The organism is Methylophilus sp. (assembly GCF_052437885.1).
Lineage (GTDB): Bacteria > Pseudomonadota > Gammaproteobacteria > Burkholderiales > Methylophilaceae > Methylophilus.
Window position 1 is genome coordinate 1 of the sequence record NZ_JBQVPB010000017.1, and the last position, 51,598, is coordinate 51,598.

Annotated in this window: 46 protein-coding genes and 1 other RNA gene; 34 read left to right on the forward strand and 13 right to left on the reverse strand. The window is 54.0% G+C overall.

Going from position 1 to position 51,598, the window contains the following annotated elements; translation table 11 throughout:
• Positions 1-1,043 precede the first annotated feature (1,043 nt).
• From ACT6RZ_RS13875 to ACT6RZ_RS13885, 3 genes are all read right to left on the reverse strand, one after another.
• Positions 1,044-3,467, reverse strand: coding sequence for a TonB-dependent siderophore receptor (locus ACT6RZ_RS13875; RefSeq protein ID WP_444702687.1), 2,424 nt, complete (start codon positions 3,465-3,467; stop codon positions 1,044-1,046).
• Positions 3,468-3,545: 78 nt separating this feature from the next.
• Positions 3,546-4,595 (reverse strand): FecR family protein, encoded by a 1,050-nt coding sequence (locus tag ACT6RZ_RS13880; protein ID WP_444702688.1) that lies wholly within the window; start codon positions 4,593-4,595, stop codon positions 3,546-3,548.
• Positions 4,592-5,104, reverse strand: coding sequence for a sigma-70 family RNA polymerase sigma factor (locus ACT6RZ_RS13885; RefSeq protein WP_444702689.1), 513 nt, complete (start codon positions 5,102-5,104; stop codon positions 4,592-4,594). The genes ACT6RZ_RS13880 and ACT6RZ_RS13885 overlap by 4 nt, the downstream gene beginning before the upstream one ends.
• Positions 5,105-5,316: 212 nt before the next feature.
• On the opposite strand from ACT6RZ_RS13885, the gene ACT6RZ_RS13890 reads away from it, so the two are divergent.
• Positions 5,317-5,724 carry a hypothetical protein gene (locus tag ACT6RZ_RS13890; RefSeq protein WP_444702690.1) on the forward strand — a complete coding sequence of 136 codons (408 nt, stop codon included), beginning with the start codon at positions 5,317-5,319 and terminating at the stop codon, positions 5,722-5,724.
• An 85-nt stretch (positions 5,725-5,809) separates the two neighbouring features.
• On the opposite strand, the gene ACT6RZ_RS13895 is transcribed toward ACT6RZ_RS13890, so the two are convergent.
• A complete protein-coding gene (locus ACT6RZ_RS13895; protein WP_444702691.1) occupies positions 5,810-6,646 on the reverse strand; it encodes an outer membrane protein assembly factor BamD in 837 nt (278 codons plus the stop codon).
• A gap of 47 nt (positions 6,647-6,693) precedes the next feature.
• On the opposite strand from ACT6RZ_RS13895, the gene rluD reads away from it, so the two are divergent.
• The 5 genes from rluD to rimO all read left to right on the forward strand — a co-directional run bounded on the left by rluD (position 6,694) and on the right by rimO (position 11,658).
• A complete protein-coding gene (gene rluD, locus ACT6RZ_RS13900; RefSeq protein ID WP_444702692.1) occupies positions 6,694-7,812 on the forward strand; it encodes a 23S rRNA pseudouridine(1911/1915/1917) synthase RluD in 1,119 nt (372 codons plus the stop codon).
• Complete coding sequence (gene pgeF / locus ACT6RZ_RS13905; RefSeq protein WP_444702693.1) at positions 7,805-8,533, forward strand: peptidoglycan editing factor PgeF; 729 nt, start codon at positions 7,805-7,807, stop codon at positions 8,531-8,533. The genes rluD and pgeF overlap by 8 nt, the downstream gene beginning before the upstream one ends.
• 77 nt (positions 8,534-8,610) lie before the next feature.
• Positions 8,611-9,273 (forward strand): HAD family hydrolase, encoded by a 663-nt coding sequence (locus tag ACT6RZ_RS13910; RefSeq protein WP_444702694.1) that lies wholly within the window; start codon positions 8,611-8,613, stop codon positions 9,271-9,273.
• A gap of 148 nt (positions 9,274-9,421) precedes the next feature.
• A complete protein-coding gene (locus tag ACT6RZ_RS13915) occupies positions 9,422-10,312 on the forward strand; it encodes a ZIP family metal transporter (RefSeq protein WP_444702729.1) in 891 nt (296 codons plus the stop codon).
• An 11-nt stretch (positions 10,313-10,323) separates the two neighbouring features.
• On the forward strand, positions 10,324-11,658 hold the full coding sequence (rimO, locus tag ACT6RZ_RS13920; RefSeq protein ID WP_444702695.1) for a 30S ribosomal protein S12 methylthiotransferase RimO: 1,335 nt from the start codon (positions 10,324-10,326) through the stop codon (positions 11,656-11,658).
• Between the two features lie 165 nt (positions 11,659-11,823).
• On the opposite strand, the gene ACT6RZ_RS13925 is transcribed toward rimO, so the two are convergent.
• Entirely contained in the window at positions 11,824-12,165 is a 342-nt protein-coding gene (locus tag ACT6RZ_RS13925; RefSeq protein WP_444702696.1) for a hypothetical protein, read from the reverse strand.
• Between the two features lie 165 nt (positions 12,166-12,330).
• Here ACT6RZ_RS13925 and gltX point away from each other — a divergent pair, with 165 nt between their 5' ends.
• From gltX to ACT6RZ_RS14010, 17 genes are all read left to right on the forward strand, one after another.
• Positions 12,331-13,737: a glutamate--tRNA ligase gene (gltX, locus tag ACT6RZ_RS13930; RefSeq protein WP_444702697.1), complete on the forward strand. Its 1,407-nt coding sequence runs from the start codon at positions 12,331-12,333 to the stop codon at positions 13,735-13,737.
• 113 nt (positions 13,738-13,850) lie between these two features.
• Positions 13,851-14,093, forward strand: a complete 243-nt coding sequence (hfq, locus tag ACT6RZ_RS13935) for an RNA chaperone Hfq (protein ID WP_379055970.1) — start codon at positions 13,851-13,853, stop codon at positions 14,091-14,093.
• Positions 14,094-14,096: 3 nt separating this feature from the next.
• A complete protein-coding gene (hflX, locus tag ACT6RZ_RS13940; RefSeq protein WP_444702698.1) occupies positions 14,097-15,224 on the forward strand; it encodes a GTPase HflX in 1,128 nt (375 codons plus the stop codon).
• 28 nt (positions 15,225-15,252) lie between these two features.
• A complete protein-coding gene (hflK, locus tag ACT6RZ_RS13945) occupies positions 15,253-16,440 on the forward strand; it encodes an FtsH protease activity modulator HflK (RefSeq protein ID WP_444702699.1) in 1,188 nt (395 codons plus the stop codon).
• Positions 16,441-16,462: 22 nt separating this feature from the next.
• Complete coding sequence (gene hflC, locus ACT6RZ_RS13950; RefSeq protein ID WP_444702700.1) at positions 16,463-17,332, forward strand: protease modulator HflC; 870 nt, start codon at positions 16,463-16,465, stop codon at positions 17,330-17,332.
• 26 nt (positions 17,333-17,358) lie between these two features.
• Positions 17,359-17,538, forward strand: a complete 180-nt coding sequence (locus tag ACT6RZ_RS13955) for a DUF2065 domain-containing protein (RefSeq protein ID WP_444702701.1) — start codon at positions 17,359-17,361, stop codon at positions 17,536-17,538.
• Positions 17,539-17,668: 130 nt separating this feature from the next.
• The gene (locus ACT6RZ_RS13960; protein WP_444702702.1) at positions 17,669-18,823 is read left to right on the forward strand and encodes an ATP phosphoribosyltransferase regulatory subunit; all 1,155 of its coding nucleotides are present in this window, start codon (positions 17,669-17,671) and stop codon (positions 18,821-18,823) included.
• Between the two features lie 53 nt (positions 18,824-18,876).
• A complete protein-coding gene (locus ACT6RZ_RS13965) occupies positions 18,877-20,211 on the forward strand; it encodes an adenylosuccinate synthase (protein ID WP_444702703.1) in 1,335 nt (444 codons plus the stop codon).
• Between the two features lie 16 nt (positions 20,212-20,227).
• Complete coding sequence (locus ACT6RZ_RS13970) at positions 20,228-20,815, forward strand: flavoprotein (protein ID WP_444702704.1); 588 nt, start codon at positions 20,228-20,230, stop codon at positions 20,813-20,815.
• A 4-nt stretch (positions 20,816-20,819) separates the two neighbouring features.
• The gene (locus tag ACT6RZ_RS13975; protein WP_444702730.1) at positions 20,820-22,262 is read left to right on the forward strand and encodes a DUF6513 domain-containing protein; all 1,443 of its coding nucleotides are present in this window, start codon (positions 20,820-20,822) and stop codon (positions 22,260-22,262) included.
• A gap of 67 nt (positions 22,263-22,329) precedes the next feature.
• On the forward strand, positions 22,330-22,902 hold the full coding sequence (locus ACT6RZ_RS13980; protein ID WP_444702705.1) for a DUF447 domain-containing protein: 573 nt from the start codon (positions 22,330-22,332) through the stop codon (positions 22,900-22,902).
• Positions 22,903-22,907: 5 nt separating this feature from the next.
• Complete coding sequence (locus ACT6RZ_RS13985; protein ID WP_444702706.1) at positions 22,908-23,618, forward strand: (5-formylfuran-3-yl)methyl phosphate synthase; 711 nt, start codon at positions 22,908-22,910, stop codon at positions 23,616-23,618.
• A gap of 137 nt (positions 23,619-23,755) precedes the next feature.
• Positions 23,756-24,856 carry an OmpA family protein gene (locus ACT6RZ_RS13990; RefSeq protein WP_444702707.1) on the forward strand — a complete coding sequence of 367 codons (1,101 nt, stop codon included), beginning with the start codon at positions 23,756-23,758 and terminating at the stop codon, positions 24,854-24,856.
• Positions 24,857-24,959: 103 nt separating this feature from the next.
• On the forward strand, positions 24,960-26,297 hold the full coding sequence (locus ACT6RZ_RS13995) for a TRZ/ATZ family hydrolase (protein ID WP_444702708.1): 1,338 nt from the start codon (positions 24,960-24,962) through the stop codon (positions 26,295-26,297).
• A 21-nt stretch (positions 26,298-26,318) separates the two neighbouring features.
• A complete protein-coding gene (gene ubiG, locus ACT6RZ_RS14000) occupies positions 26,319-27,017 on the forward strand; it encodes a bifunctional 2-polyprenyl-6-hydroxyphenol methylase/3-demethylubiquinol 3-O-methyltransferase UbiG (protein WP_444702709.1) in 699 nt (232 codons plus the stop codon).
• Positions 27,017-27,661: an HAD family hydrolase gene (locus ACT6RZ_RS14005; RefSeq protein WP_444702710.1), complete on the forward strand. Its 645-nt coding sequence runs from the start codon at positions 27,017-27,019 to the stop codon at positions 27,659-27,661. Before ubiG ends, ACT6RZ_RS14005 begins: the two co-directional genes overlap by 1 nt.
• 255 nt (positions 27,662-27,916) lie before the next feature.
• Positions 27,917-28,120, forward strand: a complete 204-nt coding sequence (locus tag ACT6RZ_RS14010; protein ID WP_444702711.1) for a CsbD family protein — start codon at positions 27,917-27,919, stop codon at positions 28,118-28,120.
• Positions 28,121-28,233: 113 nt separating this feature from the next.
• On the opposite strand, the gene ACT6RZ_RS14015 is transcribed toward ACT6RZ_RS14010, so the two are convergent.
• From ACT6RZ_RS14015 to ffs, 5 genes are all read right to left on the reverse strand, one after another.
• Positions 28,234-28,827 carry a hypothetical protein gene (locus ACT6RZ_RS14015; RefSeq protein WP_444702712.1) on the reverse strand — a complete coding sequence of 198 codons (594 nt, stop codon included), beginning with the start codon at positions 28,825-28,827 and terminating at the stop codon, positions 28,234-28,236.
• A gap of 275 nt (positions 28,828-29,102) precedes the next feature.
• Positions 29,103-29,702, reverse strand: a complete 600-nt coding sequence (gene recR, locus ACT6RZ_RS14020; protein WP_444702713.1) for a recombination mediator RecR — start codon at positions 29,700-29,702, stop codon at positions 29,103-29,105.
• A 16-nt stretch (positions 29,703-29,718) separates the two neighbouring features.
• A complete protein-coding gene (locus ACT6RZ_RS14025) occupies positions 29,719-30,027 on the reverse strand; it encodes a YbaB/EbfC family nucleoid-associated protein (protein ID WP_325240927.1) in 309 nt (102 codons plus the stop codon).
• A 24-nt stretch (positions 30,028-30,051) separates the two neighbouring features.
• Positions 30,052-31,842, reverse strand: a complete 1,791-nt coding sequence (dnaX, locus tag ACT6RZ_RS14030; RefSeq protein WP_444702714.1) for a DNA polymerase III subunit gamma/tau — start codon at positions 31,840-31,842, stop codon at positions 30,052-30,054.
• 157 nt (positions 31,843-31,999) lie between these two features.
• Positions 32,000-32,096: signal recognition particle sRNA small type (gene ffs, locus ACT6RZ_RS14035), an RNA gene on the reverse strand.
• Positions 32,097-32,280: 184 nt separating this feature from the next.
• Here ffs and ACT6RZ_RS14040 point away from each other — a divergent pair.
• The 3 genes from ACT6RZ_RS14040 to ACT6RZ_RS14050 all read left to right on the forward strand — a co-directional run bounded on the left by ACT6RZ_RS14040 (position 32,281) and on the right by ACT6RZ_RS14050 (position 36,017).
• Positions 32,281-34,101, forward strand: a complete 1,821-nt coding sequence (locus tag ACT6RZ_RS14040; protein ID WP_444702715.1) for a diguanylate cyclase — start codon at positions 32,281-32,283, stop codon at positions 34,099-34,101.
• A 134-nt stretch (positions 34,102-34,235) separates the two neighbouring features.
• Positions 34,236-35,354 carry an ATP-binding protein gene (locus ACT6RZ_RS14045; RefSeq protein ID WP_444702716.1) on the forward strand — a complete coding sequence of 373 codons (1,119 nt, stop codon included), beginning with the start codon at positions 34,236-34,238 and terminating at the stop codon, positions 35,352-35,354.
• An 18-nt stretch (positions 35,355-35,372) separates the two neighbouring features.
• Entirely contained in the window at positions 35,373-36,017 is a 645-nt protein-coding gene (locus tag ACT6RZ_RS14050) for a response regulator (protein WP_444702717.1), read from the forward strand.
• 59 nt (positions 36,018-36,076) lie between these two features.
• Here ACT6RZ_RS14050 and pgi read toward each other — a convergent pair whose 3' ends face one another.
• Positions 36,077-37,729 (reverse strand): glucose-6-phosphate isomerase, encoded by a 1,653-nt coding sequence (gene pgi, locus ACT6RZ_RS14055; RefSeq protein ID WP_444702718.1) that lies wholly within the window; start codon positions 37,727-37,729, stop codon positions 36,077-36,079.
• A gap of 123 nt (positions 37,730-37,852) precedes the next feature.
• Positions 37,853-40,069: a 1,4-alpha-glucan branching protein GlgB gene (glgB, locus tag ACT6RZ_RS14060; protein WP_444702719.1), complete on the reverse strand. Its 2,217-nt coding sequence runs from the start codon at positions 40,067-40,069 to the stop codon at positions 37,853-37,855.
• Positions 40,070-40,281: 212 nt separating this feature from the next.
• Between glgB and glgC the strand changes: the two genes are divergently transcribed.
• The 5 genes from glgC (at position 40,282) to ACT6RZ_RS14085 (ending at position 46,793) form a co-directional block, all read left to right on the forward strand.
• Positions 40,282-41,601 (forward strand): glucose-1-phosphate adenylyltransferase, encoded by a 1,320-nt coding sequence (gene glgC / locus ACT6RZ_RS14065; protein ID WP_444702720.1) that lies wholly within the window; start codon positions 40,282-40,284, stop codon positions 41,599-41,601.
• 153 nt (positions 41,602-41,754) lie between these two features.
• A complete protein-coding gene (locus ACT6RZ_RS14070; RefSeq protein WP_444702721.1) occupies positions 41,755-43,464 on the forward strand; it encodes a glycoside hydrolase in 1,710 nt (569 codons plus the stop codon).
• Between the two features lie 78 nt (positions 43,465-43,542).
• Positions 43,543-45,000, forward strand: coding sequence for a 4-alpha-glucanotransferase (malQ, locus tag ACT6RZ_RS14075; protein WP_444702722.1), 1,458 nt, complete (start codon positions 43,543-43,545; stop codon positions 44,998-45,000).
• Positions 44,993-45,931 carry an ROK family protein gene (locus tag ACT6RZ_RS14080; RefSeq protein WP_444702723.1) on the forward strand — a complete coding sequence of 313 codons (939 nt, stop codon included), beginning with the start codon at positions 44,993-44,995 and terminating at the stop codon, positions 45,929-45,931. Before malQ ends, ACT6RZ_RS14080 begins: the two co-directional genes overlap by 8 nt.
• An 85-nt stretch (positions 45,932-46,016) precedes the next feature.
• A complete protein-coding gene (locus tag ACT6RZ_RS14085; protein WP_444702724.1) occupies positions 46,017-46,793 on the forward strand; it encodes an Lcl domain-containing protein in 777 nt (258 codons plus the stop codon).
• Positions 46,794-46,864: 71 nt separating this feature from the next.
• Here ACT6RZ_RS14085 and queG read toward each other — a convergent pair whose 3' ends face one another.
• Positions 46,865-47,980, reverse strand: a complete 1,116-nt coding sequence (queG, locus tag ACT6RZ_RS14090) for a tRNA epoxyqueuosine(34) reductase QueG (RefSeq protein ID WP_444702725.1) — start codon at positions 47,978-47,980, stop codon at positions 46,865-46,867.
• Between queG and tsaE the strand changes: the two genes are divergently transcribed.
• The 3 genes from tsaE to ACT6RZ_RS14105 all read left to right on the forward strand — a co-directional run.
• Positions 47,979-48,437: a tRNA (adenosine(37)-N6)-threonylcarbamoyltransferase complex ATPase subunit type 1 TsaE gene (gene tsaE / locus ACT6RZ_RS14095; protein ID WP_444702726.1), complete on the forward strand. Its 459-nt coding sequence runs from the start codon at positions 47,979-47,981 to the stop codon at positions 48,435-48,437. The two genes, queG and tsaE, sit on opposite strands and share 2 nt — an antisense overlap.
• Entirely contained in the window at positions 48,428-49,765 is a 1,338-nt protein-coding gene (locus ACT6RZ_RS14100) for an N-acetylmuramoyl-L-alanine amidase (protein ID WP_444702727.1), read from the forward strand. Before tsaE ends, ACT6RZ_RS14100 begins: the two co-directional genes overlap by 10 nt.
• A gap of 638 nt (positions 49,766-50,403) precedes the next feature.
• Positions 50,404-51,598, forward strand: a 1,195-nt coding sequence (locus tag ACT6RZ_RS14105) for an AIDA repeat-containing protein (protein WP_444702728.1), incomplete at its 3' end; no start/stop codon positions are given.

The window sequence follows — 51,598 nt, forward strand, 5'->3', positions numbered from 1 at the left end:
GGGAGGGGTCGGCCAGCGTCTGTTCGAGTTCCGCGGTGGCTTGCGTAGTGTGCAAGCCGCTAGGGCGAGTTTCGTTGGACGCCCACGCTGATGAGCAACGCAGGAAACAAGCGGAAGCTAGGGTGCATTTCTTTTGGTTACGTTTTCTTTGTGCAAGCAAAGAAAAGTAACTCGCCTAGAGGCGAAATAAAACGGTGCAATAGAGCATAGAACCATCCATAGAAATGCCAATTCTATGACAATGGTAGCGCGGGAATAAATGCGGTAAGTCTCAGCTTAACTGAGCGCGTGTGGTTTTAACGGGCCCCTATCTGACGCGCCGAGTAGCGCAATCAGCGTGGGAGTTTTCGGCCAGCGTCTGTTCGAGTTCCGCAACAAGCCACGGTGTGTGTGGCTTGTCAGGGCGAGTTTCGTTGGACGCCCACGTTGACGAGCAACGCAGGGAAAAAGCGGAAGCTAGGGTGCATTTCTTTTGGTTACGTTTTCTTTGGGCAAGCAAAGAAAAGTAACTCGCCTAGAGGCGAAATAAAATGCCGAAACAGAACGAAAATCTATCCAAAGAAATACCAATTCTATGGCAATGGTTGCGCGGGAATAAATGTGGCGAGTCTTGTTTAACTAAGAGCGTGTGTTTTTAACGGGCCCCTATCTGACGCGCCGAGTAGCGGAGTCAGCGTGGGAGGGGTCGGCCAGCGTCTGTTCGAGTTCCGCGGTGGCTTGCGTTCTGTGCAAGCCGCTAGGGCGAGTTTCGTTGGACGCCCACGTTGACGAGCAACGCAGGAAACAAGCGGAAGCTAGGGTGCATTTCTTTTGGTTACGTTTTCTTTGTGCAAGCAAAGAAAAGTAACTCGCCTAGAGGCGAAATAAAATGCCGAAACAGAACGAAAATCTATCCAAAGAAATACCAACTCTATGGCAATGGTTGCGTGAGATCGAACGCTTGATTGCCCATCAAAAAATATGGCAGCCTGTGATTGCTACAGGCTGCCAACCTTTTCAAACTGCATGATCCATTGGCAGCTAACGCTTAAAAATCCTAAAGCTTAGAAATCAATGGTTGCCGAGATCAGTGCCGTGCGAGGCGCGCCCATAGTGATAAAGCTGCGTGAAACTGAGTTCCAGTAATCCTTGTTGGCCAGGTTCATGATATTGGCGCGAAAGGTGACTTTGTTGCCTGATATCTGGGTGGCGTATCTTGCGCCTGCATCAAACGTGGTCCAGCCCGGGATGCTCTGGGTGTTGGCAATATCGGCTTGTGCTTCACCAAAGCCGGAGATGCGGCCTGTCAAGGTCAGGCCGGGAACGGCGAAGATATCGTATTCGCCATTGATGACTACGCTCACTTTTGGCACACCGACTGCGTCTTTGCCATCATTGAGGCCGTTTTGGGTCTTGGTTTGCTCCGGGTCAATCAAGGTGACGCCGCCGAGCAGGCGCACGCCGCTGAAAGGCTGACCAAAGGTGGAGAGTTCGAGGCCGCGGTTGCGCTGCTCGCCATCCGCCACCAGCCGGTTGGCGGCGTTGGTGAATGAGCTGGGCTGGGTGATTTGAAACACGGCCGCAGTCACGCCAAATGTGCCCGCGTTGTATTTCACGCCTATCTCATGCTGTTTCGCCACAAATGGCGGCAGACTTTCGCCAAAGTTGGCCGCGGTGTTGGGGGCGACTGCACCTTGCGATAAGCCTTCGCTGTAATTGCCATACAGCGAGTAATCGCCCAGTTTGGCGAGCAGGGCTGCGGTGGGCGTGACTCTGCTTTCGTCATAGGCATCGGTTTTGACGCCAGCGGCAAAAATGCCGCTGTAGAGTGACTGGTGGCGGGCACCTACAGTCAGCAGTAGGTTGTCTTGCAGGAAACCGAAGGTGTTGACCAGGCCGACGCTATGCAGTTGCAGATCGCCATTCTGCGGGATACGGCCGTAGTTGACCGTGGGTTTAGGCAGGTTGGGGCTTTGATATATATTGCCGGTGTACGGCGCAGTGGCATTGACCGTTAAACCGCCAGCGGTACGGTCAAAGCCGGTGTAGGTCAGCGCGTAGTTGTTGCTGACGCTACCCAGTTGCAGATGCCCACGCAAGCCCAGCTCATAGGTGGCTACTTCGTACCAGCCGGTATAGCCGCCGGCACGCGCGGTAAAGTCACCTGCACTGTTGATGATGCGACGGCCTTGCGAGCCGGCATAAAAATACTCTTCATTGCCCCTGGCCTGACCATAGTTGAGGTAGGCGGTGAGGGCAGGGTCAAACTCGTATTCCAGTTTGGTCATCCAGTAGTTGGAGTCACCTCTGAAGAACTCCCAGTCATTGACGAAGTTCTTGTCATTTTTTGGTGCGCGGGGCAGGGCAAAGCCTCGGTCGTAGACGATATTGGCTGAGTAGCCTTTGGTCAGGCGGTCCTGGCTGGCGATATCCAGGCTGGCGGTCAGCTTTTCGCCACGATAGTCTACGGCCAGTGAGCCTATGTACATGCGGTCGGACTGGCGACTGATGGGGGTGTCGCCGTCTCTGGCTAATGCATTCAGGCGCACGCCCCAGGCGTTGTCTTCGCCAAAGCGGCGGCCGAGGTCGAGATGACCGCCAAACTGGCTGTCTGAGATATAGCTGGCGGTAAAGCGGTTAAGCGGAGTATCGCCAGCACGTTTGGAGACCAGGTTGATATTGCCGCCGGTGACACCGAACGGGCTGCTGCCATTGAGCATGGAGGCCGGGCCTTTGAGCACGTCTACCCGTTCATAAAAGTCGGGCGCAATGCGGCGCAGTTCTGTCATGCCGTACAAACCATTGATGCCCACCTGGTTGGTGAACAGTGGAAAGCCGCGGATATGGTAGGTCTCGCTATCTCCATATTCAGCCATGGCACTGCGCACGGAGGGGTCTACCGCAACAATATCTGCCAGGCGGCGGGCCTGCTGGTCAAGCACGAACTCTTCGGTAAAGCTTTGGCTGCTGAAAGGCGTCTTGAAAATATCGACATTGCCCAGTATGCCCATGCGGCAGGCTTTTGCCACCTGGCCGCCAGCAAAGGGCGCAGGCAGATCGCCGCTGGACTGGTTGCGGCTGGCTTGCACGGCTACTTCGGGCAAGGTGTCGCTATGCTGTGATACCGGGCGCGGCACGATAATGGTTGCGCCGTTGACCGTTTTGGCTTGCAGGCCGGTGTCTTTGAGCAGTTGCTGTAGCGCCTGCTCACGCGTCAATTGTTTTTTCAGCGCAGGCACGGTTTTACCTTGGACTTGTGCTGCATCAAAGGTCAGGGTGACGGCTGATTGCCTGGCCAGTGCATTGAGCGCGTCTGCCAGTTTGCCAGCCGGTAGCTGAAAATCGTACACCCGGCTTTCTTCAGCATAAGCGGGCACGGCTGAGGCTACCGTCAGGCCGCTAGCCAGGCCGGTGAGCAATGCTGCATGCAGCGCAGTGGAGAACTGTCGTTTCAGGGATGATTTTTTGCGATGGGTGCTAGCGTGCATCAGGTTAAACCTCTACAGAGAATATGAGAAATAACCCTATGCCGGATAGCGATGAAAAAACCCGCAGATTTTTTCAGATTATTTTTTTCTGATCACGATCTGCTCATGTTGCCTGGTGATGCGTATAGGTAAAGTCTGGGCTATGGTTTGCAAGGCATGTTCGGCCGGGTAGTCACGGTTGAGCTGGAATACGCCGGACACGGTGAGCTTGGCCACCTCGGCATCATAAGTCACCGGCAGCGCCTGATAACGCAACAATTCTGCCAGCAGGGTATCCAGACGCATCTGTTTCGCCACAATGACACCCTCCAGCCATGCCATGGGGTCTTGCTCGGGCAATGCTTCTTTTTGCGGTAGCGTGCTTGCACCGTGCATGCGGTAAGACTCCTGCGCGTAAGCGCGCACCGGGGGGTGCGCCAGCGTATGCATGGCCACGATACCTTCGCTCACATGCAGGCGGGTGCCCGTTTCTTGCTGGTAAACCGCGAAACGTGTGCCTATGGCTTCTAAACTGGCCTGTTTGGTCTTGACCCAGAATGCGCGACGACCGAACAGTGCCTGGCTATCCTTGCCGGTTTCCAGATAGATCTCGCCGTCGTTGAGCACGATCTCGCGTTTGAACAGCGCGTAATGGATGTCGACGCTGGTATTGGTATTCAGCGTCAGACTGGTGCCATCAGAAAGCGTATACGACGCGCGTTGCCCCAAGGGCGTGGCAAAGTGTGATTGTTGTTGCCATGGCCCGAACTGGTTCACCAGCAAGGCAAGCGTGAACACTGCGATCGCGCCCATGCCCAGTTGCTTGAATCTGCCCTGGCGTTTGGCCGCACGTTGTGATTGCTGGTCGGCGAGGTCTATACTCTGGGCGAGCAGCGATCTCGAGCTTGCCGGCACCGCGTTCAGCGTCTGTTCCATGGCATGCAAGGCCTGCCAGGCGCGCTCATGCAGCGGGTCGCGGGCGCGCCATTGCTCAAACTGCTGCTGGTCTTCTGCGCTGGCCGTGCCTGAACTGAGCTTGACTGACCATGCGATCAGCGCCTCCATCACCGCCGGGGGGATTTGTTCAGGATCTGGCAGGGGCTGGGCGTGAGAGGCAGACATGGCGCGTATGGATAGATCGTGATTCAAAAGCTGCGTGCCAGCAGCACATGGCGCAAGGCGACCGCCATATGCGCTTCTACACTACGCAGTGAGATCTTGAGCGTTGCCGCGATCTCAATATAGGTCAGCCCTTGCAGTTTCGACAGCAGGAACACCGTGCGCACCAGCGGTTTCAGGCCGTGTAGCAACTGATCCAGCTGCAACAGGGTCTGCAGCAGGGCCAGCTGTTCTTCTGGCGAAGGTGCCATGGCCTCAGGCAGATGCATGAGCGTTTGCAGATAAGCCTGCTCTATCGCCCTGCGGCGAAACTGGTCAACCATCAGGCCATGCGCGATGGTGGTCAAAAAGGCACGCGGTTCATCCAGGTGGGGGTTGTCTGGCGATTTGCTGATCAGCCGCACAAAGGTATCATGGGCCAGGTCATTGGCATGGTGGATACAGCCTAAACGCCGTTTTAACCAACTGACCAGCCAGGCATGATGCGTATGGTATAGCGTTTGAACTTGTTGTTGCGGTGGCGCATCCACAGTGGACATGAGGGCAATCATTACTAATGATAACTATTCTCAACATGATAAGTGGCGGGCGATAGGGCTGTCAATATGCATAGACTGCGCAGCAGAGGCATTGCATATTCAACAGCGCGCAGGCTATGAATGCGCTATATTGAATAAATCTGCGAGACTAGTTGCGCAGGCATAGCAAACACACAATAAAGTGTATCAGTTGAATAAAGGATGCCGGGTTTATGCGTTTTCTGATCTTCTTATGGGCTTTGCCTACGACACTGGTGGGGCTGCTGGCGGCCATTCTATGGCTGTCGTTTGGCGCCAGGCTACGGGTTGCGCATGGGGTGCTTGAAGTGCATGGTGGCAAGCTGGCGCTGTGGTTTATGCGGCGGGGGTTTGCCGCCATTGCATTAGGCCATGTGATCATGGGCTTTTCAGCCAGCAGGCTGGAGCAGTTGCGTGCGCATGAGCATGTGCATGTACGGCAGGCTGAGCGCTGGGGTATCCTGTTTATCCCCGCCTATGTATTGGCCGGGCTTTGGCAAAAGTTGCAGGGGCGGCATATGTATTATGACAATCCCTTTGAGCGGGAGGCTTTTGCAGCAGATGTAGTTACGGCAACACCGCAAGTGCGCAAGCAGGGTTGAACGCGCCAGCCAGGCGTGCGCCTGCCAAATAAAAAAGCGCCAAAGATTGGCGCTTTTTGTCTGGTATCGGCAAAGCCTTAAGGCATTACTTGTATAGGCTTTCCCAGAATTTCCACCACACTTTTTCGTCCTCATTAATTTTGCCGGTGATCATAGGATTCTCAGGGTAGTTGCTTTTGAGCACGCGCAGGGTGTCAGCCTTGAGGTCATCCAGATTCATGGCGTCGTAAGCGCTGATCATGGTCACCAGTGCATCTTCAACCGCGCTGGAGTTAGGATAAGTCTCCAGCACGTATTTGGTACGGTTGACGGCGGCGACATAGGCTTTACGCTGCATGTAATAACGCGCTACGTGCATCTCGTGCATGGCCAGGGTGTTGACCAGAAAGATCATGCGCTGGGTGGAGTCTTTAACGTAACGGCTATTCGGAAAGCGCTCGACCAGCTCTTTAAAGGCATTGAATGACACGCGCAGGGTCTTGGGGTCACGGTCGTTGATTTCCTGCTTGGTGTATTTTTCGATCACACCACGTTCGTTAAACGTCGCCAGGCCTTTGAGGTAGTAGGCGTAATCCAGGTTGGGGTGGTTAGGGTGCAGCTTGATAAAGCGGTCAACGGCAGACAGGCACAGCACCGGCTCTGATTTTTTGTAGTAGGCGTAAGCCACTTCAAGCTGGGCCTGGGTGGCATAAGCCCCGTGCGGATAACGCGCTTCCAGCTTTTGAAAGTAATCGATCGCCTTGTCGAAGTTTTTATCCGCCATTTTTTCCTGGCCGGCGGCATACAGGCGCTGTTCAGGCCAGCCTTTGGTTTCGTCCAGCGGATTCGGGTCGCCGAAAATAGCACAAGCACTCAGGGTGAGCGCAGCGATAAAAATAAAAGCGCGCGTGAGCAGGGCGTTAAGCGGTAAAATGCGAAGCATGTTGTTCAATATCGTTATATATAAGGAAACTCAGGGCATTATAACTGATGCCGTTTGAAAATATGAAAGAAAGCGCTTCCTTACATCTGGTCGTGCCTACCAACCTCGGTGGGCAGCGGCTGGATCTGGTTTTGCAGCAAATGCTGCCTGACCATTCTCGTAGCCGGTTACAGGCCTGGATCAAAGAGGGCCTGGTGTTGCTCGATGGCAAAGCACCCACCGCAAAAACCAAGGTCTGGGGTGGCGAAAACATCGCAGTCACGCCGCCTGTGAATGCGCAGGACAACGCGTTTGAGCCGGAAGATATCCCGCTGGATATCGTGTACGAAGATGATGCCCTGATCGTGATCAACAAGCCTGCCGGCCTGGTGGTGCACCCTGCCGCCGGAAACTGGAGCGGCACTTTGTTGAATGCTTTGCTGTTTCACCGGCCACAACTCAAGGAAGTGCCACGCGCGGGCATAGTACACCGCCTGGATAAAGATACCAGCGGCTTGCTGGTGGTGGCGAAAACGCTGGAGGCGCAAACCAGCCTGGTACGCCAGTTGCAAGCCCATTCGGTCAAGCGCGAATACCGTGCCATCGTCTGGGGCCAGCTGTGGCGCAGTGGCAAGGTCGATCAGCCTATAGGCCGGCACCCGCACCAGCGCGTCAAGATGGCGGTGATACGCCGGGGTAAATCCGCGGTGACGCATTACCAGGTGCTGGAACGCTTTGGCACCAACACCTATCTGCGCTGCAATCTTGAAACCGGGCGCACGCACCAGATCCGCGTGCATCTGCAGCATTTAAAAGCGCCTATGGTCGGTGACCCCCTGTACGGCATAGGCAATATCATCCCGCATAAAATGATGTCCACAGAGTTGCGCTCCGTGATCGGTGATTTCAAGCGCCAGGCTTTGCATGCCATCAAGCTCGGCCTGACGCACCCGGTCACCAATGAGCATATGGAGTGGCAGATCGAGCTGGCAGATGACATGCGTGCCTTGCTAGAAGCCATGCGCGCCACTGAAGTGCCTGATGAGCCGCTGTCGCCGGTGGACCTCAATGTCGATGAGAACGGCCTGTTTATCGGTGACGACGATGAAGACTGGGGCGATGACGACCTCGAAGACGACGAAGACTGGGATGACGACGAGTTGCTGGCGGATGAGGAAGATGCCTAAACCTGAATTCATCATGCCGGACTGGCCAGCGCCCGAGCGCGTCAAAGCGCTGCAAACCACGCGCGTCGGCGGTGTCAGCAGCGGCAGCTACGCCAGCCTGAATCTGGGTGACCACGTCAGCGATAACCCGCACAACGTGGCGCGTAACCGCCAGTCGCTGAGCCCGTTTTTGCCGACTGAGCCGGTCTGGCTGCAACAGGTGCATGGCATACGCGTGATCGATGCCGCTGCCGCCAGTTGCCTGGAAACTGCAGATGCCAGTTTCACCACGCACAGCGATGTGGTTTGCGTGACCATGACCGCCGATTGTTTGCCGGTATTGCTGTGTGATGAGGCCGGCACCGCGGTGGCCGCTATCCATGCTGGCTGGCGCAGTTTATGTGACGGTGTGATCGAAGCCACCGTTAACAGCATGCCGGTCAAAGCCGGGCGTTTGCTGGCCTGGCTGGGCCCGGCTATTGGCCCGGATGCCTTTGAAGTAGGTGGCGAAGTGCGCGCGCAATTCATGGCGCAAGACGCGCAAGCCGAAAGTGCTTTCCGTGCCCATGGCGAAAAATGGCTGGGTGATCTATATAGCATTGCCAGACAACGGCTGCACAACTTAGGCATTCAGCGTATTTATGGTGGCGGCCGCTGCACCTATCATGAGGCCGACACGTTTTTCAGCTACAGGCGTGACGGCGAAACCGGGCGCATGGCCAGCTTGATCTGGCTGGAATAAGCCATACCCCGCACGCACTTGCATTCATTCACGCGCATAAACCCGCATTCCTGCAGTTAGAGACACATACGATAGCCATGAAAAAACATCTGATATTTGACCTGGACGGCACCCTGATCGATTCCGCCCCCAGTATCCTCGAAGGCTATGACCAGGCCTTTAAAACCACAGACACGCCATTACAGGTGCCATTAAGCAATGATGTGATAGGCCCGCCACTGATAGAAAGCCTGAAGATACTTTCTGGTCGCGACGATGATGCACTGTTGCAGGCATTGGCGGCAGCATTCAAGCAGCACTACGACAGCAGCGGCTATCTGAAATCTGTAGTGTTTGCCGGCGTGAGCGAGCTGTTGCAGCAACTGCATGGTGAAGGCTACCAGTTGTATATCGCGACCAATAAGCGTTTATACCCGACTGAAAAGATCATACGCCATCTGCAATGGGAGCCATTGTTTCAGGCCGTTTTTGCGCTGGATTATTTTCAGCCCGCCCTGAGCTGCAAAGCCGATATGGTAGGCCGCATAGTGCAGGACCTGGCACTGCCGGTAGAAGAATGCCTGTATATCGGTGACCGCCTGGAAGACGGCCTGGCCGCAGATGCCCAGCAGATGGATTTCGTGCTGGTGACCTGGGGTTATGCCGCCGACGCTGCACAAAAAAAACCGCATTGGCAAAGCTGCACCGCCGTTGATGACTTGCCCGGACTGATCGCTGGCAACAGGGGTGAGCAGTCATGAAACAACACAGGGTGCGTCGCCACCCGGTATTGATGATAACTGATTGTTTCTGCTCATTTTTGCCAGAACTCGCGTATAATGCGCGCCTCATTTCTACAAAGTATGCATGATTAATTTCTCAGCCGATCTGACTGCCAGCCTGGCGACCATGTCACCCCTGACCGGGATGGTGATCGCCTGCCTGGCCGGCGGCGTGTTGAGCGTGTCCATCGCCGCCCTGTTTGCACTGAATGCCAGAAAGCAGTGGGTGCCGCTGCTGGTCAGTTATGCCATCGGTGCCTTGCTGGCGGCGGTGTTCCTTGAGATATTGCCGCACGCGATTGAAACCAGCCCGAATATAGAGGCGATGACAGCCACCATGCTATTCGGCATTTTGCTGTTTTTTGCGCTGGAAAAACTGGTGTTATGGCGCCACTGTCACGGTGAGCACTGTGAGATGCATGCCATGCATGACGAAGCACACTGCCCGGAATTGCATCCGGGACAGGCCTCGGCACAAAAAGTGAAAGCACCGCAGGGCGCGATCAAATTCCGGCCGCTGGCAGCTGAAACGCCGCAGGTATTGAGTCACCATCACCATCACGATGACGGCCGCAGCGGCATGATGATCATGATAGGTGACACCTTTCATAATTTTGTCGATGGTGTGCTGATCTGTGCCGCTTTCATGGTCGATATGCAGGTAGGGCTGGTGACGGCACTGGCCATCATTGCCCACGAGATCCCGCAGGAAGTCGGCGACTTCCTCATTTTGTTACATTCCGGCTATAGCAAGCGCAAGGCGTTTCTGTTCAATATCGCCTCCAGCCTGGCGACGCTGGCGGGTGGCCTGATCGCTTATGCCGGGCTGAACATGGTGCAGCACTGGGTGCCTTATATCCTGAGTCTGGCGGCTTCTAGCATGTTGTACGTGGCAGTGGCGGATCTGATCCCCGGTTTACATAAACGCACCGCCTTGCGCGATACGTTGTTGCAGTTATTATTGATTACATTAGGCGTAGCTTCGGTCGCGGTCACCAAGCTCCTGGTGGAAGGTTAAAAGGTTAATGTATGCAGAGTATGCCTAAAGTTGGTTTTGTTTCACTGGGCTGCCCCAAGGCAGGTTCGGATTCAGAACGTATCCTGACCCAGCTGCGGGCTGAAGGTTACCAGATCAGCAACAGCTATGAGCAATCTGACCTGGTGGTGGTGAACACCTGTGGCTTCATAGATTCTGCGGTGCAGGAATCACTGGACGCGATCGGCGAAGCGCTGAATAAAAACGGCAAGGTGATCGTCACTGGTTGCCTGGGCGCTAAAAAAGATGTGGTCACCGGCGCGCACCCCAGCGTGCTGGCGGTGACAGGCCCGCATGCGCTGGAAGAAGTGATGGGCCATGTGCACACGCATTTGCCCAAACCGCATGATCCGTATACCGACCTGGTGCCGCCGCAAGGCGTGCGCCTGACGCCCAAGCATTATGCCTATCTGAAGATCTCTGAAGGCTGTAACCACAGGTGCAGTTTCTGCATCATCCCCAGCATGCGTGGTGACCTGGTCAGCCGCCCGATAGGCGATGTCATGAACGAGGCCGAGAACCTGGTCAATGCCGGGGTTTCCGAGATACTGGTCATCTCGCAAGACACCTCGGCCTATGGCGTGGATATGAAGTTCCGTAGCGGTTTCTGGAACGGCAGGCCGGTAAAGACCCATATGACTGCCTTGAGCAAAGCATTGGGTGAACTGGGTGTATGGATACGCTTGCATTATGTATACCCGTACCCGCATGTGGATGAAGTGATCCCATTGATGGCCGAGGGCGCTATCCTGCCTTATCTGGATGTGCCATTGCAGCACGCCAGCCCGCGCATACTGAAAGCGATGAAACGTCCGGCCAGCAGTGAAAACAACCTGGCGCGTATCAAGGCCTGGCGCGAGACCTGCCCGGAGATCGCTATCCGCAGTACCTTTATTGTCGGTTTCCCCGGTGAGACAGAAGATGATTTCAGCATGCTGCTTGATTTTATGGAAGAGGCGCAGCTGGACCGCGTAGGCTGCTTTGCTTACTCGGCAGTCGACGGGGCGACCGCCAATGCCCTGGATAACCAGGTGCCGGAAGAGATCAAGAAAGAGCGCCTGAGCCGCTTTATGGAAGTGCAGGAGCGTATCAGTGCCGCCAAAGTGTCAGCCAAGATAGGTAGCCTGCAAACCGTGCTGGTGGATGAGCTGACCGAAGATGACGCTGGCAATGTGATCGCGATCGCGCGTACCAAGGCAGATGCGCCTGAGATCGATGGCATCGTCTATCTGCAGGACGCTGAAGGCCTCAACCCTGGCGACTTTGTCGATGTGCAGATCGTAGATGCACAAGGGCATGACCTGATAGGCGCGCCGCCCGAGTTTTAATCGCTACATTTTAATCACAACGATAGATATGAAAAATGCCGCAATCGCGGCATTTTTTATTTAAATCATGGTTTATTTGAAATCACTTTTAAGATTGCGTGAGGCTGATACTCGCGCCATTCTTCGAAAGCAGTTTTGCAGAAGTGAGCAAAGCCTTAATTCTTATCAGGCGGCCTGGGTTAGCTGAGGCCGTTCGCAATCCGCGCGGTCAGCAAAGATATCCAGTGTATAAGGGCAGCGTTTCAGTTTTGATTCGCTATTTTTACGTTTGCCGGTCTGGGCAAGGTTGACATAAGGCGTCTGGCTGAGCCTGACATAGCCGGACTGCAACAGTTTTTTCTCTGTCGTTTCAAACTGGCTTAAGGGGTTATCCATATTCTGCAGGGTGATGCCTAGTTTGTGTACGGCAACCACATGGTAAATCACGCTGGTTTGCCCGGGCATGGCCGGTTTGCCGTAAAGCTCGCCGACATGGATCTCGCTGCTGGTAGGGATAGACTGCATCATGGACGCATGATAACGCGTTTGATCCTGGGCTTCAATCTGCAAACATGCAAAAAAGCCGGGCCGGGCCAAAGCCGCGGCAGCATGTTATAAAGCGCCGCGGCAGCAAGTTATAAAGAGCGGCGCCAGCATGTTAAAATAGCCGGCTTAAGAATTCAGAGAGTCATCATGCAACCAGCTGTTAAAACCCGTTTTGCGCCCAGCCCCACTGGCTACCTGCACATTGGGGGCGCACGTACCGCATTGTTTTCCTGGGCCTATGCCAAGCGGCACGCTGGCCAGTTTATCCTGCGGATAGAGGATACGGATGTTGCGCGCTCTACACCTGAAGCCGTGCAAGCGATCCTGGATGGCATGGCCTGGCTGCAGCTGGACCATGATGAAGGCCCGTACTACCAGATGCAACGTATGGACACCTACAAAGCCACTATCCAGAAAATGCTGGACGCAGGCCAGGCCTATTACTGTTACAGCAGCAAGGAAGAACTGGATGCCTTGCGTGAAAGCCAGATGCAACAAGGCTTGAAGCCGCGTTATGATGGCCGCTGGCGGCCTGAGCCGGGCAAGGTGTTGCCGCAGCCACCTGCGGATATCCCGCCTGTGGTGCGTTTCAAGAACCCGCAAGAGGGCGTAGTGGCGTGGGAAGATATGGTCAAAGGCCGTATCGAGATCGCCAATGCCGAGCTGGATGACCTGATCATCGCCAGGGGTGACGGCACACCGACCTACAACTTCTGTGTGGTGGTCGATGACTGGGAAATGGGTGTGACGCAAGTGATACGTGGCGATGACCATGTCAACAATACACCGCGCCAGATCAATATGTTGCAGGCGCTGGGTGCGCAGGTGCCGCAATATGCGCATCTGTCCATGATACTGGGCGATGATGGCCAGAAACTCTCCAAGCGCCATGGTGCCGTGAGCGTGATGCAATACCATGAGGATGGTTATCTGCGCGAGGCAGTGTTGAATTACCTGGCGCGACTGGGCTGGTCGCATGGCGATGACGAAGTCTTCGATATGGCGCAATTCTGCCAGTGGTTCGACCTGGACCATATCACGCCATCCGCGGCGCAGTTCAATACTGAAAAACTCAATTGGCTGAATGCGCACTACATCAAGACCTTGCCGCTGGAGCAGATCGCCGCCGAGGTAAAACCACGTCTGGCCAAATTGGGCGTGACTGAAACGCAATCGCCGGACTTGCTGGCAGTGCTCAATCTTTACCGTGAACGCACCAATAACCTGAACCAGCTGGCGCAGGAGATCGCTTTCTTTTACCGCGACCCGCTCATCAATGAAGCAGACGCGAGCAAACATATCCAGCCGGAAACCGCGGCCTATATCGAAAGTTTTCTCGATAAGGTTAAAGATTCGGACTGGACTGCCGATAATTTACACGATGGCCTGAATCAGGTCGTCGCTGAGCAACAGATCAAGTTCCCCAAGCTGGCGATGCCTTTACGGGTGGCTTTGATCGGTATCGCGCAGTCGCCCAGCATAGATCAGGTGATGTCCATACTAGGCAAAACGGCCTGTTTGCAGCGCATTCGCACATTATTTCCAAAAAAATAAGGTACAGGCATTGAAATTGGAACAAATTAGTACAATCATAGTCACTGTAAGGGATTGGTGTTCAACATAATAAAAACTCCAATATATGATTAAAACAATGAAGGAGCAATTCGATGAATAATAAAGGCCAAATGCTGCAAGACCCTTTTCTGAACGCTTTGAGGAAAGAGCATGTTCAAGTGTCTATTTATCTCGTTAACGGGATCAAGTTACAGGGTCAGGTAGATTCGTTTGACCAGTATGTCATTCTGCTGAAAAACACAGTTACGCAAATGGTATACAAACACGCTATTTCCACCATCGTTCCAGCCCGTCCCGTGAGCCTGGGGCCACACGAACCCGCACAAGAATCTTAATGCATGTTTGATAGACCTAGCGGCGGAGATGCTGTCGTTCTGGTCAGTATCAACTTTGGTGATGCTGATTATGAAGAAAGTTTACAAGAGCTCCGCCACCTTGCCGGTACTGCCGGATTAAATATCTCTGCTACGCTTGAAGGCAAACGCCAATCTCCTGACCCCAAGTTCTTTATCGGGTCGGGCAAGGCTGATGAGCTGAAAGCCATGATGGCCACCTGCGAAAGTAAAGTGGCCGCTTTTAATCACGACCTCAGCCCTTCGCAACAACGCAATCTGGAAAAATTCCTCGAAGCCCGTGTGGTAGACCGCACCGGTCTGATCCTGGAGATCTTTGCCCAGCGTGCGCAATCGCACGAAGGTAAATTACAGGTCGAACTGGCGCAGCTTGAGCATTTGTCTACGCGGCTGGTACGCGGCTGGACCCACCTTGAACGACAAAAAGGTGGTATCGGTGTGCGTGGCGGCCCTGGTGAAACACAGCTGGAGCTGGACAGGCGCATGCTACGTGTACGCGTCAAGCAGTTGCGTGAAAAACTGGCAAAACTGAAACAGCAGCGTGGCATGCAACGCCGTGCCCGCAAACGCTCGCCTTTGCTGACCGTCTCCCTGGTCGGATATACCAACGCCGGCAAATCCACCTTGTTCAACCGGCTGACACATTCCGGCGTTTATGCCGCTGACCAGTTGTTTGCCACACTGGATACGACTTCGCGCAAGATGCATCTGCCTGAAGGCTATCCTGTGGTCATTTCGGATACGGTCGGCTTTATCAAACATCTGCCTACCACCCTGATCGAAGCCTTTGGTGCCACGCTGGAAGAAGCGTCGCAAGCGGACCTGTTGCTGCACATCGTCGATGTTGCCAGCCCCAACCGCGACAACCAGATAGAGCAGGTGAATATCGTACTCAACGAGATCGGCGCTGCCCGGGTGCCGCAGATACTGGTGCTGAACCAGATAGACCGCATGGGCATGGCGCCGGGAATCGACAGGGACGAGTATGGTAATATCAGCACCATACGCGTGTCGGCCAGAGATGGTACTGGGATTGAAGATCTGCGTCAGGCACTGCTAGAGCATCAACAACATTTGAAAAAACTGAGTACGGAAGAGCGTGCTTACGTTTAACCGGAAATAGAAAACACGGAGTACAAGAATGAGAAAGTTTCCAGGCTTTTGGAATAAAAATAACGAAGGCCCGCCCGATCTGGACGAGGTGTTCAAGGATTTGAATCAAAAGCTGAATCGTATGTTCGGTGGCAAAGGCGGGCAGGGTGGGCCTAGGGCCAGTGGTCCTGCGCCTCAACCTTTGCCTATCGCGCCGATTTTAGGCCTGGTGGCTCTGATCTGGCTCGGTTCCGGCTTTTATATCGTCGACCAGGGTTCACGTGGTGTGGTGTTGCGCTTTGGCAAGCATGTGGAAACCACCACGCCTGGCCCGCGCTGGCACCTGCCTTTCCCGATCGAGACGGTAGAGAACGTCAACCTTGAACAGGTGCGCACCATAGAACTGGGCTATCGCTCGTTTGAAGGCGAGTCTGGCCGTAGCAAAGAGCCGCGCGAATCGCTGATGCTGACCGATGATGAAAACATCATAGACCTGCAAGTGGCGGTGCAATACAACCTCAAGTCAGTCGAGGATTACCAGTTTAGCAACCGCTCCACTGAAGAAAGTGTGCGCGGCATTGCCGAGACTGCCATCCGCGAGATCGCCGGTAAGAGCAAAATGGATTTCGTGCTGTATGAAGGCCGCGATGAAGTGGCAGCCAAAGCGAAAAAACTGATGCAGGAGATGCTGGACCGCTATCAGTCCGGCGTGCATGTCGTCAATGTCACCATGCAGAATGCGCAGCCGCCAGAGCAGGTGCAAGCCGCATTTGATGATGCGGTCAAAGCCAAGCAGGATCTGGAACGCCAGAAGAATGAAGGTCAGGCTTATGCCAATGACGTGATCCCGAAAGCCCGTGGTACGGCGGCCCGTCTGGGTGAAGAAGCTTCCGGCTATAAATTGCGTGTTGAAAACGAGGCCAAAGGTAATGCCGACCGTTTTGAGCAGATACTGACCCAGTACAACAAGGCGCCGGAAGTCACGCGTCAGCGTTTGTACCTGGATGCGCAGGAACATATCCTGTCTAACACCAGCAAGGTGCTGGTAGATCAAAAAGGTGGCAACAGCCTGCTGTATCTGCCGTTGGATAAATTGATGGGCGCGGCTGGCGCCGGCGGTGGCACTAACGCTGCCCCTACTGCTGAAAAACCGGCGCAGGAATCCTCACAATCTGATGCCGGTGTTCTGGATCGCACACGCGATGCCATGCGTAGCCGTGATCGCGAATATCGCTAGTCTGCCCTGAAGGAAAAACAACATGAGAAATATTGGAAGTATATTAATCGGGGTATTCGTATTGCTGGTGGTGATTACTTCATCGGCATATACGGTAGATCAGCGCGAGTTTGCACTGGTGTTCCGCCTGGGTGAGATCGTGTCGGTTAAAAAGACACCTGGCCTCTACTTCAAGATGCCTATGGTGGAGAATATCCGTTACTACGACAAGCGCATCCTGACCCTTAACTGGGAAGAGCCTGACCGCTTTATTACCAGTGAGAAGAAAAACGTGCTGGTGGATTCGTTTATCAAGTGGCGCATCATCGATCCGGCCAAATACTACGTCTCCGTGCGTGGTGAAGAGGTGCAGGCCGAGCGCCGTATCTCGCAAATGGTCAATGATGGCTTGCGTGCAGAGATCGGTAAACGCAATATCCACGACGTGGTCTCAGGTGAGCGTGCCACTATCATGAATATCCTGCGTGAGCGTGCCGACAAGGAGAGCCGCCAGATGGGTATCCAGATCCTGGATGTACGCCTGCGCCGGGTCGACCTGACTAAAGAAGTCAGTGAGTCGGTCTATCAGCGTATGGAAGCCGAGCGTAAATCGGTTGCCAACGAGTTGCGTTCACAAGGTGCCGCTGCCGCAGAGAAGATACGGGCCGATGCAGACAAGCAGCGTGAAGTGATCATTGCCGAAGCTTATCGTGAAGCGCAAAAAGTCAAAGGTGAGGGCGATGCCAAAGCTTCAGAGGTGTATGCGCAGGCGTTCGGCAAAAATCCTGAATTCTATGCCTTCTACCGTAGCCAGGAAGCTTACAAGAACAGCTTCAAGAGCAAGTCTGATGTACTGGTGATAGACCAGAGTTCTGACTTCTTCAAATACATGCGCAATTCTGGTAAAAAATAGTTGAGGCCAGTGTCCAGGATCATTTTATGAACTGGTGGTGGCTGATAGGCGGCGTATTATTGATTGAAGGCTTGATGCCATTGCTGTTTACTCAGGCATGGCGGCAAACCTTTGAGAAACTGCTGCAACTGAGAGACGGGCAGATCCGTTTTGTCGGTTTTATTTCAGCCGCGGTCGGCCTGCTGGTGTTGTGGCTTAATCGCTGATCACCCTGCCGAATATTTTAAAGGCACGCTCCATCGGGCGTGCCTTTTTTACTGCCTGTTCAGGCCGTCCCTAGCCATTGCTATCGCTAAAGCCATGTATAAGGCAGGGGTTTGCAGGTATAATAACGGCATGCATAATTGGTTACTTCCCGAATATATTGAAGATGTGTTGCCGGCTGAGGCGGCACGTCTAGAATCTTACCGCCGTCAAATCCTCGATTTATTCCGTGTGCATGGTTATCAATACGTGATGCCACCGATGATGGAATATGTGGAGTCATTGTTGACCGGCACCGGCCATGACCTGGATATCGCGACCTTTAAAGTGGTGGACCAGCTCACCGGCCGCCTGATGGGCTTGCGCGCGGATACCACCCCGCAAGCGGCGCGTATCGATGCGCATATGCTGAACCATCAAGGCGTTTCGCGGCTGTGTTATGCCGGCACCGTGTTGCGTACCAAGCCCGACGGCCTGGCACGTACGCGTGAGCCGCTGCAACTGGGCGCCGAGATCTACGGCCATGCCGGTATTGAAAGCGATATCGAAGTACAGCGCCTGATGGTGAAAGCCTTGCAGTTGCTCGGCATGCGCACTTTGTTCGTTGATTTGAGCCATGTGGCGATCTTTGCCAGTCTGTCGCATATGGCGCAGCTGGGCACCCAGCAAGAGCGTGAATTACAGGTCGCCTTGCAGGCCAAAGACGTGGCGCGCGTGCAGGAACTGATCGCCAATCTGTCTGAGAAATCACGTAAAGCCTTTATCGCCCTGACCCAGCTCAGTGGCGGTGTCGAAGTGCTGGAGCAGGCGCGTGATGTATTGCCTGATTCCCCCGAGATAGAGCAGGCACTGCATGAAATGGCAGCGGTGGCGACTGCATTGGGCTCTAATGAAGTCAGCGTCACCATAGACCTCAGTGAATTACGCGGCTACCACTACCATAACGGCATGGTGTTCGCCGCCTACGCCAGGGAGTATGCCGGACCGATCGCCCTGGGTGGACGTTATGACGAAGTCGGCGCCGCTTTTGGTCGTGCACGCCCGGCGACCGGGTTCAGCCTCGATCTGCGTGGTGCCCTGCAGGCATTGGGCCCCGCCAGCCTGAGTAAAGGCATACTGGCGCCGGCAGCTGGTGATGCAGCGCTGGCCGCAGTGGTGGATGGCTTGCGTGCGCAAGGCCAGGTGGTGGTCGAAGCGCTGCCGAATGCGCTGCTGGATTATTCTGAATTAGCCTGTGACCGTGCTTTGGAAAAAGTCGATGGTCACTGGCAGGTAGTTGCGGTTTAAAAGCGTTTTAAACCGGCGACCCATTTTCGTTTTTGACAAGATAAATATTGAACATGACACAATCAAGGCAAGCAAAGAACGTCGTTGTAATTGGCACCCAGTGGGGCGACGAAGGTAAAGGTAAGATCGTTGACTGGCTGACAGATCACGCCCAGGGCGTAGTCCGTTTTCAGGGGGGGCATAATGCAGGCCATACCCTGGTGGTCGGCCAGGGTGCGGCACAAAAGGTTTATAAACTGAATCTGGTGCCTTCCGGCATCGTGCGTGATGGTGTCAATTGCTATATCGGTAACGGCGTGGTGCTGGACACCACGCATCTGCTGCATGAGATCGCCACACTGGAGCAGGGTGGTCTGGATGTCAAAAGCCGTTTAAAGGTCAGCCCTGGCTGCCCGTTGATCCTGTCACATCACGTGGCGGTAGACCTGGCGCGTGAAGCCAGACGCAGTGCCGAGAAAAAGATAGGCACCACAGGCAAGGGCATAGGCCCGGCTTACGAAGATAAAGTGGCACGCCGTGCCCTGCGCGTATATGACTTGTTCCACCCCGAGCGCTTTGCTGAAAAGCTGCGCGAAGTGATGGATTACCATAATTTTGTACTCACCCAGTATCTGGGTGCGACTGCGGTGGATTTTCAGCAGCAATATGATGCCAGCATGCAGCATGCGGCAGTGCTGAAACCGATGGTGGCCGATGTTTCTGCCGCCTTGTATGAAGCCAATGCGCGTGGCGAACACCTGTTGTTTGAAGGTGCACAGGGCACATTGCTTGATATAGATCATGGTACTTATCCGTATGTAACTTCCAGCAACTGTATCGCTGGCCAGGCTTCGGCTGGTACTGGTGTGGGTGCCAATATGCTGCATTATGTGCTGGGCATCACCAAAGCCTATACCACCCGCGTCGGTGGCGGCCCTTTCCCGAGCGAGCTCGATATAGAGACCGAAGGCGTGCCTGGTTACCAGATGTCTACCGTAGGCCAGGAGATAGGCACAGTGACACGTCGCAAACGCCGTTGTGGCTGGTTCGACGCTGCGGCTTTGCGTCGTTCAGCCCGCATCAATGGCCTGACCGGCCTGTGCATCACCAAGCTGGACGTGCTGGATGGCATAGAGTCGCTGGATATCTGCACCGGCTATAAACTCGATGGCAAGGTGGTGGATATGTTGCCTGTAGGTGCGGATGATGTCGCCCGTTGCGAACCGATTTATGAAACAGTGCCTGGCTGGTCAGAAACCACTTTTGGCGTCAAAACCTGGGAAGGCCTGCCAAAAAATGCCCAGCATTACCTCAAGCGCCTGGAAGCCTTGTGTGGCGTGCCTATCGCCATCGTTTCTACCGGCCCAGAGCGCGATGAGACCATAGTCCTGCAACATCCGTTTGCCTGATCAAGAGATCCTCGTCATGCACGCACAGCGATTGGCTTGGGCAATTACCGGTTCCGGCCATTATCTGCGGGAATCTCTCGCTATCCTGCAGACTTTGCAGGATGTGGATATTTACCTCAGCCGTGCCGCGGCCGAGATCATCCGGCAATATGGTTTTCAGGACCAGCTGGACGCGACCGGCCATAAGGTTTATCAGGACAAGACCGCCAGCAGCATCCCGGTAGAGCGCTTTTACGAGGGCGTGTACCACACGCTGGTGATCTCGCCTGCGACCTCTAATACCATCGCCAAGATGGCTTATGGTTTTTCGGATAGCCTGGTCACCAATTTATATGCCCAGGCGGGTAAAACACGTGTGCACAGCCTGGTGTTCGCCTGCGATACCGCGCCGGAGCTTGAATCTGAAGCGCCGCGCGACAATGTGGTCAAAGTCTACCCGCGTCAGATCGATCTGGAAAATGTGGCGAAATTGAAATCATTTGCTGACACGGCAGTGGTGGAGGATATGGCTGATCTGCAATCTACCATCATGCAGCGTCTGGCGACGTATCATGAGTTGTATTTGCACGCAGGTGTACAGGTCGCTGATCAGCTGGCAGAGTAACGCGATGGCAAAACTGCTGTTCCTAACCGGAAAACTGGCAGAACACAGTCTGCATCAAGTGCTGGCGTCTATTGTGGCAGATAGCAAACAATCTCCGTTTGAATATGAAGTGAAACACATAGGGGTGTCGGTGGCCGCATTAATGACCCCATCTTTAATTGCGCGCCGTGTGCCTAAAGTCGAGAATATCGACAAAGTGATCTTGCCTGGCTTGTGTCAGGGTGATCTCCAACCGTTAGTGGCGCAATGGGGAGTGCCGGTGGAACGTGGACCCAAAGACTTGAAAGATCTGCCTCAATATTTTGGACAAAAAGGCAAGGCGCCAGACCTGACGCGCCATAGCGTGACCATTTTTGCCGAGATCGTAGATGCGCCAGACTTGAGTGTAGAGCAGATCGTGGCCAAAGCCGGGCACTTTCAGCAGCAGGGCGCCGATGTGATAGACCTCGGTTGTTTGCCGGGTAAGTCATTTGCACATATGTCTGCCGCCATACAAGCACTGAAAGACCAGGGCTTTCAAGTCAGTGTCGACTCCATGCGTGATGACGATCTGCTGGCCGCAGGCAAAGCCGGGGCTGACTATCTGCTCAGCCTGCATGAGCATAATCTGTGGATAGCCGATGAAGTCGAGTCTACGCCTATTCTGATCCCGGCCAAGCCAGCCAATGTCGCCAGCTTGACCCGCGCGATCGAACATTGTTTGCAACGCGGGCGCCGCTTTATTGCCGACCCCATCCTCGACCCGATTCATTTCGGCCTGACCGACTCCATCGTGCGTTACCACAAGTTGCGCAAGCGTTATCCTGAGATAGAGATGATGATGGGCGTGGGTAACCTGACCGAACTGACCGATGCCGACACCACCGGCGTCAACGCGCTGTTGTTTGGCGTGATCAGTGAGCTGAATATCAACGCCGTGCTGGCGACTTCGGTCAGCCCGCATGCGGCCGAAGCGATCGCCGAGGCCGATATCGCCCGCCGCGTCATGTACCGTGCCAGCCAGGATAAACGCTTGCCGCGCGGTTATTCCAGCGGCTTGCTGGGTCTGCATGACCGCAAGCCTTTCCCCTACAGTGCTGACGAGATCATGGGCCTGGCCAGCCAGATCAAAGACCCCAGCTTTAGGGTCATGGTCAGCGAGCAGGGCGTACATGTTTATAACCGCGACGGCATACAGCATGGCACCGACCCTTTCAGTTTTTACGCCGGCCTCAATATGCAGAATGATGCATCGCATGCGTTTTACCTGGGTGTTGAGCTGGCGCGTGCGCAAATCGCCTGGCAACTGAAAAAACGCTATGTGCAGGATGAGATGCTGGAGTGGGGCGTGGCTTCCATACAGCAAAACAGACAGGCCAAGATCGCGCACCGAGAAGCCTCTATCAAAGAACGCCAGGAGAATGCCCGCGCTGCCCCTGATGCGAACCCGGCGCCAGATGCGGAATGAGCTGTCATGACCATTGCTACACTTAACCTGACCCAAGAAGCACTCACATGATTGACGAAGCACTCACATGATCTACGAAACAATAGTCACCACCTGTTCTGCGCAAGGTGAAACGCATATTGCTCCATTCGGCGTGCAGTGGTTCGATGGCAAAGTGATCATCTCGCCCTTCAAGCCATCCGCCACCTTGCAGAATATTCTTGAAACCGGGCATGCGGTATTGAACCTGACCGATGACGTACGCGTATTCGCAGCCGCCATCGCCAAAAAAGCCCAGTTTGCCACCTTGCCAGTTGCCGCCGGCTGTGTGCGCCTGCAAGATTGCCTGACCCATCATGTATTGAAGCTGGATCAGGTCGAAGAAGATGAAGTGCGGCCCAGATTGACTATGAGCGTGCTGGAAAGTGCTTTGCATGGCCCGTTTATGGGATTCAACCGCGCGCAAGCGGCAGTGATAGAGCTGGCTGTACTGGTGAGCCGCCTGCATATGCTGCCGGTTGAAAAAATCACTCAGGAGATGCAATACCTGCAGATCGCCATCGATAAAACCGCAGGCGAGCGTGAGCTGGAAGCCTGGCAATGGCTGGTCGATTGCGTCAATAACCATCTGGCACGCCAAAGCGGCCTGCAACAGGCCTGAACGCTATGCAGGTGTTGGTAAGTGTCAGTTCAGTGGCTGAAGCGCAGCTGGTATTATCAGCCGGAGTGCGCCTGGTAGACCTGAAGGAAACCGCCTATGGCGCCCTGGCGGCGCTGGATATCCCGCGGTCTGCAGCTATCATTGCTGCTGTCAATGTTTACCGGCAACAGCACCCGCAGGCCGGCATCATCGTCAGTGCCACCATAGGGGATGATTGCAGCTCGGCTGCGGCACTCAGTGAGCTGATCCAATCCAGGCTGGATATAGGCGTGGACGTCATCAAGCTACCGCAAACCATCTGGGCGAATGCGGCATATACAGCGGTGATCAAAACATTCCTGGCCCGGCAGGTGAAACTCATCGCCGTGCTGTCAGCCGACCACTTTTCCGGCACCGAAACGGTCAGCAGTATCCTGCAGGATCTCGCCACTGCGCTTTACTGGGGGGTGATGATAGATACCATCCAGAAATCACAGCCTTTGACAGCATTGATCAGTGTGGATCTGCTGGATTTTTTTGTCCGTTCGGCAAAAGCGCAGGGCCTGTATGTCGGTCTGGCGGGCGGGCTGCAGCTGGCGCAAGTCGATAGCCTGGCAGATCTGTCCCCGGATTATCTGGGCTTTAGAAGCGGTTTATGTCTGAATCAGCGCCGGGAACAGCCCCTGATTAAAGAAAAATTACATCTCGTCACTGCAAAAGTGTCGGAATTTTGTTGAATATTGCCTCAAAGCCAATAAATACTTGATTCGCGTGCTGGTGAGGGTTGCGTCAGGGTTGGCGTTTGCGTATAGTTCAACTTGTAAGTCTTTTCAAAGATGTGGCTATTCAAGCCGAATAATAAAGGAGTCAATGAATGAAAAAGAATTTTTTAAGCTTGGCAATTGCTTCTGCATTTGTATTAGCATCGCAAGTTGCGCAAGCTGAAGATATGTACCGTGGCGCATGGTACGTTGTGCCAGGTGCAACATACATCAACACTGACAATGATCTGGATGCTGACAATGGCCGTGGTGGTTTCCTGTCTATCGGTAAAGAGATCAGCGAGCACTGGGATATCCAGGGTCGTCTGGGCTACACCCGTTCTGATGAAGATACCGGCATTGCTGGTGCAAGCGGTAAATACAAACAAACGGCTTTGGGCCTGGATGCATTATATGTATTCAGCCGCGAAAAATTCCGTCCTTTCCTGTTAGCAGGTCTTGGCGCAGCACGTAACAATGTAGATTACTCTTTGCCAGGTACTGACTTTGACGGTAAGAGAACATCATGGATGGCTAACGTAGGTTTGGGTGCCCAATACCTGTTCAGCGATAAGTTCGGTATCCAGGCTGATGTACGTCATCAGTGGAGCCGTGCAAAATTTGATGCAAATGGTGCATTAAATGGTTCTGATTCAGGCACTATCGGCAACACATTGGTAAACCTGGGCGGTATCTTCCGTTTCGGCGCACCAGCTCCAGTGGTTGAAGAGCCAGCACCAGCACCAGCTCCAGTAGCCGCTGCTGAGCCAGCTCCAGAACCAGCGCCGGTAGCACCAGCGCCAGCACCTACCTGCAAACCACAAAACGAAGTGGTTACCGTCAGTGCTGAAAAACTGTTCGGCTTTGATAAAGCTAACCTGCGTGAAGAAGGTCGTAAAGTTCTGGAAGAAACTGCAGCCAAGATCAAGGCTAATCCAGAAATCACTGCTGTGATCGTGACTGGCCATACTGACCGTATCGGTACTGATGCTTACAACCAGAAATTGTCTGAGCGTCGTGCTAAACAAGTGTCTGACTACCTGATCGCTCAAGGCATTGATGGCGGTATCATCACTTCTGAAGGCAAAGGTAAATCTGAGCCAGTTGTACAGTGCGAAGGTAAAAAAGTATCCAAGAAACTGATCTCTTGCCTGCAACCTAACCGTCGCGTTGAGATCCGTGCTGAAGGTACCAAGCAACTTGGTTGCCAGTAATTAGCACTTAGTCTTGCTAAAAAGCCACGCAAATGCGTGGCTTTTTTTATGTCTGTGCCTGGCAGCGAGTACAGCGGCTACTTGCCTCGGTTATAATTAAAGCATGAGTGACTCTCCATTTATTATCAAGCCACGCTGGGTGATCCCCATGGATGGCAAGCAGACCACTCTTGAACAGCATGCCGTATTGGTGGATGCCGGAAAGATAGTGGCTATAGTCCACAAGAACGAGATCCCGGAATGGGCCAGCCATTGGACTGTGGTGGATTGTTCGCGCCATGCATTGCTGCCCGGATTGATCAATCTGCATGCGCACAGCAGCATGAATCTGCTCAGAGGCTATGCCGATGATCATGCTTTAATGCCGTGGTTGAACCAGCATATCTGGCCAGCCGAGCGGCAATGGGTGTCCAAGTCTTTTGTACATGATGGCAGTTTGCTGGCGTGTGCCGAAATGTTGAGTGGTGGTGTGACTACCTTCAACGATATGTATTTCTTTCCGCAGGCGACCATAGAAGCGGCCAAACGCTGCGGCATGCGAGCGCACATCGGCCTGGTGATCATGGAGTTTGCAACCAATTACGCCACCACCGCCAACGAATATATACGCCTGGGCACTGAAGTCAGGGATCATTACAAGTCTGACGCTGACATCAGTTTTTCTTTTGCTCCGCATGCGCCTTACACGGTCAGCGATGCCACGTTTGAGCAGATCGGTACCCTGGCAGAACAGTTGAATCTGGGTATCCATACCCATTTGCACGAAACCCGCGCCGAGATCCAGCAAAGTCTGGAACAGTATGGGGTAAGGCCAGTAGACAGACTGCTTGCACTCGGCATGCTGGGCCCGACCAGCGTCTGTGCGCACGGGGTGCATCTGCAGCAAAGTGAATTAGAGCTGCTTGCCACGCAAGGAGTGCATCTCGCGCACTGCCCGTGCTCTAACCTGAAATTAGCCAGCGGTATCGCCCCGGTCGCAGCCGCCTTGCGTGCAGGCTTGAATGTAGGCCTGGGCACGGATGGTGCGGCCAGCAATAACCGGCTGGACCTGTGGCAGGATATGCGCACCGCTGCCTTGCTGGCAAAAGTCGCCGATGATAATGCAGAATCCATCCCCGCTTATACAGCACTGAAAATGGCCACCATCAACGGGGCGCAGGCCCTGGGTTTGCAAGAGCAGATCGGCAGCATAGAAGCAGGCAAGCAGGCAGACCTGATCGCTGTCAGGCTGGATGACCTCAACAGCCTGCCTTGTTATGACCCGATCTCCCACCTGGTCTATGTGGCCGGGCGCGAGCAGGTCAGTCACACCTGGGTGGCAGGCCAGTTACGCTATCAGCGTAGCGATGAAGGCCAGGCCGTTTTCGCCGGCATAGAAACAGAAGAATTAAGGTCTATCGCATTGCAATGGCAACTGAAAATACAGTCAGCGCAATCTTGAGAGAAGTGAAAAGGAGTCATGATGGCAAATGTAGAAGCCGCTGAAGTGAATAAATTTGCTGAGCTGGCGCATCAGTGGTGGGATACGCAAGGCGTATTCAAGCCCTTGCACCAGCTCAACCCTTTGCGACTGGATTATATCGACAGCCGCGCCAGCCTCAATGGCAAACTGGTGCTGGATGTAGGCTGTGGTGGCGGGATCCTGAGCGAATCCATGGCAGGCCGCGGCGCGCAGGTGACAGGCATAGACCTGGCTGATAAATCGTTGCAAGTGGCACAGCTGCATGCGCTGGAATCCGCTGTGGCGGTCGAATATCGCTGCGTGGCAGTTGAAGCCCTGGCCGCAGAGCAACCGCAGTCGTTTGACGTGGTGACCTGCATGGAGATGCTGGAACATGTGCCTGACCCCGCCAGTGTGGTGCGCGCCTGTGCTGCCCTGGTTAAACCGGGCGGCCACCTGTTTTTTTCTACCCTTAACCGCAATGCCAAAGCCTATTTGATGGCGGTAGTCGGCGCCGAATATGTACTGAACCTGCTGCCAAAAGGCACGCATGATTATGCTAAATTCATCAAGCCTTCAGAGTTGGCCGCCTGGTTACGCCAGTCGGGTTTAGAGCTGCAACATCAGTCAGGCGTGAACTACAATCCGCTCAACAAGCAATACAGCCTGACCCAGGATACCAGCGTCAATTACATGCTGCATGCCATTAAGGACCATTGATGCAGGCAGTTTTATTTGATCTGGATGGCACCCTGGTAGATACCGCCGCCGACCTCGGTTATGCGCTCAATTTGCAGCGCCAGCGCCATGGCCTGGCTTTTTTGCCGGATGCCGCGATGCGCCCTTATGCTTCGCATGGCTCTAAAGGCTTGCTGGAGATCGGGTTTGGATTAAGCCCCGAGGACATGGCTTTCGACGAAATGCGCACAGAATACCTGGCCTTGTATACCGAGGTGTTGACACGGCAACCGGTGTTATTCCCGGGCATGGCCGAAACCCTGGCAGCGATTGAACAGCAAGGCTTGCAGTGGGGCATAGTGACCAACAAGCCGCGCCGTTTCACCACCCCCATCGTTGAAGCGCTAGGCCTGTCAGCCCGTGCCGGTGCAGTGATCAGTGGCGATGATGCCGCAGCCCCCAAGCCTGCACCGCAGACCTTGTTGCTCGCCTGCGAACGCATGCAGTTGAACCCGGCCGATACTATTTACCTGGGAGATGCCGAGCGCGATGTGCAGGCTGGTAATGCGGCGGGCATGACCACACTGGTGGCACTGTTTGGCTATCTCTCCGAGACTGACCGGCCTGAGGAATGGGGGGCGCATGCTGCTATTGCGCAACCGCAAGACCTGTTGCAATATCTCTAAACCCGCCAGGTAAGTAGTGCCCGCGTAGAGAAAAAGCCAGCTAAGCTGGCTATTTTTTTGTGTGCTCTAACCACAGGCACAGCTGGTGCTGGCTATTATCGCAGTCATTTTTTCAAGGTCAGAGCGTCGATTTCACCATAAAGTAATTCTTACAATCGAATCAGCGCATACCTATAAGCAAATGCCATACGGAAAGTGACAATCAGTCTATCTTCTGATAATTGGAAGCCTAGTTGCTTGATTAAGGAGTGCATGATGAATGAAGATACTGTGAAAGACGAATGGAAACAATTGGCCGGCAGGATCAAGGCCAAATGGGGCAGGCTGACCGACGACGAGATACAGCAAGCCGAGGGCAATAGTGAGTACCTGGTAGCTAAATTACAGGAAAGGTACGGTCTGGCACGTGAGCAGGTCGAAGAAAATCTGCGGGATATCGGTTACCCGGACCGGGCATAAGCGAGTGAAATAATGACGCATTACCTACCCGTGCAATAAACACTAGAGATGCAGAAAACAGAAAAAATACCGCCAGCGACATTCCGGCTGGCGGTATTTTTTATGACAAATGTTTAGCGGGCATTCGGTGTGGTGCCAGATGTACACTGGCTACCTGATGCCGGTTGCCCGTCTATGGTCGTACAGGTGTTATTTGTGGCCGGAGGCACAGTGGAGGTATTGCTTCTGGCCCTGGTATCGCGGTTAGCAGGGTCTACCTGATTGATGTCCTTGCGCACGGGCGCAGGGTTGTTCTGGTTCTGTCCCGCAGGTGCAGACGGTTGATTCGGGTTTGCTGCAGGCCTGTTGCCCGGGGCTGCAGATCCACGCGTTGTGCCATCAGTGGCCGCACCATTCGGTACTACCGCACCATTCGCGCCAGCATTACCGTTTACACCAGCGCCGACGCCTGCAGCACCAGCGTTACCACCCGCGCCAACACCTACACCGGCAGCACCAGCATTACCGCCTGCGCCAGCACCTACACCTGCTGCACCAGTATTACCGCCTGCTCCGGCACCGACGCCTGCCGCACCGGCGTTACCACCAGCACCAGCCGCGCCGCCTGTCCCGCCGCCCGCGGCACCACCCGCCCATGCGGTTGAAAGCTGCAATGACCCCAGCAATAATGCGCTCACGATAGGTAAAGATAATTTTGTTAGTTTCATCACCGCTCCTTGTTTATTTATCATGGATCTTCACTGAAAGCCGGTTGTTTTACGGCCGGATCTGACCCGGGTAAAGCCAACAGCTGAAACAGTCAGTGAAGAATATGATGTTCAATATAAGGAGTTCCAGACGCTTGAGTTATAGGCTGTTGCTTAAAACTGTGTAGGAATCGGTTGACCGCTGATATGTGGCTGCCAGCCCGAGCAGGCATGCGTGTGCAGGGCCAGGGTTTTAGTGACGGTCTTTTAAGTGATGATCTTGCGTTCCAGATCTTTTAAGTGACGATCTTGCGTTCCAGCAGTGCGGTGGAGAGGGTGCCGCTATCTACATATTCGATCTCGCCGCCCATGGGCAGGCCACGCGCGATACGGCTCACTTTGATGCCGCGGGATTTAAGCATTTGCCCTATGTAATGGGCGGTTGCCTCGCCTTCAGAAGTAAAGTTTGTCGCTAGTATCACTTCTTCTACCAGGCTGTCCTGCGCGCGTTTGAGCAGTTTATCCAGGTGGATATCCTTGGGGCCTATGCCATCCATGGGCGAGAGTTTGCCCATCAGCACAAAATACTGGCCCTGATAGCTGCGCGTGTTTTCCAGCATCATCAGGTCGGTGGGCATTTCAATCACACACAGTGCAGATTTGTCACGCTGGCTATCGTGGCACAGGCTGCACACCGCATGTTCACTGAAATTATTGCAGTAATCGCAATGCGCCAGTTTATCCAGCGCCTGTTGCAAACTGGCGGCCAGGCGCTGTGCGCCTTCGCGGTCACGCTGCAACAGGTGATATGCCATGCGGGTGGAGGATTTAGGCCCAACGCCCGGCAGGCAGCGCAGGGCGTTGATCAGTTGTTCCAGGACTGCCGGAGAGTTCAAGCGATGACCTTGCTGTTTAGAACGGTAATTTAAAGCCGGCAGGCATCATGCCACTCATCTTGGCAGACGAGGTGGCTTCGGCTTTGGCCTTGCCATCTTTGAGTGCGATCAGGATCAGGTCTTCCAGTGTTTCCTTGTCATCCATGGCTGCATCGTCTATCTGTATGCGTTTGACATCGTTGCTACAGGTCATGGTGATCTTGACCATGCCATTGCTGGCAATGCCTTCCACTTCAGTCAGCGCCAGCTCGGCTTGCGCCTTTTGCATGTTCGCTTGCATCATCTGGGCCTGTTTCATCATATTGCCCATGCCACCTTTCATCATCGTCTGCTCCTAAGTTTGATGTGGTTAATGTAGAGGTTTGATTGAGTTGGGCACTATGGTCGCACCCATCTCCTGCATCAGGCCCTGCACAAAGTGGTCGCTCAGAATGGCGTCTTTGGCCTGGTCCTGCAATTCGGCTCTTTCTACTGCCATTTGCCTGGCAGGCGTGTTGGCTTCTTGCCCGACCTGTATCGTCAGTTTGATACGGCGGCCAAAATGGCTATTCAGGGCGCTGTTCAATTTATCCAGGTAGTTAGTGCTGGCCAGGTGCTTGTGTGCATCACCGATGCGCAGCACCATAGTGTCTGCATCATAAGAGACTAACTCGCAGTTTTGCGCCAATGCGCGCACCAGGCCCAGTTTGCTTAAATGGTTCTCGACCAGGGTGCGCCAGTTGCCATCCCATTGCAATGCTGTGCCTTCAGAAGGGGTCTCACTAGTTGCGGCTGGCTGGGCAAGCGCTGGTTCTGCGATCGGGGTCGATTCAACCACAGGCGGGTGCACAAGCGCTGCCTGAGTGACTGCCATCGCAGGTTCGACCGTCATCGCAGGCGCAGCCGGTGCGGGTGCCGGTACTACAGAGGCTGACTGTTCTGCCGCTGGCTGACGGCTTTGCGCCAGCGCGGCACGCGCTCCGCCAGCGGCACTGACTGAACGAGCGTTATTTTCACCAGAACTGGTATTGCCGGCCGGTGCCGCTGAAGCCGGCGCGGTTGAAACAGGTGCCATGGCGTCTGTTTTAAATGCCAGCATGCGCAGTAAAGTCATGGTGAAACCGGCATAGGCATCAGGCGCCAGGCCGATATCGCGGTGACCCAGAATAGCGATCTGGTAATACAGTTGCAGCATCTCGGCAGTCAGTTGCGATGACAGGTCGAGCAGGGTATGCCTTTCCGGGTGGTCATCGGCGATCGCCTGCGGGCTGTGCTGGGCGATCGCCAGCAGGTGCAGCAAGGCGGCCAGGTCTTTCAGGGCACTTTCAAAGCCTATGCTGCGTGAATCCATCTGTTGCGCAATATTGAGCAGGGTAGCGGCGTCATTGTTGATCAGGGCCCGCAATAACTCATACAGGTAACTTTGATCTATCGCCCCCAGCATGCTGCGCACATCTGTTTCACGCACAGACTGATTGCCATAGGCGATCGCCTGGTCGGTCAGCGATAAGGCGTCACGCATGCTGCCATTGGCGGCACGCGCGATCAGTTGCAGGGCTGGCGCTTCAAACGTGATCTGTTCCTGGCCCAGGATATCCTGCAAGTGGGAGGTGATGGTGCTGCTGGCCATTTGGCGCAGATTAAACTGCAGGCAGCGCGACAATATGGTGACCGGCACTTTTTGCGGGTCTGTGGTGGCCAGTATGAATTTAACGTGTGCCGGCGGTTCTTCCAGCGTTTTCAGCATGGCATTGAACGCTTCTTTGGTCAGCATATGTACTTCATCTATCATATAGACTTTGAAGCGGCCGGAGGAAGGCGCATAGATAGCCTGTTCCAGCAAACTGACCATATCGGCGATGCCGCGGTTAGAGGCAGCATCCATCTCCACATAATCTACATAGCGGCCGATATCGATCGCGCGGCAGGCATCGCATTCACCACAAGGGGTGGCGGTGATGCCGGTAGCACAGTTGAGTGACTTGGCCAGTATGCGCGACAGCGTGGTCTTGCCGACGCCACGCGTGCCGGTGAACAGATAGGCATGGTGTAAGCGTTGCTGGCTGAGCGCGTTGCTTAATGCTTGCACGACATGGTCTTGGCCGACCAGATTACTAAAGGATTTTGGGCGCCATTTACGCGCCAGCACTTGGTAAGACATTGCGGTCTCTATTGATTAAATATCATGAAGCCAAACCAATACTTTAGCCTAAATTGCCTGCTCATGCGCACATACTTACAACTAAATGATACAGGGCAAGGTATGGGAGAATCCGGCAGGATGGCGATGTGGAATCCGGCAGGATGGCAATACAGAAAGGGGCGAGCCCAACCCCCGGCACTTGCTTGACAGTTGTGGCTGCTTGCTTCCGCATCTGACCAGGTTGGCTATCTTACAATGCGGGGAGGCCCGCCGGCGCTATTGTAACGCAAAACCAGGCCGGCATGGCTTTGTTTTTTGCAAGCCGCGTGTTTAAAACCACAGGCGGCACAATTCAAAAATGACACGCAATCAGCCTTCTTATGACCACATTAAATCGCTGCTGCGCATTGCACAATAGGCCATATTTTTCAGTGACTGTGTGCGGTAGAATAGATTATGGCAACCCACGGAACATCCATGACTGCGTCGGAGATCGCACGCGAAACCATCAAGCAGATGGCGGTGCGCCGTGTGGAGCCTACGCCGGACAATTACACACAGATCTATCTCGAAGTTTCAGGCCGGCCAGCCAAAGAAGATGCCGCATCCGCCTTGCGCAAGGCATTGAAGCAATTGCCGCATGACTCCATGGAGCAGACCAACTGGGTGAACCGTTGGGAAAAAGTGCTAAAGCAGGATAACTGGCAAGGCTTGGGTGATCTGCTCAAGGAAGCCATGCAGCAACAGCTCAGTCACTCCACCAAGTGGCCTAAAGCGATACGCACGCTGATGCAGGGCTGGGATGATAAACGCAGCGGCATGGAGCTCGCCAGAAAACGCGAGATGCTGGAGCGCGTGCTGATCAATTTTGGTAATGACGATACGCTGTCTGACAAGTTGCTGGGCATGGCGAATAACTGGTTACCGGCCGATGCCAGGGTAGAAGGCATCCCGGTGCCCGAGTTAAAAGAAGTGGCCAGCCCGGCTGCGCTGCCCGCGGCGATAGAACCATTGAGCAAAGACGAATTGCCCAGTGAAGTGCAGCAGTTTCATGGCGCATTCACTATTCTGCAGACCCTGCTCAGGCAGACCCTGCAACTGGGTCTGATCCCGCGTCTGGAAGGCTATCCTGACCTGCAGGTAGAAGCCATTGCCGTGCAGGAAAGTACAGAGCGGGCGAAAAAGGTCAAAGAGTGGGAGGCACTGGCCAAGTCACTGAAGGCCTTGTTGATGCGCGTGGAGGTGATAGGCGCCAAAGAAGATGATGTGCGCGGCGATATTATCGATCTGCTGCATCTGCTGCTGTCTAATATAGGCGAGCTGGTCGCTGAAGATAGCTGGTTGAGCGGGCAGGTCTACGCCGTGCAATCCATCATCAACGGCCCGCTAGACCGCGCCAAACTCAAGCAGGCTGAAAAAAGCCTCAAAGAGGTGATCTATAAACAGGGCCTGTTAAAACATAGCCTGATCGAAGCGAGAAACTCCTTTAAAACCCTGATCAGCTCATTTATTGACAAGCTGAAATACATGGGCGAGGCCAGCGAGCTTTATAGCGGCAAGATAGAGACTTATGCCCAGGAGCTCTCGCAGACCGATGACCTGATCAAGATCAATGAACTGGTCACCCACCTGATGCGCGATACTTCTGTCATGCAAACCGATATCCTGCGCTCACGCGACGATCTGCTCAATCAGCAGCGCGTTGCCAGCGATACCCAGGCGCGCATCCTCAAGTTACAGGATGAGTTGAGCCAGTTAAGTGAAGTGGTGCGTATAGACCAGCTGACCGGCGTGCTGAACCGGCGTGGCATGGATGATGCCTTCGCTACCGAGATCGCCCGTTATCACCGTGGTGGTGAATCACTGAGCGTGGCGCTGCTGGATATCGATAATTTTAAATCACTGAATGACCAGCACGGCCATGCCGCCGGTGACACAGCCTTGAAACACCTGGCTGGCGTGGTCAAGCGTACCGTACGCCCCACTGATATCGTCACCCGTATGGGCGGCGAAGAGTTTGTGGTTATTTTGCCTAATACCGGCCTGGATGAGGCGGTCACCACCATGAGCCGTTTACAGCGCGCACTCACCAAAGAATATTTTCTGGGTAACAACCAGAAATTGCTGATCACCTTCAGTGCCGGCGTCGCCCTGTTTCAAAAAGAAGACGATGTCAGCTCTATACTGCTGCGTGCCGACCAGGCCATGTACCTGGCCAAGAAGAGTGGCAAGAACCGGGTGATGACCGAGATAGATCTGCGGCAAAGCCAGTCCTGATTCTGCATTTTATCGCCGCGCCAGTATTTTGCCGGCAGCCGGTCAGCTTGAGCGGCTGCCGGCATTTCCCATAAAGCATACCCAAGCCACAGGGAGTCATGCTATGCTGATTGGCATCTAACACGAGGTGCCCTGTGACCAGCCCTGCAACTGACTCTCCAGTCGATAGCGTCAAAGATGCCTTGCATGAAAGCGAGCGCAGATTTTCAGCCATTGTTTCCAGCATTCCCGGCCTGGTATTTCAAATGCATATGACTGCCGATGCGCAAATCGTATTCACTTACCTGAGTGAAGGCTGTGAAGCCTTGCTCGGTATTCCCGCTGCCGCTTTGCTTAAAGACGCCCAGGCACTATTCAATGCCATGGAAGAAAAGTCTGCCAGCCAGTTCAAGCATAAGCTGCAACAATCGGCCCGCCAGCACAAACGGCTGGATTGGGAAGGCAGGATATGGATCGCCGACTGGCAGGATATGAAATGGGTGAATATACGCGCCACCATACAGGCCCTGGGGCAGGGCGCGGTGCAGTGGGATGGCATCATGCTCAATATCAGCCAGAGCAAGCAGGAAAAACAGGAGATAGAGCAGGCCAAGCACGATTTACAGGCGCTGACTGCCCACCTCAACCAGGTGAAAGAGCAGGAGCGCGTCAGCATCGCACGCGAGATACATGATGATCTCGGTGGCAATATGACGGCGATGAAGCTAGGCCTTTCCACCATTATCCAGAAGATCCAGCAGGGCGCGCCTGTCGATATCGAGCAGGCGACCATGCTGCAATCTATCGTCAACCAGACCTTTGATTCAGTGCACCGTATTTCAGGTAACCTGCGGCCTAATATCCTCGATCTGGGCCTGGTCGATGCGCTGGAATGGCAAGTCAACCAGTTCAAGAAACAATTGGGCTTAAAAGCCAGGTTTGTCACCAATTGTGATGAGCTGGACTGTGACCATGACAAATCCATGGCCTTGTTCCGCATCTGCCAGGAGGCTTTGTCGAATATCGCCAAATACGCCCAGGCCGATGAGGTGCGGGTAGAGTTGAACCAGGTCGAACAAGCCTTGTGCATGACTATCGCCGATAATGGCATAGGCATCGCCCCGGCCGATAAGATCAAACCTAATTCTTTTGGCCTGCGCGGTATGCAGGAGCGGGCAGCCGCTTTTGGCGGCGAATGCTATATTGAATCACCACTACAGGGAACAGGTACGCTGATACGGGTGCAAGCCCCGGTGCGGACTGCAGCAACATGAAAAACGTGAGGCAACAGCTTGGATACTAAAAAAATCAGAGTCATCATCGTTGATGACCATGCGATTCTGCGCTCTGGCATTAAACAGATACTGGTCGCCAGCGGCGATATCGATGTGGTTGGTGAAGCGGAGAATGTGGCACAGGCGCTGAAATGTGTGCGCGAGATACAGGCAGATGTGATGCTGCTGGATATTTCCCTGCCGGATAAAACCGGCATCGAAGCACTTAAACTGATCAAGCGTGAGAATGCCGCGCTGAATATCCTCATGTTATCCATGTATATGGAAGACCAGTACGCCGTGCGCTCCATACGCTCGGGTGCTTCCGGCTACCTGTGCAAACACACGGCGTCGGAAGAGTTGCTGACTGCCATCCATACCCTGGCGAAAGGCCGCAAATATATCACGGCCAATGTGGCGGAGATCCTGGCCGAGCAGGTCGGTAATGAACATGCCGCCGCCTTGCATGAGTCTTTATCTGACCGTGAATTCCAGGTCATGCGTATGATCGCTTCCGGCCTGAGTGTGAGCGAGATCGCCGATAAACTGGCCTTATCGGTGAAAACCGTGAGTATGTACCGCACCCGCTTGCTGGAGAAAATGAACCTGAAACACAATGCCGAAATCACACATTACGCGATCAAGAACCAGCTGGTCGAGTAAGATCAACGCAATAAAAAAAAGGCCTTTTTAAAGGCCTTTTTTATTTTTAAATCAATTATCTAAGAATTTTTCTTCGAGTAATTTATCAGCCCGTTGGTCGAGCTGTCAAAGCTGGTCACCGCCTCAGCGCTGATCAGTAATGGCAGGATCTGGCTGGCGATCTGTTTACCGTATTCCACACCCCACTGGTCATAGCTGTTGATGTCCCAGATGATGCCCTGCACAAAGATCTTGTGTTCGTACAACGCGATCAGTTTACCCAATGTGTATGGTGTCAGCTGCTCGAACATGATGGAAGTGGTAGGGCGGTTACCTTCAAATACTTTGTGCGGTAACAGGTCTTCCAGCGCTTGGCCGCTCATGTTCTGTTGTGCCAGTTCTGCACGTGCTTCTTCACGGGTCTTACCCAGCATCAATGCCTGGGTCTGAGCCAGGAAGTTGGCCAGCAGGATCTTGTGGTGCTGGTCATCCGGGCTGCCGACTTTGTAATGGCTTTTGACCGGCATCAGAAAGTCGGCCGGTACCATTTGTGTGCCCTGGTGTATCAGCTGGTAAAACGCATGCTGGCCATTGGTGCCTGCTTCGCCCCAGATGACCGGGCCGGTTTTATAGCTGACACGGCTGCCGTCACGGCAAATGAATTTACCGTTACTTTCCATATCGGCTTGTTGCAGGTAGGCGGCAAAGCGCGACATGCCCTGGTCGTAAGGCAGGATCGCATGCGTGTCTACATGGAAAAAGTTGTTATACCAGATGCCCAGCAATGCCATGATCACCGGCATGTTCTGTTCCAGCGGCGCTTCCTGAAAGTGCTTGTCCATGGCGTGACCGCCGGCCAGCAACTGTTCAAAGTTGTCCATGCCCACGTACAGCGCGATGGACAGGCCTATGGCAGACCACAGGGAATAACGTCCGCCTACCCAGTCCCAGAAAGCAAACATATTGTCAGTGTTGATGCCGAAGGCTTCTACCGCTTTGGCATTGGTCGATAAAGCGACAAAATGCTTGGCCACGTGCTGCTCATCTTTGGCCGCAGCCAGGAACCAGCGACGTGCGGAGTGCGCATTCGTCATGGTCTCCTGGGTGGTGAAGGTTTTGGAAGCCACGATGAACAGTGTGGTTTCAGGGTCGCATTGCTCCAGTGCGCGCACCAGGTGGGCGCCATCAATGTTGGAGACGAAATGGGCTTTCAGATCCGGGCTGGCATACGGCTTGAGCGCATCGCAGGCCATGACCGGGCCGAGGTCGGAGCCGCCTATGCCTATATTCACGATATCAGTGATACGTTTGCCGGTGTAGCCTGTCCACTGGCCGTTACGCACCTGCTCGGTGAAGGTACGCATATGCGCCAGCACGGCGTTCACTTCCGGCATCACATCCTTGCCATCGACTGCGACCGGCGTGTTGCTGCGATTGCGCAGTGCGGTATGCAGTACGGCACGGTTTTCGGTAATATTGATCTTTTCACCTGAAAACATGCGGTCACGCCATGTCTCTATTTTAGAGTCACGCGCCAGTTGAAACAGCAGGGATAAGGTTTCTTTGGTGATACGGTGCTTGGAGTAGTCCAGCAGAATGTCATCTACATTTAAACTGAATTCTTCAAATCGTTTTGCGTTTTGCTTAAACAGATCACGCATTTGAACATTGCGGATATCACTTTGATGCTGGTTCAGCGCGTGCCAGCTGGGGTGCGTCGTTAATTTAGCCATGTTATGTTGTTGCTTTAGTTTTCAAGTCAATTAAATTTTAAAGTCGATTCGTTTTATAGTGCCTGCAGCGCGATCTTTATCGCTGGCCTGCAGGCCCTTATAGGTTTGCTACAGTGTAGCCAGTTATTGTAACTGAAGTATGACACCTGCCAGTGGCGGTAAGTTTATACTGATAGAATCAGGATGATCCATCCACGCAACGGGGGCACTGTGACAGTTGTCGCCATTGCCCAGGTTACTACCGCCATAGCAAGCTGCGTCACTGTTAAATACTTCTTTGTAGACACCGGCTTGTGGCACGCCCAGACGATATTGCAGGCGCGGCACCGGTGTGAAATTCAGTACTATTATAACAAAACTATGGTCATTGCCGCGCCTAATATAACTCAGCAGGGACTGAGCGCCATCCTGGCAATCTATCCATTGAAAGCCCTGCTGGTCAAAGTCATGCGCATGCAGGGCCGGGCGTTGCCGGTAATGGCTATTCAAGTCGCGTACCAGCGATTGCACGCCTCTGTGCATGGCATGCTCGGGATAACTTTCTTCCAGCAGGTGCCAGTCCAGGCTTTGATTGACGTTCCACTCGCGCCACTGGCCGAATTCGTTGCCCATGAAATTGAGTTTTTTGCCCGGCATAGTCATCTGGAAAGTCAGCAGCAGGCGCAGATTGGCAAACTTCTGCCAGCTGTCGCCAGGCATTTTGCCTAGCAGGGATTTCTTGCCATGCACCACTTCATCGTGGGAGAAAGGCAGCACAAAGTTTTCTGAATAGGCATACATCTGGCCAAACGTCAGCCGGTTCTGGTGGTGCTGTCTATGGATAGGGTCAAGCTGCATGTAGGTAAGGACATCATTCATCCAGCCCATGTTCCATTTCATGTTGAAACCCAGGCCGCCAGCATAGACCGGGCGGGACACCGCCGGCCAGGAAGTTGATTCTTCAGCGATCACCAGTGAACCAGGGAAGCGCTCGCCGACCATGGTGTTCAGTTGCTTGAGAAACTCGATCACTTCCAGGTTCTCGCGTCCGCCGTAGGCGTTGGGCAGCCATTCGCCATCCTTGCGCGAGTAATCCAGATAGAGCATGGAAGCCACCGCGTCTACACGCAGGCCGTCGATATGGAATTCCTGTATCCAGTAATAGGCATTGCTGAGCAGGAAGTTGCGTACTTCATTGCGCCCGTAATTGAAGATATAGGTGCCCCAGTCGGTGTGTTCACCCAGCCTGGGGTCGGCATGCTCGTACAGGGCGGTGCCATCAAAGCGCGCCAGTGCCCAGTCATCTTTGGGGAAATGCCCGGGTACCCAGTCGAGAATGACGCCGATATTGGCGGCATGGCAGCGGTCTATAAAGTATTTCAGGTCGTCCGGGCTGCCGTGACGCTGGGTGGGCGCAAAGTAACCTGTCACCTGGTACCCCCATGATTCATTCAGCGGGTGCTCGGCGATAGGCAGCAGTTCTATATGGGTATAGCCCATGCTGGTTAAATGCGGGATAAGCGCATCTGCCAGGGCGCGATAGCTGAGAAAATGACCATTTTCATCGCGTTGCCAGCTACCCAGGTGCACTTCGTAACAGTTGAACGGTGTATGCAGCCAGTCATGTTTCTTGCGCTGTTGCAGCCAGTCCTGGTCCTGCCACTGGTATTGACTCTGGCAGATACGGTTGGCTGAGCCTGGTCTGGGCTCGAAAGCTTTGCCATAAGGGTCGGCTTTGACCACGACGAAACCATGCTCACGGTTGCGTATCTCGAATTTGTACAGATCGTGTTCAGTCAGGTGCGGGATAAACAGTTCCCACACGCCGCTGCCGCCCAGCACACGCATGGCATGCACGCGGCCATCCCACTGGTTAAAACTGCCCACTACGCTAACGCGCTCGGCACTCGGCGCCCACACGGCGAACCTGACACCGGCTACACCTTGCACCGTCATAGGCACAGCACCCAGGGTATTGTAGGCTTCCAGCAAGCGGCCTTCACCGAACAGGTAGAGTTCTTCCTGCGTCACCGTGCTGGCAAAACTGTAGGTGTCACTGGTCTCATAAAAATCAGCCTGGCCGTGTGGCTGTATGCGTAAAGCCACAGGTGCAGTGATGGCGAGCTTGGACGAATACTCGAATAAGCCGTGTCTGTCGACTAAGGTCATCGCTTGCCAGCTGCCATCCACGCTGACCCAGAGTTTCTCGGCGTTCGGCTGAAACACACGCACTAGCCATGGCCCGTTCGCGGCATCCTGGTGTATGCCCAGGAACTGGAAAGGGTCGTGGTGAGTCGCATCAAGTAGGCGTTGCAGGTGCAGGTTGTACGTGTGATCCGGTGGAGCTAATTTGACTGTCATGCTGGCAGGGTCCGTTTGACTAACAGCCATCCTAACAAAAAAAGTGAAGGTTTACGCCGTTTACGGCGGAAATATCGTTGTCTTTGCCCGGATTATCATGCAGACTGTGGATGTCAAACCTGCATTTAACAAGCGTTATATTGCCTTTACAATCCGGCGCTGTGCGTTGCTGCAGGCTGATTTTTTGGGATCAGAAAAAAAGGAAAGGCATCATGTCTCAAGCAGAATTTGTTGAACGCAGAAGATACACCCGGCGACAAGAACGTCACTCTGATCGCTTTATCAGTACCCTGACTAAAAATACCGTCGCCATCATCCTTGCCGGTGGTCGCGGCAGCCGTTTGAAGAACCTGACTGACTGGCGCGCCAAACCGGCGGTGCAATTCGGCGGTAAATTCCGCATCATCGATTTCCCGCTCTCCAACTGCATCAACTCTGGTATACGCCGTATCAATGTCGCTACCCAATACAAGGCGCAAAGCCTGATCCAGCACGTGCAGCGCGGCTGGGGCTTTTTGCGTGGTGAATTCAACGAGTATGTGAATATCATCCCCGCCCAGCAGCGCCTGGGGGAGGAGTGGTACAAGGGAACGGCAGATGCGGTTTACCAGAATATAGACCTGCTGCGCGAAAACGGTGGTGAATATATCCTGGTGCTGGCCGGTGACCACATCTATAAAATGGACTACGGCAAAATGCTGGCCACTCATGCGCGCAGCAATGCGGATATGACCATCGCCTGCATCAATGTGCCACTCGAAGATGCCAAGGGCTTTGGTGTGCTGGAAGTAGACGCCACTGACCGTGTGGTCGCCTTTGATGAGAAACCGGCCAATCCCAAGCCTATGGTGAATGACCCTACTCAGGCCTTTGCCAGCATGGGTATTTATATCTTTAATGCCAAGTTCTTGTACGAGCAACTGATACGCGATGCTTATGACCGCAACTCTCACCACGATTTCGGCCAGGACATCATCCCTTACATCATCAACAAATACCGGGTGCAGGCGCATCGTTTTACCGATAGCTGCGTAGGCGCACTGGAGAACGGCTACTACTGGCGTGACGTAGGCACCATAGATGCCTATTGGGAAGCCAATATGGAGCTGACAAAAGTCATCCCGGAATTGAACTTGTATGACAGCGAGTGGCCTATATGGACTTACCAGGAGCAATTGCCGCCGGCTAAATTCGTGTTCAAGGATGAAGGACGCACCGGCAAGGCGACGGACTCCCTGGTTTCAGGCGGTTGCCTGATCAGTGGTTCCAGCGTCTCAAACTCGGTTTTATTCTCCGGTGTGCATGTGGCGGATTATTGCGACCTTGATGGCGCGGTGGTGTTGCCCAAGGTGAAGATCAACGAAGGCGTGATTTTGAAGAATGTGGTGATAGACCGCGGTTGTGATATCCCGGCCGGCATGGAGATAGGTGTCGATCTGGTGCGTGACAGCAAGCGCTTTTACGTGTCAGAAAAAGGCATAGTGCTGGTGACGCCGGATATGCTGGGCCAGGACCTGTATAGAGTCAAATAGTGAATGCAGGGCCATGTGTGAACACTGTTTTTGACACGGTGTTCACAGGCAGGCAGGTTTTTATAAATTAAATAACAATGTAGGGCGACGCAGCGGGTTTTGATCAGAGCTTCCAAAAAAATAAAGTAGGTCGAATTTGAAAGAGGTATATGTATGTCCGATAAAAAACTGCTGTTAAATCTGTATTGGCACATGCATCAACCAGATTACCGCGATCAGGTCAGTGGTGAATATGTGCTGCCGTGGACATATTTGCATGCGCTGAAAGACTACAGCGACATGGCCTACCACCTTGAGCAGAACCCCAAGGCCAGAGTCACATTCAATTTTGTGCCTATTCTGGTCGAACAGTTACAGGATTACGCCGAGCAATCGCGTATCGGCCAGTGGCGTGACCCCTTGTTGCGCTTGCTGTCCAGCCCGGATCTTGAACATATCACCGATGCAGATTGCCAGCTGATCGTCGATAGCTGCTTTAAGGCGCACCACGAGAAGATGCTGAGTCCGTTTCCGCATTACCAGCGCTTGCTGCACCTCTACGAACTGGTCGAACCTATCATGAAGTCCGGGCAATTCCATTATTTGTCCGCACAATTCAAGGCTGACTTGCTGGTCTGGTATCACCTGGCCTGGACAGGTGAAGGCTTGCGCCGTAAAAGCAAGGTCATCCAGCGCCTGATGAAAAAAGGCCTGCTGTTTACCCTGGAAGACCGGGTAGCGCTGGTCGATGTCCTGAGTGAGACACTGCAGGGCATTTTGCCGCGCTATAAGGCCTTGGCTGCCAAAGGGCAGATCGAACTCACCACCACACCTTACTATCATCCTATCCTGCCATTGCTGATCGATCTCAACAGCACGCGAGACGCAATGCCGGATGCGCCTCTGCCTAAATCGCCCGCTTACCCGGATGGGCATGCGCGTGCGATCACGCATGTAGAAGCCGCCAAGGTGTTTCATGAGAAAGTGTTTGGGCAAAAGTCCACTGGCATGTGGCCAGCTGAAGGTGCGGTCTCGCATGCGGCTTTATCTTTACTGGCAGAGCAGAATGTCGCCTGGGCAGCTACCGGGCAGGGCGTGCTGGCGAATAGTCTGAAAGAATTGGGGCTGGAACATGAGCAGGCGAAAGACTATTTGTACCAGCCTTACCGTGTGACGAATGGCCAGCAGGATATCGTCTGTTTTTTCCGCGATGACCAGTTATCAGACAAGATCGGTTTTGAATACTCCAAACAATATGCCAGCGAAGCGGTGCATGATTTTGTGCAGTCGCTTGAAGCCATCCATGCCAATAGCGACGCAGATACAACATCCGTTGTCAGCGTCATTCTGGATGGTGAGAATGCCTGGGAATACTACCCTTACAACGGCTATTACTTCTTGAATGAGCTCTATCAGGCCCTGGCAAGTCACCCGCTGATCCAGATGACAACTTTTAGCGATATTGTTGCTTTGCAGAAGTCGCAAGTGTTACCTCAGCCCAAACTACTGGAAGATATTTGCGCCGGCAGCTGGGTGCACGGCACCTTCAGTACCTGGATAGGCGAGCCTGCCAAAAACCGTGCCTGGGACCTGTTATGTGAAGCCAAGCGCCAGTATGACCAGCATGCGCACAAGCTTTCAGTGACAGCCAGAGAAAAATGCCAGCAGCAACTATCTGTCTGCGAAAGCTCAGACTGGTTCTGGTGGTTTGGGGATTACAACAATGCACAAAGCGTCACCAGTTTTGACAAACTCTACCGCCGCAACCTGAGTAATCTCTACCATTTGCTGGGTTTAGTCCCGCCTGACAACTTGTCTCAGTCTATCAGTCATGGCGGCGGCAATTCTGAGAATGCAGGCACCATGCGTAGAGGAACGTCTTGATCAGGCATTGAAAACCACCTGATTAAATATCCCGATTAACTCCATTGATCATTTTCACCATTATTCAATAAGAACAATATGACGCAATCCAGACAAGTTGGTGTATTGATGCATATCACCTCGTTACCTGAAGGTAACGTTGGCCCGGATGCATATCGTTTTGTGAATCAGCTGGTGGATATGGAAGTGACGATCTGGCAGACCCTGCCGGTCAGCTTGCCGCACGAAGACCAGTCTCCCTACCAAAGCGTGTCGGCACATGCCGGGCACACCGGCATGATCAGCGTAAAACAGTTGTTGAACGAAGGCTGGTGCCTGCCGGATGAGGTCAACCTGTCACAACCCGAATTGTTTGCCAAAGTGATGCTGCGCGTGCAGTCGAATGGCGCGATCTCCAAAGTGGATGGTCATGGCCTGAGCTGGTCTGGCTTTGCCCGTTTTTGCCAGGCGCAGCAATACTGGCTGGAAGACTTCACCCTGTTTATGAGCCTGCGGGAACAGCATGGCTATAAAAGCTGGAACGAGTGGCCAGAGGCTTACCGCAGGCATGATGCACAGGCCTTACAGACCTTTGCCGAAACCCATCAGGAAAAACTGACCCTGATCAAGTTCACGCAATACATATTCTTCCAGCAATGGGAGCAGCTCAAAATATACGCCAACCAGCGCGGCATCAAGCTATTTGGCGATATCCCTATCTTTGTCGCTTATGACAGTGCCGATGTCTGGGCGCACCCGCAATGGTTCAAGCTGGATGCCGATTCCAACATGACAGTCGTGGCCGGCGTGCCACCCGATTACTTTTCCATCACCGGCCAGCGCTGGGGCAATCCGCATTACAACTGGGAGCTGATGCAGGCAGATGGTTTCTCCTGGTGGCTGGGCCGCATCCAGACCCAGTCCAAGCTGTTTGATATCGTGCGCGTAGACCATTTTCGTGGCCTGCAGGCGGCGTGGGAGATCCCCGCCAGCGAGCCGACCGCCATCAACGGTTACTGGCAGCCTGCGCCTGGCCACGCCTTGTTGCAAACCATCATACAGACCTTCCCCCAGCTCAGCCTGGTGGCCGAAGACCTGGGTATCATCACTGAAGATGTCGATGCCTTGCGCCACGCGTTTCACCTGCCAGGCATGAAGATACTGCAATTCGCCTTTGGCAGTGGCTACGATAACCCCTACCTGCCGGAAAATATAGACGAAAACAGCGTCATGTACACCGGCACGCACGACAACGATACCACCCTGGGCTGGTACCAGGAGGCCGAGGAGGGGGCACGTGCGCATCTGCATGATTATCTGCAGCAGGAGAGCCCGGACATGCCGCTGGCACTGATGCGGCTCGCCTTGAACAGCATTGCTTTCCTGGCCGTAGTGCCCATGCAGGATATTCTGGGCCTGGATGGCAGCGCGCGCATGAACACGCCCGGCACCAGCATCAATAACTGGGCCTGGCGCATGCACTGGGAACAACTGACCGATGACAAAATCGCCGCCTTTAAACAGCTGGTGAAAGAAAGCGGCCGCGCCTATGCCTGAATCCGCTAGCGTTTTACGCCTGGGGCTGGATGTAGGCGGCACTAATTTGAGGTTAGGCGTTTTCTCAGACCTGGCATTAGTCGAAGATACCCGCTTTCAGGCCAATTACTCTGCTATTTGCCAGCAGAACGCGCCGGAGCTAGCCTGGCAGAAAATACTGCAGGTCACTGCCGAGGCCATACAGCCACTGCTGGAGAAATATCCTGCTATCCAGGCCATAGGCATAGGTTTCCCGGGGTTTATCAATCCCCAAAGCGGTGTGCTCGCGCAATCACCGAATTTCCCCGGGTTGCTGAATGTCAACCTGGGTCACGATCTATCGCGCATGCTGGGGCGTCAGGTACTGGTCGCCAATGATGGCAATGCAGCCGCTTATGGTGAGTATTGCCTGCTAGGCCGGCCTGCCGGTGGTTTGCTCTACGCTGGCCTGGGTACCGGCATAGGCGGTGGGCTGGTCAGCGCTGGACAGGTATGGGCGGGGGCACATGGTTATGCCCTGGAAATAGGTCATCTGATCGTCGAACCCGGCGGGCCGGCATGCGGCTGCGGCAACTTTGGTTGCGTAGAGCAATATGCTTCTGCCACTGCCATAGGTAAAAACTACGCCAGGCTGGGCAATCAACAGTTAACGGCTTTTGAAGTCGCCACGCTGGCAGGCCAGGGCGATGCGCAGGCACAGTCTGTGTTCCAGCTGGCCGGTGCAAAGCTGGCGCAGGCGATTGCGCTGACACTGAATATTGTGGATGTGGAAAACGTGGTGATAGGTGGCGGTGTGGTTTCTTCCTGGCAGCTGATGCAGGATGCATTTAACCAGCGCTTGCAGACAGACTTGATCCCTGTGTTGCGTGACAAGGTGAAAATACATCTTTCATCCTCTGCAGATAATGCAGGAATACTGGGCGCTGCCTTACTCGCTGATCATGTGGCGTAGGTGACTGTGGCAAGCTTTTTGTGATAAATTGAAGTGCTTTTAAAAAATTAATTAAAAACTTCAAAAAAAACAAGAGGAGCTAGTCGTGCTAAAAAATAATAAAGCGGCTTTTATTTCTATCGCACTTTTCGGTTTATTCAGTAGTCATTCCCAGGCAGCATTAACAAACTACACCTCAGGTGGCAGCGAAGTGGTATATAGCAGTGCTGGCGCTATCACTTGGACCAAAGATGCCAATCTGCTGGGTTCCCTGATCAGCACGCAGGGTTTTTCAACCGTGGTGAATGCGATCATAGGTACTTATTCCGGTAGTTATGCTTTAACTGCCAGCGACTTTAAGAGTGACGGCGCCGCGACCTGGTATGGGGCTAACGCCTTTGTTGGCTATTTAAACAGCGTTTCTTACGCTGGCACCAACCAGTGGCGCTTGCCAGCCATTATTGATACTGGCGCCGTAGGCTGCAGCTTTTCAAATAATGGCAACGATTGTGGTTATAACGTGGACACCAGCACCGGCGAGATGGCCAGGCTGTATTACGATGAACTGGGCGGTCAGGCTATCAACGATAAACTGGGCAATTACCAGCCAGATGTGGCCGGTATTCCCGATACGGCTTTTTTTGATAACGAGGTATACGATATCTATTGGTCGTCATTGCCGTCGGCTTTTCCAAGCGGTGCCTGGATATTTGCAACCGATGATGGCGTGCAGATGGATGGCTACAGTAAATCTGCGCATAGCTACGTCTGGGCAGTCACTTCTGCGTTAGCCGTCCCGGTACCAGAAGCGGATAGCGTGGCTATGCTGATGGCAGGCTTGGGTTTGCTTGGGCTGATGGCCAGGCGCAAACAGTCGGTCTGATCTATTCATATCGCAAATAAAAAAGCTGACCTTGGTCAGCTTTTTTATTTTAATTAATCACTTTATGAATACTAATTAACCTTTTGATTAATATTGTTTTTATCGTGAATATTCAACGCCCATTGCACATGCTCTCTGACCAGCTCACTGTCATCCTGCAGCCTGGCTGTCAGTGCGCTGATCACTGCGGCTGAAGTCGGGGCATTGCCTAAGCCGACCGCCACATTGCGCAACCATTGCACATAGCCGATACGGTAGATCGCGCTGCCCGCCATGCGCTGCTGAAACTCCGCTTCTGTCCAGGCAAAGCAGGTCACCAGGTCAGTGCTATCCAGGCCATTGCGCACAGCGAAATCATTTTCTTCAGTGGCCACAGCAAACTTGTTCCACGGGCAGATCAGCTGGCAATCATCACAGCCATAGACGCGGTTACCTATCAGCGGGCGTAGCTCCAGCGGGATACTGCCTTTGTGTTCTATGGTCAGATACGAGATGCAACGCCTGGCATCCAGTTCATAAGGTGCGACGATGGCCTGGGTAGGGCAGATATCGATACACGCGCTGCAACTACCGCAGTGTGAGCTGGTGGGTGGGTCTACCGGCAACGGCAGGTTGGTGTAGATCTCGCCCAGAAAGAACCAGGAGCCCTGTTGCCGGTTGAGCAGCAGGGTGTGTTTGCCGCGCCAGCCCACACCGGCCTTGGTTGCCAGCGCGACTTCCAGTACCGGCGCGCTATCGGCGAAGACGCGGTATTCAAAACTGCCGAAGGTAGCAGTGATACGTGTGCACAGTTGTTGTAGTTTTTGCCGCATGACTTTGTGGTAATCGCGCCCCATGGCATAGCGGGCGACATAAGCCTTGTTCGGTTCTGCAAGTATCTTCCAGCCATCCTGGGCGTCGTCCGGCATGTAATTCAGGCTCACCGAGATCACGCGCAATGTGCCGGGCACCAATTCTGCCGGTCGGCTGCGCTTGGAACCGTGTTTTGCCATATAATCCATGTCGCCATGGTATTTTTTTTCCAGCCAGCGCATAAACCCTGGCTCTGCGGCAGACAGGTCGGTATCGGTAACGCCTATATTGCCAAAGCCCAATTCGCGCGCCCAGCCCTTGATCGTGGCCGCCATTTTCTCGGCAGCATGATGATCAGGCAGGTGTATGGGAGCGGGATGTGAATGGTGTGACATGACAGAAACGTATTCTACACAGATTTTAATTGACGAAGCAGCCACCACGCATGCGGCAGGCCTGCTGGCAAAGCAGTTACGGCCAGGGCAGGTGATCTATTTGCATGGCGACCTGGGCGCCGGTAAAACCACGCTGGTGCGCGGGATCCTGCATGCACTGGGCCACGTCGGCAAAGTCAAAAGCCCGACTTACACCATTGTAGAACCTTACAACCTGGCTATCGGTTCATGTTACCATTTTGACTTATACCGCTTTCAAGACCCTGAAGAGTGGGAAGCCGCCGGTTTTAGGGATTACTTCAACACCACAAGTATTTGCCTGGTCGAGTGGCCTGAGAATGCCGGTGCTTTATTACCAGTGGCCGATATTGAGATCCGTTTTGATATTCTGCCACATGGGCGCGTGCTGCATATCACCAGCCAGCAAGCGCTATCTTTGGAAGGTTTATGCCAGTAAGTCGTTTTAAGCAGCTGCACCTATGGCTGATCACCTTGTTATTTGCACTCAGCATGCCGGCACAGGCCGCTGAAGTCATACTGGCCAATCTGCAGCAGCAGGGCAACCAGGTGCATCTGGAATTATTGCTGGACCAACAGATCAAATACCGGGTCTTCACCCTGGATAATCCGTTTCGCGTGGTCATAGACATGGACACTGTCGCCATCAGCCCGACCCTGAAAGCACTGCCTCCGCAGCTGGACGCGCAACACCCTTATCTTTCCAAAATCCGCATTGCGCCGTTCACCGAAAACACCACCCGGCTGGTGTTCGATATCAAGTCGGATATCAAACCTTTAGTCACTGACATGAACGCCGGTAACTCGCAGCAGCGCCTGGCGATCAGCATCGCCCCGGCCACAGCCACGACTGAACCGCCACTGGGTTCACCGGCCCTGGCGCATAGCAAAAAACTGCAAGAGGCTGAAGCTGCCAGCGCGGAAGAAAAACCTGCTACTGCCAGCGAGCCAGTGACAGAGCCGGTCATCGCCAATCCAGCAACAGAAAAGCCCGCGGAAAAACCAGTCGCAGAAAAAGCGCCGGAAAAGCCGGTTGAAAAACCGCTCAAACAAGCCAGGCCAGGCCAGAAGATCATCACCATTGCGGTAGATGCAGGCCATGGCGGTGAAGACCCAGGCGCACGCGGCTCCAAAGGCAGCCACGAAAAGCATATCACCCTGGCGATCGCGCGCAAACTCAAGCAGCAGATAGACGCTGAAGAGAATATGCAAGCCATCCTGATCCGCGATGGCGACTACTTCGTACCCCTGGGCGACCGCGTCAAGAAAGCGCGTGCCGCAAAAGCCGACCTGTTTATCTCCATACACGCCGATTCATTTATCAATAGCACCGCGCGTGGTTCCTCGGTGTTCGCCTTGTCTGAACGCGGCGCCACCAGTGCTGGTGCACGCTACCTGGCCAAGAAAGAGAACGCGGTGGATCTGATCGGTGGCGTGGCCATAGATACGCGTGATATGGATCTGGCGCGCACCTTGCTGGATCTGTCGCAGACCGCGACCATACACGACAGTATCCGCCTGGGTAAAGGCGTGCTCGGCAGAATAGCAAAAATCAATACCTTGCATTCCAAGTATGTAGAACAAGCTGCGTTTGCGGTGCTGAAATCGCCGGATATTCCTTCTATCTTGGTGGAGACGGCGTTTATCAGTAACCCGGAGGAAGAAGCCAGGCTGAATGATGATGCTTATCAGGATAAGCTGGTGAATGCGATTTTAACGGGGGTGAAGTCGTATGTAGCGACCAACCCTTCGTTTTCCAAGAAATAAGCGCTACATTCGTCCGTCATTCCGGCGTAGGCCGGAAAACGTAGCGTAGCGAAGTTTCTAGGGACGGCCACCCAGCCAAGGTACATACTTAGCTTGGTTCCAGTAGGGCACAGGTCCTGCACTTTCCTATGAGATTTTAATCGGTATTTCTTTGGATGGTTTTGTGCTCTGTTTCAGCATTTTATTTCGCCTAGAGGCGAAACACAGCCGTGAAATCATCCGAAGAGTTACAACTTCCAGCAAGTGCATCACTCGCCCTGCGCGAGTCCACCTATGGTTGCTACAGGCTGCCAAACTTTTTCAAACTCCATGATCAATTGGCAGCTAAAGCTTAAAAATCAACCACCCATCAGCAACCCTTGATACTTTTTGAGTGATTGAGGCCAGTAAAGCCTGCACCGTTAACATATGTAAGTTCTTGTCAGCTTTGTGCCTCCCAGATGTTTGAGAATGCCTGCGTATTCGCAGTTTTACTCTCAAGTTTTAAATCTGGAAAGGCCTATGCTATGCCGAATCACACACACAAACCCCTGAAGAAACCCGGGGGGTTGTCCCTGCATTCCCCCCATAAGGCCCTAGGTCCATCAAGTACTTATCGTGGTGCCAAGAGTGGAATCTTAAACCCCACCAGCCTGCTGTTGGCTTTGTTATGCCTGGCTGGCCAGCAGGCCCAGGCTGCCGATAGCATAGTGCCCGCCGGGGGGAGTAGCGATGGTGCCGTGATTGATAATGGTGATATACAAGACGTCTATGGCACGGCGACTAATACGAAGGTGCTCGGTCTTAGGGCTGCTGTGGGCGGCGTGCCGGGTGTGGCCAGCACGCAATTCGTTTATGCTAAGGGTATAGCCGAAGGCACCGTGGTAGGAAAAGACGGTACTCAGCTTATAAGGGCAGACGGTACTGCGAAAAATACTACTGTGCAGGCGGGTGGGAGTTTTGATGTTAAGGCTAACGGTACTGTAGAAAATCTCACGGTCAAATCCGGTGGCGCTGCGTACCTTGAGGCTGACTCAATCTGGAAAGGCACTATCAACTACGAGCCAGGCAGCAACAGCGGGGCTGCAGCCAAACTAACAACCACCTGGAAAATGACCGGCGATTCTGCCCACAATATCTTGAGACTTGGCAACAACGGCCATATCGACTTTGAGGCGCCCGGCAGCGTGTTCAAAGCTAAAACCCTGAGTATAGATGAGCTTGTCGGCCAGGGTGGCCTGATCACGCTCAACCAAGTACTGGGCGATGGCAGTGTGGCGGGTGACAAGATCATCATCCGCAATGGCGGCAAGGTCAGCGGCACGACCTACCTTGCTATCCGTAACGCTGGCGGCCTGGGTGGGAAGACCGGCGGTGACGGCATGCTGGTGGTCGAAGCGCAGGCAAATGCCGACACCACCGCACAGAGCAGCAAAGATGGTTTCAAACTCAAACAGCCGGTGTATGCCGGTGCCTACGAATACAAGCTGCGCGCTGGCGATGCTAAAGGCTTTGGGCAGAACTGGTATTTGAGCAGTGAGAGTACAAGCAGTCAGAGTTTGAGCAGTGGTTCGACTGCCCGCCCTGCCTACCGCCCCGCCAGCGCAGCCTTGCCTGCGCTGATGGACCTCTCAGGCCGTATGGCCTTGCATGCACTGCTGCATGGCCCGCAGGCCGTAGGCACAGCGCTGGATACCAGTGCAGAGACCACAACCAGGCACCCGATGTGGCTGTTTGCCAGCCAGGAGCGCCTGCATGCAGGCGGCAACGGCGACATCAACCCGGCTTACAGCAGCTGGATCAGCGGCCTGCACCTGGGCAGCGACCTCTGGCGCAATGAAGAAAGCACCACCC

Excerpts from the sequence above, each read along its gene's own strand:
- rluD (WP_444702692.1), top strand. The coding sequence starts at position 6,694 with ATGCCGTTTGAAAATATGAAAGAAAGCGCTTCCTTACATCTGGTCGTG.
- pgeF (WP_444702693.1), top strand. The coding sequence starts at position 7,805 with ATGCCTAAACCTGAATTCATCATGCCGGACTGGCCAGCGCCCGAGCGC.
- ACT6RZ_RS13915 (WP_444702729.1), top strand. The coding sequence starts at position 9,422 with ATGTCACCCCTGACCGGGATGGTGATCGCCTGCCTGGCCGGCGGCGTG.
- tsaE (WP_444702726.1), top strand. The coding sequence starts at position 47,979 with ATGACAGAAACGTATTCTACACAGATTTTAATTGACGAAGCAGCCACC.
- glgB (WP_444702719.1), bottom strand. The coding sequence starts at position 40,069 with ATGACAGTCAAATTAGCTCCACCGGATCACACGTACAACCTGCACCTG.
- ACT6RZ_RS13970 (WP_444702704.1), top strand. The coding sequence starts at position 20,228 with ATGCACGCACAGCGATTGGCTTGGGCAATTACCGGTTCCGGCCATTAT.
- ACT6RZ_RS13955 (WP_444702701.1), top strand. The coding sequence starts at position 17,359 with ATGAACTGGTGGTGGCTGATAGGCGGCGTATTATTGATTGAAGGCTTG.
- ACT6RZ_RS13925 (WP_444702696.1), bottom strand. The coding sequence starts at position 12,165 with ATGATGCAGTCTATCCCTACCAGCAGCGAGATCCATGTCGGCGAGCTT.
- ACT6RZ_RS13960 (WP_444702702.1), top strand. The coding sequence starts at position 17,669 with ATGCATAATTGGTTACTTCCCGAATATATTGAAGATGTGTTGCCGGCT.
- ACT6RZ_RS13990 (WP_444702707.1), top strand. The coding sequence starts at position 23,756 with ATGAAAAAGAATTTTTTAAGCTTGGCAATTGCTTCTGCATTTGTATTA.
- ACT6RZ_RS14005 (WP_444702710.1), top strand. The coding sequence starts at position 27,017 with ATGCAGGCAGTTTTATTTGATCTGGATGGCACCCTGGTAGATACCGCC.
- ubiG (WP_444702709.1), top strand. The coding sequence starts at position 26,319 with ATGGCAAATGTAGAAGCCGCTGAAGTGAATAAATTTGCTGAGCTGGCG.
- ACT6RZ_RS14040 (WP_444702715.1), top strand. The coding sequence starts at position 32,281 with ATGGCAACCCACGGAACATCCATGACTGCGTCGGAGATCGCACGCGAA.
- queG (WP_444702725.1), bottom strand. The coding sequence starts at position 47,980 with ATGTCACACCATTCACATCCCGCTCCCATACACCTGCCTGATCATCAT.
- ACT6RZ_RS13975 (WP_444702730.1), top strand. The coding sequence starts at position 20,820 with ATGGCAAAACTGCTGTTCCTAACCGGAAAACTGGCAGAACACAGTCTG.
- dnaX (WP_444702714.1), bottom strand. The coding sequence starts at position 31,842 with ATGTCTTACCAAGTGCTGGCGCGTAAATGGCGCCCAAAATCCTTTAGT.
- ACT6RZ_RS13980 (WP_444702705.1), top strand. The coding sequence starts at position 22,330 with ATGATCTACGAAACAATAGTCACCACCTGTTCTGCGCAAGGTGAAACG.
- ACT6RZ_RS13965 (WP_444702703.1), top strand. The coding sequence starts at position 18,877 with ATGACACAATCAAGGCAAGCAAAGAACGTCGTTGTAATTGGCACCCAG.
- ACT6RZ_RS13910 (WP_444702694.1), top strand. The coding sequence starts at position 8,611 with ATGAAAAAACATCTGATATTTGACCTGGACGGCACCCTGATCGATTCC.
- pgi (WP_444702718.1), bottom strand. The coding sequence starts at position 37,729 with ATGGCTAAATTAACGACGCACCCCAGCTGGCACGCGCTGAACCAGCAT.
- ACT6RZ_RS14070 (WP_444702721.1), top strand. The coding sequence starts at position 41,755 with ATGTCCGATAAAAAACTGCTGTTAAATCTGTATTGGCACATGCATCAA.
- rimO (WP_444702695.1), top strand. The coding sequence starts at position 10,324 with ATGCAGAGTATGCCTAAAGTTGGTTTTGTTTCACTGGGCTGCCCCAAG.
- glgC (WP_444702720.1), top strand. The coding sequence starts at position 40,282 with ATGTCTCAAGCAGAATTTGTTGAACGCAGAAGATACACCCGGCGACAA.
- ACT6RZ_RS14080 (WP_444702723.1), top strand. The coding sequence starts at position 44,993 with ATGCCTGAATCCGCTAGCGTTTTACGCCTGGGGCTGGATGTAGGCGGC.
- hflX (WP_444702698.1), top strand. The coding sequence starts at position 14,097 with ATGTTTGATAGACCTAGCGGCGGAGATGCTGTCGTTCTGGTCAGTATC.
- hflC (WP_444702700.1), top strand. The coding sequence starts at position 16,463 with ATGAGAAATATTGGAAGTATATTAATCGGGGTATTCGTATTGCTGGTG.
- ACT6RZ_RS14025 (WP_325240927.1), bottom strand. The coding sequence starts at position 30,027 with ATGATGAAAGGTGGCATGGGCAATATGATGAAACAGGCCCAGATGATG.
- ACT6RZ_RS14100 (WP_444702727.1), top strand. The coding sequence starts at position 48,428 with ATGCCAGTAAGTCGTTTTAAGCAGCTGCACCTATGGCTGATCACCTTG.
- gltX (WP_444702697.1), top strand. The coding sequence starts at position 12,331 with ATGCAACCAGCTGTTAAAACCCGTTTTGCGCCCAGCCCCACTGGCTAC.
- hflK (WP_444702699.1), top strand. The coding sequence starts at position 15,253 with ATGAGAAAGTTTCCAGGCTTTTGGAATAAAAATAACGAAGGCCCGCCC.
- ACT6RZ_RS14010 (WP_444702711.1), top strand. The coding sequence starts at position 27,917 with ATGAATGAAGATACTGTGAAAGACGAATGGAAACAATTGGCCGGCAGG.
- ACT6RZ_RS13985 (WP_444702706.1), top strand. The coding sequence starts at position 22,908 with ATGCAGGTGTTGGTAAGTGTCAGTTCAGTGGCTGAAGCGCAGCTGGTA.
- ACT6RZ_RS13875 (WP_444702687.1), bottom strand. The coding sequence starts at position 3,467 with ATGCACGCTAGCACCCATCGCAAAAAATCATCCCTGAAACGACAGTTC.
- ACT6RZ_RS13995 (WP_444702708.1), top strand. The coding sequence starts at position 24,960 with ATGAGTGACTCTCCATTTATTATCAAGCCACGCTGGGTGATCCCCATG.
- ACT6RZ_RS13890 (WP_444702690.1), top strand. The coding sequence starts at position 5,317 with ATGCGTTTTCTGATCTTCTTATGGGCTTTGCCTACGACACTGGTGGGG.
- hfq (WP_379055970.1), top strand. The coding sequence starts at position 13,851 with ATGAATAATAAAGGCCAAATGCTGCAAGACCCTTTTCTGAACGCTTTG.
- malQ (WP_444702722.1), top strand. The coding sequence starts at position 43,543 with ATGACGCAATCCAGACAAGTTGGTGTATTGATGCATATCACCTCGTTA.
- ACT6RZ_RS14015 (WP_444702712.1), bottom strand. The coding sequence starts at position 28,827 with ATGAAACTAACAAAATTATCTTTACCTATCGTGAGCGCATTATTGCTG.
- ACT6RZ_RS13885 (WP_444702689.1), bottom strand. The coding sequence starts at position 5,104 with ATGTCCACTGTGGATGCGCCACCGCAACAACAAGTTCAAACGCTATAC.
- ACT6RZ_RS13895 (WP_444702691.1), bottom strand. The coding sequence starts at position 6,646 with ATGCTTCGCATTTTACCGCTTAACGCCCTGCTCACGCGCGCTTTTATT.